This window comes from Xenorhabdus sp. IM139775 (assembly GCF_028598745.1).
GTDB lineage: Bacteria > Pseudomonadota > Gammaproteobacteria > Enterobacterales > Enterobacteriaceae > Xenorhabdus.
On sequence record NZ_JAQRFK010000010.1, the window covers coordinates 1 to 57,671 of the forward strand.

Below are 57,671 nucleotides of genomic sequence, written 5' to 3' on the forward strand. Positions count from 1 at the left end.
AGCTTGAATCTCTATGTTGTGATAAATGACATCATTTAAAAGCTGTTGAAGAGCATGACGCCCTGAGATAGTCACGCCACTTTTTCCTGCATCATCGTAGGTGTGGGTTATCATCATATTATGCTTATCAGCATAGCTTTTGATAAACGTAGCTTGATTGTGCAATGAGTATTGCTGATGTTCAGTAGACATCCTAAGGTATTAGGCTACTTTAATTATTTGATTTTCATTGTTATTTAAACACATTATCTCAACTCTTTACGGTTTCGAAATGTTTTAGATAAAATAGGGTTGATCAAAAAAAATCAATTTCAATGATTTTAATTCAAAAATATGATTCATCCTGTGTTTATTGGTATAATACTTTGTTTTTATAAAATTTATTGGATTGTATGTCTATAAAATCATTAAAAAATAGTTATTTAATCTTATTGCCATTTGTTAATTTAACCTGAGTTTTGTTTAAGCCGCCACTATGTCATCTTCTTCCGAATAGAAAATATCTGTGGACGATTTTTTTCAACTTACCACGTAGCAATCATAAATAATTTCATGGAAATAACTCAACGAGCTGGATTTATGTTGATAAGTAAAGACGCTATGAAGCCTATGTGATGAAAGCATTGGAAGACTATAGATTCAGTGCCTAATCCCAAGCCACGGATGGCGTTAATTTCGTCTGTTTTATAATCAATCAGTGCTGATGTTGGGGCAAATGGCATTAACATCAGGATGGGCTGTATATGGAAAAAGTTGACGATACCCAAAAAGTAACGAAACAGTTTTATAATTCAAAACGTCAATCTACTATAATATTGACTGGCTCTACTGAAGCTCGTTCTGAGGCATTTAGAAAAGCCTTGCTGCATACACAGACTAAATATGCCGATATTATTAAAGCGACGGAAGATAAGTAATGGATATTCAATCTCTTTCAACGGAAAAAGTTATTGATATACAGAAGTCAACTCTCCCCAATAGCGGTAAACCTGATATCAATAAGCTTGAAGGGGCTTTATTTCGTGTCCAGACATTGAAAGATCACGAAGGAAGTGAAGATGTTTTCAAATTTACAGCTATGTATTTGATAGCAATAGCTAAAGCATATACTTTTAATGATGCAAATAAGCAAACGGCTTTTCAGGCAACCGGTATATTCCTGATACTTAATGGCTTTGAACTCAACGCGTCATTTGAGTTAGTGAAACTAACAATATTGGCAACTATCGGAGAAGCTGATGGCGACAACACAGCCTTTGCACTAAAGGTTTTATCTAATTACCGGAATGACTTGTTGGAAGGTACGATCACTAACGATGGTTCATAACCATGAATCACTACTACTTAATATTTATTATGAGAAAAGTAACCTATTCCGAACTCACGATTAAGCGGCTGTGCATCTGTGCAGTCGCGCAACAATTAGATGAGTTCATTGATGAAAGAGAGAAACCTCGCGGTTAGGCGGCATCATATGCAACGCTTAAAGGCAAAACGCAGCAAGTATCATAATGCAGGTGGTCAGCCCAATAAAACATCAATAGGTATATGTTATCGGACACCTTGCTTATGTTCTTGCTGGATGTGCGCGAATCATCGTGATGTGTTTGGTATGAGCATCAAAGAGATTCGAGATAGAGCCAAATATACTGATTAATCCGAATTCTGGATAAGAAATTGACGGGAAGCCTGTTTCAGGAGCAATGTTTTGGTGCACGCCGAAACAGCTCAGGGGAGGAACAGGCCATGAACAACTTAGTTGAAATTTTCTGCGATGTCGATGACTTTTGCCATTTCTTTATTCCTCAATGGACGCAATTTTGTCTCGACAAGGGGTATCGTCTGCACCGCAGACAAGGCCACATGTATCCCAGTGAGATCATGACCATTTTGATCCTCTTTCACATGTCGCATTACCATGATTTTAAAAATTTTTATCTGGAAAATATGTGGAAATATCATCATAACGCGTTTCCCACCTTGCTGAGTTTTATCCGTATCGGCCCTTCCGTTTGGGTTCCATTGTGCAGTTATCTGACTAAATTAAAAAGAAAATCCTCGTATTGATTCCACGTACTTACGAGTGTGTCACAACATCCGTATTCCCCCGTCATAAAGTGTTTGAAGGGATAGCAAAACGAGGGAAAACCAGCATGGGATGATGTGATGGACGCCCCCTTTTTCAATGGAAAATAGTGCCATCTTTTATCCATCTTTTATCCGATGCACTGAATTTCGGGAGAACATCTCATGAATACGATCAAAGTGGTGGGTATTGACCTCGCTAAAAATGTCTTTCAAGTTTGTGTCTGGATGGAAGACGGTTCTGTTGCTTCGAACCGAAAAATTTCACGACAGAAATTTCTTGATACCATACGGGCTTTTCCACCTGAAACCCTCATCGCTATGGAAGCCTATGCCACTTCTCATTATTGGGGACGGACGTTGCAGTCTATGGGCTATCATGTCCGAATTGTTCCCACCCAGCATGTAAAAGCTTTCAGCCATCATCAAAAAAACGATGCCAATGATGCGTTGGCTATCTGTGAAACGGCCTGCCGGCCCGGTCTCCATTTTGTTCCCATCAAAACCGTAGAACAGCAAGATATCAAAGCACTGCGCCGTGCCCGTCAGCTCATGGTGGAACAGCGTACTGCTCTTGCTAATCAAATCAGGGCCTTTCTCGCTGAGCAGGGAATAATTGTGCCTGTGGGAATTCAGAAACTCCAACAGCACCTCCCTGATATTCTGAAAGAAGGTGATAATGCTCCGTCTTGTGTGCTGCGTCGTTTATTGCATACGCTGTGGGAAGATCTGCAGAATTTGAACGTCAGCATTCATGAAATGGATAACGAAATTACGGCACTTTCCCGTCAGCAAGCAGGGTATGGGCACTTGCTGACTATTCCCGGTGTTGGTCCCCTGATTGCGGCGGCTTTCGTGAGTGACGTCAACGCATCCCAATTTACTCATGGCCGGCAGTTATCAGCCTGGTGTGGTTTGGTTCCCCGGCAACACAGTTCGGGCGTGCAAAAACGGGATGATCCTTTAGGCGAGTGGCTAAGAACACGGATTACCCGATGTGGCCCCATGAAAGTCATCGTTGCTTTAGCTAACAAGCTGACCCGAATTATCTGGCGTATTCTGACAGATGAGGTTGATTATGATATGAAAAAAGCTTTTGCTATCCATTAATTGAATTAAGTGAATTGAAACAGACGCTTTAACCGAGTTTGCAAACACGGATGAAAAAACGGCTATCGGCCCTGCAATAACCTGAGTAAAACCTAGTATTACAGCCGTTATTTTGATATGAACGGTAATCTTATTGAACGCAAAGTTCGAGATAAATCAGCAAAATAATTATTCTAATACCGGAAAACATCAGTGAAATAGTCACCTCGTCTAATTACTCGCTGTGTTATTGGCTTTGATGAGGTGACACAATGGGTTAGCCGTCACCATAATCATTCAATAAAACTCCCGACGAAATTCGTCACAACCTTTCTCGTAAGGTCGGAACGCTCAACGTACTGATCTCGTTTTGTTGATCACAAATTCACTCTTACTTCTTTCTTTTCTTCCACATTGTTCTTATCTTATGTTTTGTTTATAGGTTTGTTCAGCGTTCAATGTATAAACAAACAAAATTCAATCTCGCTATAAATAAGAGTTATTTAAATAATATCAAATGGTTATACTTTAATTATGAATATACCTAATATATATCAAGTTAAAAACTTTTTCCTCTCACTACAGGATCACCTCTGCAAGCAACTGGAACAACTTGATGGTCAATCAACCTTCATGGAGGACGCCTGGCAACGAGAAGAAGGTGGCGGCGGGCGCAGCCGTGTGTTGACCGGAGGCAAGGTTTTTGAGCAAGCCGGCGTAAACTTCTCACATATCGCCGGGACTTCAATGCCAGCGTCAGCCACGGCTCATCGTCCAGAATTAGTGGGTCGCAGTTATCAGGCCATGGGGGTTTCTCTGGTCATTCATCCACTGAATCCCTATGTTCCAACCAGCCATGCCAATGTGCGTTTCTTTATTGCTGAAAAAGAGGGCGAGCCTCCTGTCTGGTGGTTTGGCGGGGGTTTTGATCTCACGCCTTATTATGGTTTCGAAGAAGATGCGATTCATTGGCATACTGTTGCCAAAAATTTATGTCAGCCATTTGGTGATGATATTTATCCCAAATATAAAAAATGGTGTGATGATTACTTTTTTATTAAACACCGGAATGAACCGCGCGGTATTGGTGGTTTATTTTATGACGACTTAAATAGCCTTGATTTTGCTACCTGCTTGACTTTTACACAAGCGGTCGGAAATGGATTTTTATCGGCCTATTTACCTATTGTCGAGCGAAGAAAAGATATCGCTTGGGGCGATCGTGAAAGACAGTTCCAATTATATCGCCGAAGCCGCTATGTTGAATTCAATCTTGTTTGGGACAGGGGAACGCTCTTCGGCCTGCAAAGCGGTGGAAGAACTGAATCAATATTAATGTCCATGCCTCCATTGGTACGTTGGGAATATGGCTATTCTCCAGAAGCTGATTCTCCTGAATCCAAATTATATACTTCATTTCTGATAAAAAAAGATTGGGTATGAGCATTCCTTACTCCTCGCACTGCGAGGAGTAAGGAAGTGAACGGCCATTTTTAAATGTTATCTATCATAATACTGATAAAAATATTTATTATTTTTCATTAGCAATACCCTGCCATAAAAAGTCAATACTTACACTAATGACTCGTCTATTAATTACAGCTAGTATTCAATCCGGGCCCAAAAAACGAATACAACATCTAACAACAATACAGGGTATTATTATGAACAATAATCAAACCAACATATACAGCTTAATTCCTCCATTTGTTCTGGAGCATATCTCTGATGATTGTGATACCTACACTAACCAATATGTCTTAAAGACATTAGGTCATGTTTATCAATTGATGAATGCGCCTGCTGAAGAAATGACTTTTCAACAGGAAATAACAACAAAGGAGAATGATAAACTGCATCGCACTATCTATGATGCCAAAAATAAAGATAATTTCCCTGGGGAAGAATTATCTCGCAGTGAAGGTATGCCTGAGAGTTCAGATAGTTCTGTTAATGAGGCTTATGAGTATATTGGTAAGACTCATGAATTCTATAAAAAAGTATTCGGCCGTAATTCCCTTGATAATAAAGGAATAAAATTAGTTGCGACAGTACATTATGGCGAAAATTATCTGAATGCCTTCTGGACCAGAAAACAAATGGTATTTGGTGATGGTGATGGAAAATATTTCAATCGCTTCACCTCTGCCGTTGATATTATCGCTCATGAGTTGACCCATGGTGTTATCGAAAGCGAAGCAGGGCTGGATTATATCTACCAATCTGGTGCACTTAATGAATCCATCTCAGATGTATTTGGCATTATGGTAAAACAGTATGTTAATGACCAAAAAGTCGATGAATCCAATTGGTTATTAGGCCAAGGTTTACTAGGACCAAAATTTAATCCAGAGAATAAACCTGAGATTGCTCTACGTTCCTTTATTAACCCCGGGAAAGCATTTTCCGGAGATAAACAAATCGGTCATATGGATCAATATGAAGATCTTCCCTTCTTCGTTGATAATGGAGGCGTTCATATATACTCAGGTATTCCTAACAGAGCATTTTATTTAGTGGCAATGGCGTTGGGAGGCTATGCCTGGGAAAAAGCCGGAAAAATCTGGTATGAAACATTGCTGGATAAACGTCTGTCTTCAGATGCCGATTTTGAGGATTTCGCCAAACTGACGATTGATAATGCTGAGAAGTTATTCAACAAGCAAACGTCAGACATTGTTAGTCACGGTTGGAAAGACGTTGGTGTTCTACTTCCTGGAAAATAATTGGATTAATATTAATAAAATATCAATTCACATTTGAAGAGTAACATTCAGATAATCCTTAAATAAATAATAATGGGTTAATGATAGCCCTTTATTATATTTATAAGTTAATATATCAGAGTGCAACAAAAACACCTTCCATGAGTAGAAAATACTACTATTTAGACTAATAATTAATTAAGGATCCTAGAAATAAAAATATGCATAGCACTTAAAAAGTGGGGTATTATTATGCAAAACCATAAAGATAAATTAAACAAATCCGGTATTATTCCACCCTCTTTATTAGAATATGTTATTAAAATTTGTGGCCAAACCGATAAAGCTTACATATTAAAAACATTAGATCATGTTTACAATCTAATGAATAGCCCTGCTGAAATGGGGATTTCAATTCATCGGTATCAGCCTGGTTCTGATAATAAATTAAATCGGACGATTTATAATGCTGAATATCATGACCAATATCCAGGAAAAAAATTAATTTTAAGGGAAGGTATCACTGTGATCGATGATATCGCAGCCACTGAAGCCTATAATTATCTTGGTAAGACATATGAATTTTACAAAAATATTTTTGGCCGTCATTCGATTGATAACCAAGGTCTTAAATTAGTTGCTACTGTGCATTATCAAAAAAATTATATGAATGCATTTTGGGATAACAATCAAATGATTTTCGGTGATGGCTATGCCCCTTATTTTAATCGTTTCACATCCTGCATTGATATAACTGCGCATGAACTCACTCATGGAGTGACTGAAAGTGAAGCAAACCTTGATTATGCCTACCAATCAGGGGCATTAAACGAATCTATCTCAGATGTATTCGGCATAATGGTGAAGCAATACGCGAATAACCAAAAGTCCAGCGAATCTGATTGGTTGATAGGCCAAGGGCTATTTGGCCCGGCATTGAATCCAGATAATGTTCCTAATATTGCCTTACGCTCATTCAAAAACCCCGGAACGGCAAACCCAAAAGATAATCAAGTCGGTCATATGGATCAATATCAAGATTTATCCGTCAGAGATGATAACGGCGGTGTCCATACATATTCTGGTATTCCCAATAAAGCATTCTATTTATTGGCAATAGAATTAGGTGGATATTCATGGGATCAAGCCGGAAAAATTTGGTACAACACATTATTGGATAAGCGGTTATCCCATAAAGCCAGTTTTAATGATTTTGCACAACTCACCGTTGACAATGCTAACATATTATTTGGTAAGAAAATTTCAGAAATTGTGACCCATTCATGGAAACAAGTCGGAACTCTGCTTTGACAGCAGTCATAGCTATCTCATCATTAAAGACCAGGGACGGTCTTAATTATTTTTCCCTACCTTCGATTTCATCAAATTAATCATTTTACTCCAGCCTACTTATACTCGACGTATTTCAAGATGAATTTATTATCTCCCCCCCGCCGCTGGGAGATAATAAGCTGCTGTTATCTTACAAGCGGCAACTTCAAGTTTATCGGGTATACCATAAAAAATTTACATTTTTAGTAGTGACTAATAGGGTTAGTTTAGCTACTATTTGCAGTAGACCAAATATACACCAACACGGCAGCAGACAATACAGGGCGTTACCATGAATAACCATAAAGTAAGAAAAAAAAATATCATCCCCCCCTATTTATTGGAGTATATTGCAGAAACCTGTGATGAACATGATAAAGAGTATGTTTTAAACACATTAGATCATGTAAATAAATTAATTAAGCAATCAATCAAAGAAAATTCCTTAAGTTCTGAAGACGACCCTTTATTATATAAAAATAAAAAACTTTCTACGCCGGAAGGTAGCTATCCTTTATCTGGAAAATAATTTTTTTGGAAACTTTCTTTTAAATAAACCCTGTTCTAGGGAAACCTTATTTTAAGTAATCCTTACTTTAGGAAAACCTGTTTTAAGAAAAATGGTTTTAAGAAAGGTGATTTAAAAAAACAATATCAAGAAAACGAAAGGAGTAATCGGTGCTAAAAAACTTAATCAGGCATCACACTACTCGCTGGTTTACCTATTTTTTAATATAATCAACAAGAAAAGCATCTGAATTATAAAATCAAGCATACAATTACGACATTGATAATAAAGTTATTGCTGGGATCAAAAAATTTGCGAAATTATTTCTATTTATTATGGTTCAGGCTGGTTAAATTACTCTGTATAAATAGAAACAACTAAGAAATCACTAAACCATTATTTAAAATAATAAAGGGCTAAAAAGCCCTTTATTTACATCCGCATTCTTTAAAAAAATTAACGCTTTTTCATATGTTCCATTAAACGCTTACGTTTACGGAGCTGAGTGGCGGTTAATGTATTTTTCTTACCTGCATAAGGGTTCGTTCCTTCTTTAAATTGGATGCGGATAGGTGTACCCATCACCTTCAAAGAACGACGGAAATAATTCATCAAATAACGCTTATAGGAATCCGGTAAGTCTGTCACCTGATTACCGTGGATAACTACGATAGGTGGGTTATGGCCACCCGCATGGGCATATTTCATTTTCACCCTGCGACCCCGGATCATCGGTGGCTGATGATCATCTTCTGCCATGTTCATGATACGGGTCAATAAGGAAGTGCTGACGCGACGGGTTGCACTTTCATAGGCTTCCAGAATCGACTCAAATAAATTGCCGACACCACTACCATGTAGCGCAGAAATAAAATGAACACGGGCAAAATCAACAAAACCCAAACGCAGATCAAGCATATCTTTGACGTGATCTTTATCTTCCTGACTCATTCCATCCCATTTATTGACGGCGATAACCAGAGAACGACCACTGTTAAGAATAAAGCCAAGCAGAGAGAGATCTTGATCAGAAATGCCTTCACGGGCATCCACTACCAACAATACAACATTGGCATCTTCAATCGCCTGAAGCGTTTTAATCACGGAGAATTTTTCAACAGTTTCAGTGACTTTACCACGCTTACGAACACCCGCGGTATCAATCAAAATATATTCGCGGCCATCACGCTCCATGGGAATATAGATGCTGTCGCGGGTTGTGCCCGGCATATCATAAACGACAACACGCTCTTCACCCAGAATGCGGTTGGTTAATGTGGACTTACCCACATTAGGGCGGCCAACAATCGCAAGTTTCAGAGGCAAGGTGGTAGGATCAAATGCTTCCTCCTCCTCTTCTTGTTCAGCCGCTTCCAATTCGGCCTGTTCCATTTCTGCCCAATAAGCCGCGTTAGCCTCTTCTTCGGTTAATTCGACTTCTTCCGTTTCTTCTTTATCAGAAAACGGCAACAACACACGTTCAATCAGTTGTGTCACACCACGACCGTGAGAAGCAGCGATGGAATAAATATCCCCCAGGCCCAGTGAATAAAATTCAGCTACCGAAGTATCAATATCAATACCATCGGTTTTATTTGCCACCAAAAAAGTGGCTTTTTCACGGCTACGCAGGTGCTTGGCAATCGCATGGTCAGCAGGCATCAGCCCCGATCTGGCGTCAACCATAAATAGGACAATATCAGCCTCTTCTATGGCCATAAGAGATTGCGTAGCCATATGCGTTTCTACGCCCTCTTCCGTACCATCGATACCTCCCGTATCAATGATGATGAATTCCTGCCCTTCAACCTCTGCCCGTCCATACTTACGATCACGGGTTAAGCCAGGGAAATCCGCTACCAGTGCATCTCTGGTTCGGGTTAATCGGTTAAATAAGGTGGATTTTCCAACATTGGGGCGCCCAACCAGCGCAACGACAGGTATCATTTGTTTGATGCCTCATAACTAAATTTGATACTAAAAAGACGAAACGGCCCCTGTTACTCCAGGAGCCGTATAATTTTGTGTTATGACATGTGTGTGATTACATACAACGTTAAAACACGTTCTGGTATTAGCGAGTATACAGGTAAACGGTCCCGTCTTTCGCTTGTACCATCAATTTATCGCTGGCAACAACCGGACGACTCAGCAGGCCGGAACCATCAACCTTATGCTGTGCCACAAATTTGCCATCAGCCATATTCAACCAATGCAGGTAACCTTCAGCATCACCAACAACCAGATAACCATTATACATTTCCGGGGCGGTCAGGTTACGGTGTGAGAGATTATTTTGCGACCATAATGTCACACCATCACTCTTGCGCAGGGATAAAATATGGTCATCTTGATCAACAATGAAAATATTGCTGTCAGTGACCACCATATCATTCACCGACCCGAGATCACGTTTCCAGATGATCTGGCCTGAACGCATATCCATTGCCACTAAATTACCGTTATAGGCAATAGCGTAAATAACATTGTCAGAAACGACCGGTGTCATATCGATATCATTCAGGCGATCTATTTCGGTAGAACCGGTTACCTGCGAAATACGCTGCTGCCAAATCAGTTGCCCCTGTGACAGCAGAACAGCACTGATTCGACCATTATCACCACCGACAATGGCGGCACCATAGGCCACGGTAGGCGCGGATTCACCACGAACAGATAAAGCCGGTGTATCCATGTTAATCGACCAGGCCACACTACCATCAGTTTCGTTTAATGCCTGCAACATCCCATTGCCCGTGTGGATCAAGACAAGACCATCACTCACTACCGGGCGGGACAATGCTTCGCCAGCAACGGTTGCTTCCCATGCAACTTTACCGTTCGCTGTATCCAGTGCGATAACTTTTGCTTTTTCTGTTCCGACATACAGGCGCTCACCAGATACCGTCAAACCACCAGAAAGCAGTGCTGGCAAGCGGGATGACAGCAAACCGGCTTTTTCTGACAGATCCGTTGACCATACCTCTTTGCCGCTGTCGATATCAAATGCTTTAATCACACCCTGACGGTCAGCAACATAAACTGTTGAACCTTGCCAAGTCGGTGATAAATGGGAGTAATATTGCCCAGTACCATTCCCAACAGATTTATCCCAAACAATATGCGGTTTGAATTGATTTTCAACCTTCGGTAACGGTGACATTGTTACCGTATCCTGTTCACTTGAACAACCCGCCAGCAGAACAGAAGCAACCAGCCCAACCAAGAGTGTTTTTCGCAGTTGCATTATGAAGTTGGCTCCCTTAGTTGGATAAATTATTAAGTTTAATTTTCATGAAATTTTTCATTACCTGCGGGCCATCAAGCCCAAGCCCTGTGGAATAGGCTGCACGTGCACCCGCGATATCCCCTTTTTTAGCCAGAATATCCCCACGGATATCTTCAACCATAACCTGCCATCCTTTTCCTTTGACCAGCGCCAGCGTTTTCAATGCAGCCTCTATTTTATCTTCTGCTAATTGAACGCGAGCCAGACGAAGGTTGGAGAGAGCCTGCATGTTCTCATCTTTGGCTTTACCGGATGCCGCCAGCAAATTTTTCTCTGCCTGAGCCAGATCATTTTGGGCAACCGCCTGCTTTGCCAGTTCCAGATCAGCCATGACGCCGTAGACATTATTCGTTTCATTCGCGAATTTTTCTACCGCAGCAACACCTTCTTTCGACCCCGGCGCCAATGATTTGTTCAACTCTTCAAATGTTGCCGCCGTATCATGTAATTGGTTTGTCTGATGAGTCTGCCAATAACGCCAACCAATCAAAGCACCAATGCCGAGCACTAGACCAACGGCAAGGTATTTCCCGTTGGTAGAGAAAAAACGCTTTATCGCGTCAATTTGTTCGTTTTCAGTGGTATAGACTTGCACTAGAGTCTCTCTCCTTAACCTAACAGTTCGCTCAAACGCGCTGCAACTGTTTGTTGTGGCAATGTTTCTTGTTCACCGTTTCGTAAATCTTTCACTGTAATATTGCCGGCCTGAATTTCATCTTCCCCAAGGATCAAGGCCACCTTGGCACCGTGTTTATCCGCGCGCGTCAACTGTTTCTTAAAGTTACCGCCGCCATGGTTGGTCATCAGACGCAATTCAGGCAGTTGATCACGGATTTTTTCTGCCAATATCAATGCAGCTTGCTGGCTGCCTTCACCAAAGGAAGAGAGATAAACATCAGCAACGGTCAGATCAGCAACAAAATCAGGATTGACTTCCTGCACTAACAGGACCATGCGTTCCATGCCCATCGCAAAACCCACGGCCGGTGTTGCCTTACCGCCCAATTGTTCAACCAAGCCATCATAACGCCCACCGGCACAGATGGTTCCCTGCGCACCCAATGCCGATGTTACCCATTCAAAAACAGTACGGTTGTAGTAATCAAGACCACGAACCAGACGTTGGTTGATGCGGTATTTGATACCCGCGCTATCCAGTATCTGACACAGCCCATCAAAGTGTGCTTTTGATTCAGCATCAAGATAATCAAACAACGCCGGGGCATCATTCAGGAGTTGCTGAATGTCCGGGTTTTTAGAGTCCAATACCCGCAGCGGGTTGGTATACATGCGACGCAGGCAATCCTCGTCCAACTTATCTTGGTGTTGTTCAAGGAACGCCACCAGTGCTTCTCGGTAATTGGCACGGGCTTCTAGTGAACCAATGGAGTTCAATTCAAGTGTTACGTGATCAGCAATGCCGAGTTCACGCCACCAACGTGCTGTCATTAAAATGAGTTCAGCATCAATATCCGGCCCTTGCAGACCAAACACTTCCGCCCCTAACTGATGAAATTGACGGTAGCGGCCTTTTTGTGGGCGCTCATAACGGAACATCGGCCCGATATACCATAAGCGCTGTTCCTGATTGTACAGCAAACCATGCTGAATACCGGCACGGACACATCCCGCGGTATTTTCCGGGCGCAGGGTCAAACTTTCACCATTGCGATCATCAAAGGTATACATCTCTTTTTCGACAACATCAGTGACTTCCCCAATTGCCCGCTTGAATAACGGGGTCTGCTCTACAATCGGCGTCCGAATTTCGCTAAAGCCATAGCCCGACAGCACACGCTTGATCGTAGATTCAACTCGTTGCCAGATGGCGGTTTCAACAGGAAGGCAGTCATTCATGCCACGAATAGCTGGGATATTTTTTGTCACGTTTTATCTCTTATTAATATTTATACAATGCCGTCGATGATAAATCACTCATCAAGCTGATTGATGCTGATTCGGTTATTGGCATCAAGGATAGCTGCCTTCGCCCGAATTTTCGCTTCAAGTTGATCAATCAGGTTGTTATTGTCAAGGCGCTCCCTTTGACGAAGGCCATCTTCGTAAAAGCCGCTTTTTGTTTTCGCCCCCGTTACACCAAGCGTGGAAACTTCAGCTTCTCCTGGGCCATTCACGACGCAGCCAATGATAGAAACATCCATCGGTGTGATTAAGTCTTCAAGACGCTGCTCAAGCGCATTCACTGTACCGATAACGTCAAATTCCTGACGCGAACATGTTGGGCAGGCAATGAAATTAATCCCCCTTGAGCGAATACGCAATGCTTTCAGAATATCAAAACCGACTTTAACTTCTTCTACCGGATCGGCAGCCAATGAGATGCGCAGCGTATCGCCGATGCCTTCTGACAATAAGATGCCAAGACCAATTGAAGATTTCACTGCACCAGCACGGGCTCCGCCGGCTTCAGTAATCCCCAGGTGCAGCGGTTGATCAATTTTTTGCGCCAGTAAACGATATGCCCCCACCGCCAGGAAAACGTCAGATGCCTTGACGCTCACCTTAAATTGGTTAAAGTTCAGGCGGTCAAGAATATCCACATGACGCATCGCCGATTCCACTAACGCTTCTGGTGTGGGTTCGCCATATTTTTCCTGTAGATCTTTTTCCAGCGAACCCCCATTGACCCCAATGCGAATAGGAATGTTATGGTGGCGGGCACAATCCACAACCTGACGGATACGCTCTTCGTTACCAATATTACCGGGATTGATGCGCAGACAGTCAACACCATATTCTGCGACTTTCAATGCAATGCGATAATCGAAATGAATATCGGCAACAAGAGGAACATTGACCTGCTGTTTGATGGATTTGAATGCTTCGGCCGCATCCATTGTTGGAACAGAAACCCGAACGATATCAACCCCTACACGCTCCAGTGCCCGAATTTGATTAACTGTCGCCCCAACATCAGTTGTCCGTGTGTTAGTCATTGATTGCACTGCAATTGGCGCGCCATCCCCGACAGGTACATTACCGACATAAATACGTGTAGATTGACGTCTTTTTATCGGTGATTCATTATGCATTGTTACATTACTCCCCTACATCCCTGTATTTTGTTTATAAAAATTACAACCATGCTGTGGTGAATAATTGCTGTAGTGAATAATTCCGCCAAAACAGTTAACAAGTTTATTTCAGTGTCAGTTTAGCGCTGATGCCTTTCTTCACAAAGAAACTCAGATCCACTGGTTTGCCCTGAAACTGCACCTTAACTTCGGAAGGTGCACCAATATTCACGGAGTAAGGCAAGTTGCCGGCAAGCCTCAGGTTGTCCCCTTTCTTTTTTATGCCACTGAACAATGACTTCCCTTTGGCATCTTTGACTGCCACCCAGCATTCGCCGCTAAAATCCATCACTAATTCATTGTTGCCCGCAGCGCTGACACTGTTTACATCAGTCGATGACGGACTCACAACGGCATTATTCGCCCCTGCGCTGATATTTTCTGTTGTTGCGCTTGTGGCTGATTGACTAACAGACAGAGGTGCGGTTTTAGGCGGTATTGTTTTAGACGGTATTGTTGTAGATGAAGTGACTGTCGAGCGTATGGCAGCAGATGCAGGCACGCTGGAAGAAGATGCCAGCGTATTGCTGTTAACTCCGCTGCCATTCGCGGCTGGTGATGTTTTCTCTAGGGAAGCATCACCTTGAACTGCCGCTACGGATTGATTTCCTTTAAGAGGCGCAGAGACATTATTCCCCCCAGTGCTTGATGCCACAAGGTTATCAGAACCGGTTGCCTGCTCATGCGGGGACGTTGATTGTGCGGCCATTGAAGACAGTTCTGTTTGTTGTACTTTATAGTTCTGCCACCACCACAGGACTGTCATTCCCAATAATATAATGATAACAACCCATGTTATCTTCATTAACCATCCATCACGCTTCTTGCGTTTTTTCCCCGCCGAAAAACTTTGCATAGGAGACGTTTTTATCGCCTTGGAGGGGATCTGTTTATCCAAGGTGCTTAAGATTTCAGATTCAGGCACTTGAACCAATTTTGCATAGGCACGAATATATCCACGCAAAAACGTCGGAGAAATATTTGACGAGATATTATCTTCTTCAATATCACGAACAGTGGACAGTTTAAGACACAAGCGGTCTGCCACAGTTTGCTGAGAAAGCTCATGTTTTTCACGAGCCTGACGCAGAATCTGACCGGTTGTCAGATTGGCTTCTTCTGGATAAATTTCAGTCTTCATTAGCAAGGGACACTGGTACTGTTCTGGGTTAAAGAATTTACGCAAATTAAATGAATAGAAATGTCATTCAATTTGCGTAGCGAAATCACCTAACAACTGCGCCAAGCGCAGAAAATCATCGATCACAGTGATAATGACTTGTATTGCCTTCCTTATTTTCCTTGATCAATTGTTCAGCTTTTTCATACTGCTTTTGTTCACAAAGAAATATAGAGTAGTGGTGTACTACGGTATCACTTCTGACCGCATACTGCATAGCCATTCTATAATGCTGACTGGCGGTTTCTGGCCGACCTGCATATTGTTCATGCAGTGCCATGCCAAGGTGTGCCTCTGGGTGACGAGGCTCCGCCAGCAAGATTTTTTGAAAATGATATTTAGCGGCCGGTAAATTCCGTTCCGCTAAATAAGCCTTCCCTAACTGCAATCGTGTCTCGGTGGCAACAACCTGATGGGTGCGATGCGTTGCCTGCTCTGCACACCCCGTTAACAGGCCAAGACAAACTATAGACCAAATTATTGATTTCCGTATCATACCATTTTCATTTATAAGGATATGTTAAACATCGCCAAATTTTTAGCCATTAATCAAGATTAAACAAAAAATTAGACTGTTTTTACCTGAATAGGTTCACCTGCCAGACGTTTTTTCAATGTCCGTTTTGTTCTATCAATCACTTCACCGGCAAGCTGGCCACATGCAGCATCGATATCATCTCCCCTCGTTTTCCGCACGATGGTGGTAAAACCATGTCCCATCAATACTTTAGAAAAACGATCGATTCGGCTGTTCGAGCTGCGCCCATAAGGTGCCCCCGGGAACGGGTTCCACGGAATCAGGTTGATTTTACTTGGGGTGTCTTTCAGGCATTCGGCCAATTGATGCGCCTGCTCAACGCTGTCATTGACATGATCAAGCATCACATACTCCACTGTGACACGCCCCTGATTCGCGTTGGATTTTGCCAGATAGCGGCGCACGCCTGCCAGAAATTCTTCAATATTGTACTTGCGGTTAATGGGCACAATTTCATCACGAATATCGTCAGTCGGTGCGTGCAAGGAAATTGCCAGTGCGACATCGATCATATCACCCAGTTTATCCAAGGCAGGAACAACACCGGAAGTTGACAAGGTCACACGACGTTTTGACAGGCCAAAGCCGAAGTCATCCATCATAATTTCCATTGCCGGTACGACATGGTTCAAATTGAGCAATGGCTCACCCATTCCCATCATGACCACGTTGGTAATAGGGCGACGGCCGCTGGATTTCAGTGAACCGATAATCTTGGCGGCACGCCAGACCTGACCAATAATTTCCGAGACTCGCAGGTTACGGTTAAAACCCTGTTGAGCCGTAGAACAAAATTTACACTCTAAAGCACATCCCACCTGAGATGAAACACACAGTGTCGCGCGATCATCTTCTGGGATATAAACCGTTTCAACCTGTTGATCACCAACCGTTATCGCCCATTTGATCGTGCCATCAGAAGATCGCTGCTCTTCTGCGACTTCCGGCGCCCTGATTTCAGCAACTTGTTGCAATTTCGCCCTGAGCACTTTGTTGATATCGGTCATCTGCTCAAAATCGTCATAACAATAATGGTAAATCCATTTCATGACCTGATCGGCACGAAACGGTTTTTCTCCCATATCGATAAAGAACTGACGCATTTGTTTACGGTTAAGGTCGAGCAGATTGATTTTACCGTTTTTCTTTTCAGGCGTGACAGATACGGCGGAGGTTGAAGGTGGTACGGTTTCGTTAAGTTGGGACATTGTTACATCGCCTCGTTGTTACACTTTCGGCTCTATGCTGATCTGATGTCAGCACTAAGTTTTCATGCGGTGACTGCCAATTCAATAATCATTCTTTTCAACCAGATCGAATTCAATCCACCGGGCCATCTTAAATGAACATTGAAATAAAATAATAAACGCCCCACTAAATCAAATCAGTGGGGCGCATCATTGTACAAACTTTACTGTTTATATGCTACTGAGTGTTTATTGCTGTTTAAAAATAGATACTGCCAATAACGTTAGAAACGCGGGAAGATTTCTTCGTCACTGAAAAAGTAAGCAATTTCGCGCGTTGCCGATTCAACAGAGTCTGAACCGTGAACCGCATTTTCAGTAAAGCTGTCTGCATAGTCTGCACGCAGAGTGCCGGCCAGCGCATTATCAGGATTAGTGGCTCCCATCAGATCACGGTGGCGTTGAACGGCGTTTTCACCTTCCAGAACTTGAACCATAATTGGGCCAGAAGTCATAAACGCCACCAGACCATCAAAGAAGGGACGGCCTTTGTGTTCAGCATAAAAACCTTCCGCTTGTTCGCGGGTTAAATGCAGCATTTTAGCGGCAATAATTTTAAACCCTGCGCTTTCAAAGCGGGCATAAATAGAACCGATAACATCTTTTTTCACTGCATTGGGTTTAATAATGGAAAAAGTACGTTCAATTGTCATTAAGGTAACCTCTTTGGCGCTGAAACTCTACCCTGCCTCTGACAGGAATAAAAAATAGGCGTTGATTATAGGGGGAGAGTTTCGGCTTGCCTACAAAAAACATAACATTTTATTAAAGCTTTCTTAGCGAAAATTATCATTTTTTAGCATAAATCACATTTTCGCTCCGTTATTATAAAACCTTTTCGGTTACGCACTGAATAAAAGGCTTAACTTCTTCTGCCCTTTCCTGACTGATATCCCGTTTACTTTCATCAGAAACCTGAAATTTCCCTGTGAATTTTTCTTTGGTATCCGGGATTGTTTTATCCGACGTACCAATAATGCTGATAGTATATTTATGCCCAGCCGGCAGTAGATCGGTGCATTCTCTCAATATTCCCTGACGAGAAGTACCTTGTTCTGTGATTTTTCGCTGATCAGTGGCTGATGTATCAGCAAGCGAAACAGGAATATAGAATACGCCCAGCAGCAATGTATATGAAAAAATTTTCATTTTTTTCCTCACTCAATGAAATTTCAAAATTGTCGATCACGTCCTTACTCCGCGTGTAACGGGGAATAAAGACGATTCATCATGCAGAAAACCTATTTAATTACATTGAATTAATCACAAATATAAGTATTTTTTCTAATCGTCTTTGAATTCCAATATATCCCCCGGCTGGCAATCCAAATATTGGCAAATAGCATTCAAGGTAGAAAATCGAATACCTTTAATTTTTCCGGTTTTCAACAGCGAAAGGTTCTGTTCAGTAATACCAATGGCTTGGGCTAAATCTTTAGATTTCACTTTTCGCTTTGCCATAATCACATCCAGATTGATAAGAATTGCCACGGTATTTCCTTCAGGGCGAGAGCGTGAACGTTTTTTGAGCTTGAAATGTATGCTACGCAATCACAATTAGAATAAAGATCACTCAATCTGGTCTTGTTAAAGTATGAATTAGTATTTTATTTGCACGATTCGTTCAAAAATTAGTCTTTCATGCTCTCGCCCTGGTATTTCCTTATACAATACTCTGATTTTCATCGTATATATCACATGCCTGATAAAGAATGCGTGAAATGATAGTCAGGCACACTGAAATAAAAATAGCGACAAAATGACCCGTCGTTAAACTTAATGAGATAAAGCGTTTACCGGCGGGTGCGCCTATTGCTAACCATCCGGTTAATATAGGCTCACAAAGAATGTCCAGGATACTCCATAAAATAATCCCCCAACCTGCATATTCCAAATATTTTACCGTCGGTTTGGAAAAATAATCCCCTTTTCGATAATTGCCAAACAATCGATGAAACGCCCAGAAACTACCAACCAACGATAATAATGGGATCGTCGATATCAATATTCCTCCGGTTAATTTCCATGCAGCCAACGTATCCCGATCAAAGTTGGACACTATTCTCTCAGTCAGAGAAAAACCTAATCCATATCTTCCCAATATTAATTTGGGATCCAGCCAACTAAAAATATTAATCGTCACCATAAGGATGATAATTAACAAAGATAATTTGGACATCATCAAGCTGAGTGTCGTCATGCGGGTCAGTTTTTCAGAGGGCATTATGCTGTTGTCTCATTATTTAACATGATCGAATTATAGATCGAGATTATCGTAAAACAATAATTTTTTAATCTAAAACATGAATAAAAGCCGTGAATCACTTCACCACAAAATTGATTGCGCTGATTTGCCCACTCAAATCCAAGACACTCAGTTGGTATTGACCCGATTGTGATAACGTCTTGTTCCATAATTGGTTGTTTTCTGTCACAGCCACTTGTTCACCATTCAAAAACCACCATTGCTTATCACTGCCTCCTTGTGTTGTGAGCCGCAAATCCAGATTCTTTTTCCCTTGGATACGTTTCAACACGTCTCCTTCCCGAACCCCAATAATCAATAAGGGGGCTTCATCCATTTTCATGGGCGGACATTGTGGATTAATCGGAGGAAGCCGATTTGCCCGACGCTCCTGAGCAGGTAACCACGCTTCCAATGTGATTGGCCACAAACTGATGGTTTCAGCATGGGCGTCAGGGCAATCTGGGGCAACACGCAAGCCATGCTTATCCAACCAAATTCGTTCGTTGATCCCTGAAATACCTTCCTGTTCCACCGCGGACAGGGTCGGCGGGATCGTATTGTCCAAAATCCAGCTCAGACGACGCTGCCGACAATTATTATTGCCTTGGGGCAGGCTGTCCTGAGGCAAAACAGTTCCCCCCGGCCAGCAAATGGTTGCCTGAGTCACACTGGCAGGTCGGGGATCACTAGGAATGCGCATTGAGCTGTAACGCAAGTTTTCCATTAATAATCCGTTGATTTGATTCATGATGGGGATCGCCGTGGCATAGCCAAACTGACCAATAACAGGCGTGCCGTCTGGCCTGCCAACCCAAACACCGATGGTATAGCGTGCATTCAGGCCGATTGCCCAGGCATCTCGATAGCCATAGCTGGTACCTGTTTTCCATGCCAACGGAACACGGCCGGGCAAAACATCATCAGGCTGGGGACGCCCTTCACCCGCCATAATTCTTCTGACAATCCAGGCCGCCCCGGCAGAGAACAGTTGCCGATCCCGTATTTCCTGTTGTGGTGTAAAGCGCAGCGGAGATGCCCTTCCCTGACGGGCAAAGGCACTGTAAGCCGAAACTAATTCATCCATTCGGGCAGCGGTGCCTCCCAAGATAAGGGATAAATTGGGTTCACTCCCCAATGGAAAACGCAGTTTCATCCCCACATTACGTAAATTAGCCGTGAATCGTTTAGAGCCATAGGCTTCAAGAAGCTGCACAGCGGGTAAATTCAGCGACCTGACCAAAGCATCACTCGCGCTCACCGGCCCGTTGAATCCACTGTCAAAATTGCCCGGCCGATAATCATTAAAACGACGGGGAACATCTTGCAATAAAGACTCGGCATGAATTAATCCATCATCCAACGCCATGGCATATAAAAAAGGTTTCAGGGTAGAGCCGGGTGAACGCCATGCACTGACCATATCCACATGCCCAAAACGGCTATCATCCTGAAAATCGGCAGAACCAAGGTAGGCTTTGACCGACATATCGGTATGATCCACCACTAAGACACCGATTGATGTTTTGGCCGCCAGCTGATATTTCCAGTTAAGCACCATCTCTTCTAATTGACGTTGCAGCGCTGTATCAATCGTGGTTCGGATCACTTCCTGCTGATTTTCATTTGCCATTCGCCTTGCCAATAATGGCGCAAGATGAGGTGCCTGACGCGGAGCCAGCCAGATGTTTTCTTCTTTGATGTCGGCTATTTTTTGCTCTGACCAGACATGATATTGCGCCAATCGCTGCAATACCTTGTCACGCGCCGCTTGGGCGCGTTCTGGGTAACGATCAGGCCGTAGCCGGCTGGGAGCTTGTGGCAAAACAGCCAATAATGCCGCTTCCCCGGATGAAAGTTCTGCCGGTGATTTCCCCAAATACGCCCAACTGGCCGCGCCAATCCCCTGTAATGTTCCGCCAAATGGCGCACGATTCAGGTACATTTCCAGAATCTGATCTTTTGAATAGTGCCATTCCAGTTGTAGGGTACGCCAAATTTGTTTGAATTTTCCGGTAACGGTACGTGAATGTGGATCAATCAGCCGGGCAACCTGCATGGAAATCGTGCTGCCCCCTGAGACTATTTTTCCTGCGCGCAGATCTTGCCATGCTGCCCGCAAAAGGGCGATCGGATTGATGCCCGGATGCTGATAAAACCAGCGATCTTCATAAGTCAGTAATGCCTGAAGATATTCGGGCGAAACTTGGTCTAATGTGACCGGATAACGCCAGATCCCCTCACTGTCAGCAAAACGCCATAACGGTGAACCATCCGCGCCTACCACAACCCGTGCCATGTTGACGTTGTGTATTGGCAGCGGCCAGATTTTATCTGCCAGCCACATTGCGGCGGGAAAAATAAATAAAATGGTCAGGATCATCGCCAAAATAAACGGATGATGGCGGAAAAACAATTTTCTCATTAAAACCGTATCCGAAATGAAACAGCCCCTACTTTGCGAAATAGGGGCTGGTGGTGATTAGACTAAGCGTGCTTAACGGACAACTTCCAGTCTTGGTTCGGTTTCCCCCACTGCCCGCCAGTCAGGAACATACATGGATTCAACCTGTGGTGCCGGTATTTGATAAACGCCGGGAGCAACCGCACGAGCCAAATACAGTAATGTTACTGGTTGATAAGACGACACAGCAACAGCAGCAACAAAACGATCATCGCGGTATTCGATATGACGGATATCCGCATTCTGCATGTCTTCAATAAGATCTTTCAACCCCGTCGCACTTTCATTCAAGCTGGCACTGCTGGCAGCCAGATTTTGGTTCTCTATCTCCAATCCGGCTGGCAGTAAATCAACGACCAACGCATCTGGCACTGATTGCGTGGCTCTGATCTCCAGTTTCACGACAACCATTTCGCCGCTTCTCATACGCTCGATGGAGGCTGGATGACCGGCTAAATCAAGGTAAGTTCGCTTAATTTTCAGTATATTGGAGTAAGTGGCCGGCGTGTTCAGCGGATACCCGACGATATTCAGGCGCGAATACAGTGTGCTGTCGCCTCGGTTGCTGATCTCCACGCCTTTTACAATCTGACTGGCCGTTAATACTTCGCTCAAGGCACTGTCACGGTTAATTGGCGGCATCTGCTGATTAATGGCCGCTTTCCATGGTTGTTCAGTCACACCGATAAAGTAACGCCCGGCCAAATACAACGCATTGCTTTCCTGGGTTGAGAAATAACGACGACTTGATAACTCATTGGACAGACTCAGCAGCTTTTCGTCACGCTCTTTTTGCAACATATGTTGTTCAGTCAACAAGGCAACAATCAGTGCGTTATCACGGATAGTACTGCCATAATCACCCAACCCATAACCCGGTTGGCGAGATTTATTAACGCCCAAATGAACAGCTTCATTGCCACGGGTATTATCCCCCATCATTTTCAGTGCGATCCCCAGTTGCACCAAAGACAAGCCATTTCCCGCCTGTGCCCGACGTTCATAGAGCTGCCTTAATCCACTCAGCGGTGCTTTTTGCTGACTCGCTAACACCAAGCCGGCATAAGCCTGCACAGAAAATTGTGTCGCCAAACGTAAACCATTGTAGCGATCGCTGATAATGGTTCTGTCCTGTAGGTAACGCAGCAAGCGGTTATTAGCGGCTTTCAGCGCATCGACGGGAACACTGTACCCCTGCTGACTGGCACGGAATAGAAAATCCGTCGCATAAGCGGTCAGCCAAAACTCTTCATCGCCATTACGATTCCACAACGAAAAGCTGCCATCATAACGCTGCATGTTGAGCAGATGCGTAATTCCCGCCTCAATGGCCTGCCGGCGTTTTTCATCACTTTGGGTATGAATACCCAATTTTTTCAATTCAGCTTCATTGGAATAGAGTGACGGATAAAGCCCACTCACCGTTTGCTCCAGACAGCCGTAAGGATAAGCATACAATTCACGAATATAACGCGCGATCTGCAATGGTGGCCTGCTGGTCAACAATAATTGCCCTTCAAGCGTGTCTGGTGCCAGACCTGAAATGGCGGTCGCCGGTAATTGCCAATGTTGCCCTTGATGGATCACGTCAGCAAATTGAATGGTTTTGGCCGGATGTGCGGGACGAACCCCTATTTTCCAACTATTTTTATACTGGCTCAGCTTTTCTCCGGGCAGATTCAAGCCATTAATGGTCAGGAAGAGTTCACCTTGCCCAAATCCATGACTGGCTTTGACCGGAATTTGAATCGTTGTCCGTTTTCCTTTTTCCAATACCAGTTTTTCGCTTGTCGCACCCTGTAATTTAATCAATCCTTCCGCAGTCAAATGCAAGGTCAGGGCTTGAGGTTGCTCCGTTGCATTGGTGAGATCCAACGACAGTTGAGACTGATCGCCACCCGCCATAAAACGAGGTAATGACATTTGCGTAATAACCGGTGCTGCGACAATGATTTTACGTTCGCCGTGACCGAATTCATCATGACTCCATGCCTGTGCCATCAATCGGAGTTCCCCGTTGAAATCCGGAACAGGCAAAATAATTTCACCTTCACCATTGGCATTCAAAGTCACGGGTTTCGCTTGCTCTGCGATAATGTTGACTTCCGTCAGTGGTTTTTTACCGCCTCGCTCTAACGCACCATCATTGCCATCCCCCCCGAAGCGCAGATTTGCCTGGCGCCCTTCGGCTTCAATCAGATGTCCATAGACATCATATTGATCAACGCTATAACGTTTACGGCCAAAGAAAGCCTCATAGGGATCAGGCGTTTTAAAGTCAGTTATGCTTAACACGCCGGTATCCACCGCTGAAAGCAGAACATTAACGTGTTTTGGCAGTGGCTGCCCTTGTTGGGGGGTGACTTTGATTTTAACGGTGAGATCCTGATTGGGACGCATTTTATCAGGCGCATTTAAGGTTAAATTCAGCTTACGTTCTTCATCCATCAGCGGCAGGTGCAATACCCCGATTGCCCGTTTAGGTGTTGCCTGACGGGATTTGTCACCGGGACGCACAACAACGGCGGTGAGATACAAATCATGACGAGCCCATGCCTGATTAATGGGTACGTCAACATCCAAACCTTTTTCCGGGATGTTTATTTCTTGCCACCACAATGGGCCATCACTCGATTCCATCAGTAAATAACCCCGGCCAGCTTGGGGTGCCGCCAAATGTACCTGCACTTTTTCGCCGGGCCGATAGGCGGGTTTATCCAGCGACAATTTAACCTGATCAGGACGTACTGCCCCTGTGCCGCCGGTATTATCCTGCCATGAATACCCCGCCCAGAAATTCACGCTAGTCACGAGCTGATTTTGCGGGTTGACAACTTCAATACGGTAAGCCCCCCAGTCCACAGGGAAACTGATTTTAGCGGTACCATTTTCTGCAATCTGAACAGGTTCATCGGCCATGACCAAATCTTTCTGGTTATAATCCGAATCCCAACCGTTACTGTCTGACCAACGCCAATAATAATCGCGCCGTTCATATATCAGACGTGCCCTTAACTCTGGTGCCGCATACTTTTTACCACTGGCATCGGCATAAGCTATTTCAAATTCGGCCAGTGAGTTTTCATCCACGTTATAGCGATTTTCATCGCGATCGGTACGAAAATCATAAATGGGCTTTTTATCAAAAAGCGGGCGTATCCCTACCAGTTTCTCTGTCGGCCAGACAGCCTGTTCAGCCCGGCGTGTCACTGGGCGCCCACCAGATTCCAGCAAACTGGCCTGGACAATAACGGTGACCGGAGAGGTAATGGATTTCCAGTTATCCCTGCTGACAGAAAGCTTCGTTTTCCCTTCACGGTTTAAGGTCAGATCAAACTCATCCAATGTCTGTTGCAAATCGCCCTCTTTTACCGAGCCAAATTCATATCCGGGTAATTTCGCCACGGCATTGCGGGCAGGGCGCAGGAACAATTGCCCTTGCAAACGATTATCAGCAGCAGGCGCGCCATACAAGTAACGACCCGTCACGGAGAATTCAACATTTTCATTGGTTAATACGGGCTGATTATTCGCGTTTCCTTTGATCTCCAACGCCATTCGTTCAGGCATGAAATCTTCAACATTAAATTTGTAATATCGTGGTGCGTTATCACCTAAATCAAATCGCAGTGACCACATGCCTGTTTCAGCGTCGCGAGGAATGGGGTAACGATATTGGTATAATCCGTTTTCCGCTTGCCAAACAAAACGATGGACAACCTGATTATCTGCTTTTAATACATCCACTTTGACGGGTTGTGCTTTTAACGGGTGACCATCAGCATCACGCAGTAAGCCATTGACGATCAATGTTTCTCCTGGCCGATAAAGATCCCTGGGGCCAAAAACAAAAAACTGTTTGCTATATCCTTGTGGCCCACCAATATCAAATTCAGAGAGATCTAATGCCGGTGAAGTCAAATCAATCATGCTGGTATGCCCATCCAGAGTAGCCAGCAATAATTTAGCCTTGTTACTTTTTTCCAGGGAAGCATGCCCTTCGCTGTCGGTCGTCGCTTTTGCCACAAGTTGTCCTTTCGCGTCCAACATGCGGATCTCAACGCCTTTCAGACTTGCGCCTTGCTGCAAAGATTGGGTAAAGACATCGACCCTGTTCAGATAACTGTGCATAGAAACACCAATATCGCTCAAGGTGAACAGGGTAACCGGAGTGTTGTAGGCGTATTTTCCTGCCTGCTGCATGGCAGCCAGATAAACGCCATTTTTTTGCAGTTCTTTGATATTACTTAAGGGCAGGAGGATTTTTTCACGGGTATTCGCGGCAGGGTTGAGGTCAAAACGCCCGGTATAGATTAACTCTGCATCTTGCAGTAACCCTTGGGAATCCCAGTTATCCATGTTACTGCTGTATTGCCAATTAGCGATAAAGTCAGGTAATGCTTCATCTTTAATGCGGAAAAAGTTGACATCGACATGGTTAACATTGAGCGCCAGAACAGGTAATCCTTCTGCTGCTTTATTGGGTAATAATACCCCCTTGCTGGCAAAACCCACGGTAGGCGTAATCGCCGCGGTCTTCACTTTTTTCTCAAAAGCTTTCGCCAATCGACGCCCATTGATGCCTTCAATGCCTTCGTCAACCGTCAGCTGTAATTCCCGTGAAGGAGGCAAATGGCGTAACCTGAGTTCCATCTGATTATTGGAAAGCTCCCAAGCGCCATCCAGTTTCCCCGACTTCACATCAACAAGGTGCATCTTCTGCGAAAAATCTTGGTTAGGTGCCAGAGGAACAGAAAACGTCACGACCATGGCACTGGCACCATCCAATTGCAGCTCAGAAGCATCTAAGATAGTGACATCTTTACCTGCATAGCGCTTACCTGAATCGTTTTGTGCCGATTGTGTAACTCCCGCTTGATTAACCTCAGATCCTTTATTGGGATCTGCCGTTTGGGAGCCAACATCTTTATTTGTTGATGTTGCTGATTTGGCTTTTTCACCCTGCACGTTGCCAGGCTGAGTTAATGAAGAATGTGGCTTGTCTTTCTCCGGGCTTTCAGACTGATCGCATCCAGAGAGTGCAAAGAGCGAAAGTAATATGGCGAACACCACGACCAGATATTGCTTTCTCTGTGCCACCCATTGCCACAACTGTTGTTGATACATAACCATAACCCTCATAAATTTACCGGATACACCCAATAATATTTTTTGGGATGTTTATTATGGTACTTCCTATTTCGCATCACCAAAGCGCAGAAAAAATAACTAAATTCCCGACAAAAGAGAAATAGCGCTTATCTTTATACGCTATGTTTTTGCCGATTTTCGACGCTCATCGCAATATCCGTTTAGTCAATGTCATCAAATTACATTCGTCAACCAACCCGTTACTGATTCACAACAGGAATGGTATCACGCAACCAACTGCCTAATTTACGCTGATAAAAAGGCTGGGTATGCTGAATCAGGTAATGACTCATCCCCCCTTCATTCTCATCAAGCAGGCAAAAATCGACAGATTCCTCTTCATCAAGATATTCGCAAGCCAGTTCACCGGCTTCTTGAATCAAGGCATCAATGTCACTGTCTGTCAGTGTCACACTAAATTCCAATCCAATGAGAAAATTCGGTTTTTCATCCACATTTTTGTCATGGATCATCACTAAAAAAGCGCGCCGGACAGGTTTATGCTGTTTGAAAAAATTAATCAGGGATTCAATGAGTTGAATCGGTGGTTCCTCCGGCTGGCTCAGCGTAATACGGCTTCCACTCGGAACCTCGATTTCAGTAGCAATAGACCTATTTGATAAACTCATGAAAATCTCCGAACAATACTGTTAATAAATACGATTTAAATGAATGCTGCTTTGAATTGAAGGTAAAATCAGTGAAAAATTGAACAAGCGTTTTTTATAACATTTCTTATAACAATAGCTCCCTATAATAAGGGGAGCTATATAAGAAAGGAGTTTTAATTTATTTCGCCGGTTATTTTGCTCTTGTCAGCAATAAATTGGCAATCGTGCGGACACCATATCCCGTTGCTCCCGCAGCCCATTGTTCAACCGAGGATTTGCGGTAAGTTGCTGAACAATCGATATGTACCCAGCCTTTTTTGTAATTTTTGACAAAGTGAGACAAGAAAGCGGCGGCGGTACTTGCTCCTGCCGAATGTGCCGGTGATGCAATGTTGTTCAGATCAGCAAAATTGGATGGCAGTTGACTACGGTGGAATTCAGCCAGCGGTAAGCGCCAGAACAATTCATTTTCATGTTCGCCCGCCGCCAGTAAGTCAGATACCAGTTGATCATCAAAGCCTAATACTGAGTGGTAATCATTGCCGACGGCTGTTTTCGCTGCTCCCGTCAATGTGGCAGCATCAATAATAAATTGTGCTTTTTCCGCACTGGCATCGATCAAACCATCAGCCAGAACCAGACGCCCTTCTGCATCGGTGTTCATCACTTCAACGGTTTTGCCGTTACGATAGCGAATGATATCGCCCAATTTGAAAGCATGACCACTCACCATATTATCTGCAATGCTCAAAAACAGTTTTACACGCTGTTTTAAACCCCGGCTGATTGCCAGTGCCAGTGCGCCGGTCAAGGTCGCCGAACCGCCCATATCTGATTTCATGGAGTCCATGAAATTAGACGGTTTGAGGCTGTATCCACCGGAATCGAAGGTAATGCCTTTACCCACCAGACAGGCAAAAACCGGCGCTTTTGCCTCTTTTGTTGGATTGTAATCTAATGCCAGGAACACGGGATCACGGGAAGAGCCGCGGCCAACGGTATATACCCCGGCATATCCCTGTTCATGCAACTCACTCCCTTTGATAATGCGATAACTCACGGCATCACCCGCGACATCACTTAGTAAATCAATCACTCTCTGGGCAAGCTGTTCCGGCCCCAAATCCTCTGCCGGCAGGTTGATGGTATCACGCACCCAATCAATAAATTTGATCCTTCTTTCCAGTTCTTGCTTTTCCGTCGCAGGGAGCTGTGGCCATTCAATGGTGCGCAATCCCTTGGGTGAGCGGAAGCCCAACCAAAATGACCAACTTTTTTCCAGATCCCAACCCTCACCCACTAAGGCAATATTACGGATCCCTTGTCCTTCAATTTTGCGTCCGGCGCGTTGAATGGCACCCAGTTTCCCACTGTTTTCCAGATGAATGGTGAGCCCTTGTTCACTTGAACTGATTAGTGCTTTTTCACCCCAGCAAGCGTTAGCTGGCTCATAAGACAGTGTTATGGGCATGATTTGTTTTGTCATTTTTTCTCACTTCTTATCTATTCACTGTGTCACATTGCCGACTGCTTCACAGTAAGGGTTTATAAAAAAAACTGGCGATTGCCAGTTTTCCACTAAATACAGACTATGCCAAGTTCTTGAGCAAGAATCGGTGAGTTTGCGCGATTTTTGGGCTCAGGCAAACTTCACACTATTCATACTATTCATTCATACTCATCCAACCATACCAACAAGATAGCTTCTAAGATTTTTTCGTTGGATTTCTGTGGATCATCATCAAAACCATCCAGCTCACAAATCCACTCATGCAGGTCGGTGAAACGCACTGTTTTTGGGTCTACATCAGGAAATTTATCATACAGTGCTTCGCCAATATCACGACTGTCAGACCATTTCATTTTTCATGCTCCTGTCAGTGTTCACGCGCATGGTTAATCGTGTATTTAGGAATTTCAACGACTAAATCCTCATCGGTGACTTTGGCCTGACAGCTCAAGCGGCTTTCAGGCTCCAGCCCCCATGCTTTATCCAGCATGTCATCTTCCAGTTCACTGCTTTCTTCCAGTGAGTCAAAGCCCTCTCTGACGATGCAGTGACAGGTGGTACACGCACAGGATTTCTCACAAGCATGTTCAATTTCAATGCCGTTACGTAATGCAACATCCAAAATGGATTCGCCTTCCTTCGCGTCCAAGACGGCACCTTCAGGGCAAAGTTCGTTATGAGGTAAAAATACAATTTTTGGCATAATTAAATTTCATCCACAGAATGACCCGCCAAAGCCCGGCGGATTGATGTGTCCATACGGCGTGCTGCAAATTCCTGCGTTTGTTTGTCCAATTGCTTGATTGCACTTTCAATCGCATCAGGGGAGGTTCCCTGCGCACTTTCAATTAATACTTGTGCGGCAGCATCAATCGCCGCCTGCTCTTCTTGACTCAGTAAATCGGCATCTTGTTCCAATGCACTGGTTAAACTTTCCAGCACTCTGGCCGCCTCGACTTTCTGTTCAGCCAATTTTCGGGCCTGGATGTCTTCCTGTGCATTGGTCATGGAGTCTTTGAGCATGTGGGCAATTTCTTGATCCGACAAACCATAGGAAGGTTTCACCTGAATAGAGGCTTCAACCCCCGTGGATTTTTCCAGTGCACTGACGCTCAGCAGGCCATCCGCATCGACCTGAAAGGTCACGCGAATGTGGGCGCCCCCCGCCGGTAACGGTGGAATACCGCGCAGGGTGAAACGTGCCAGTGAACGGCAATCATTGACCAATTCCCGCTCACCTTGCACCACATGAATGCTCATCGCACTTTGACCATCTTTGAATGTGGTGAATTCTTGCGCTTTCGCAACCGGAATGGTGGTATTGCGTGGAATGACTTTTTCAACCAGCCCGCCCATTGTCTCCAAACCCAGTGACAGTGGGATCACATCCAGTAACAGCATTTCGCTGTCGGGTTTGTTGCCCACCAGAATATCCGCCTGAATCGCCGCGCCAACAGCAACGACTTTATCGGGATCGATAGACGTTAATGGTTCACGGTCAAAGAATTCGCCCACCATGCTGCGCACCAACGGCACTCGCGTTGAACCGCCAACCATGACGACCTGCAAAACCTCATCAGCCGTGACTCCCGCATCTTTCAGCGCCCGGCGGCAGGAGAGTAATGTACGTTTGACCAAAGGGGTAATCAATTCGTTAAGGTCGGTGCGGGTAATACTGCCCTGCCAGCCGGCAATATTGATGTCTGCCTTTTCAGCTTCACTCAAGGTAATTTTGGCTTGAGCCGCAACATCCAGCAATTGACGCTGCAATCCGTGGCCGTTGTCGCTGATCCCAGCCTGCTCACGTATCCAGTTTGCCAGCAGCAAATCAAAGTCATCGCCACCAAGGGCGGTATCGCCGCCCGTTGCCAGCACTTCAAACACTCCCCGGCTAAGGCGGAGAATGGAAACATCGAATGTGCCACCACCCAGATCATAAACGGCGATCACACCTTCCTGACCGGAATCGAGGCCATAGGCAATGGCGGCCGCAGTGGGTTCATTCAGCAGGCGAAGTACATGCAGACCCACTAACCGGGCAGCATCTTTGGTTCCCTGACGTTGAGCATCATCGAAATAAGCAGGAACGGTGATCACCACACCATCAAGTTTACCATCCAAGGTTTCTTCTGCCCGTTGCGCCAACGATTTCAATATTTCAGAAGAAACCTGAATAGGATCGACCAGCCCGGCCACGGTATTGATCAATGGCAAACCATTTTCACTGGCCTGAAGCTGGTATGGCAGCTTGGGATAACGCTGTTGAATGTCAGCCAGAGAGCGTCCCATCATTCGCTTGACGGAACTGATCGTATTGACGGGATCAGCCGCCGCTTGCTCGCGCGCCTGCCAACCGACTTGAATGCCCTCTTTGCGATACTGTACAACCGAAGGAAGCAAATGACGGTTATCGCTGCCTGCTAATGTTTCCGCCTGACCGCTACGGACGGTCGCAACCAGAGAGTGAGTTGTACCAAGATCAATCCCCGCAGCCAGCCGACGTTGATGTGGCGCGGCAGATAAACCCGGTTCGCTGATCTGTAATAAAGCCATGTGTGCCCCTATAAATCGGTATCAGCCGAAATTTATTCAACTGAAAGTCATTCCGCTAAAAGTCAGTGAAAAGCCTGCTAAAAATCATCCAACAACCGTTCTTCCAGTTGTTCAACCTGCTGTTGCAATTTATCCAGAAAGCGTAATTTACGGACGGTATCGGCTGCCACTGACCACTCGGCAGCATTGAGTTGTTGTTCCATCTGTTCACTGCGCGTTTTAATCATTTTAGTTAAGCGAGATGAAAAACCGTTCAACGCTGTTTCTGGATCGACGCGATGTTCAATCGCATCAAGCTCTTCGCGCAATTCTAGCTGCTGCATCAGGAAAGCCGTATCCTGCATCGTGTGCTGTTCGCTGGACAGATCGAACCCGTGCTGGGACAGCATATATTCTGCGCGTTTCAAGGGATGTTTTAGCGTCTGATAACCATCATTAATGGTCGTGGCTTGTTGGAGTGCCAGCGTTTTTTCACGTTCCGGCTGGTTGGCAAAACGATCAGGATGAAACTGGCGTTGCAATTCCTGATAACGGGTCACCAACTGTTCGCGATCAATCGCATAACGTGCAGGCAGCCCAAATAAAGTAAAATAGTCCATAAGTTACTCGTAGTTTCGCAAAGTGCGGGGTCAAAAAATGGGGTTAAACGTGGAAACTTTCCCCACAACCGCATTCGCTGGAAACATTGGGGTTGTTGAATTTAAAACCTTCATTCAGACCTTCTTTCACAAAATCCAACTCAGTACCATCAAGGTAAAGGATACTTTTACCGTCAACGATAACTTTCACGCCCTTATCTTCAAAAACCTGATCTTCTTCATCTATTGCATCAGCAAATTCAAGTATATATGCCATACCAGAGCAGCCGGATGTTTTCACCCCCAAGCGCAACCCGACACCTTTTCCTCGATTGGCAAGAAAGGCAGAAATACGTTGGGCTGCACTTTCTGTCACGGAAATTGACATACAACACCTCACTGTTAAAACTAGTAAAGGTGGATATTGCAGCAATATCCACCAGAATGATTTTCTTTTTGCGAAAATGCCTTGCGAAAATGCCTTGCAAAAATACCTTGCAAAAATAGTTATTTGGCTTGGCGTTTGTTCTTGTAATCCGCAATAGCCGCTTTGATAGCATCTTCGGCCAAAATAGAACAGTGGATTTTCACTGGCGGCAGTTCTAGCTCTTCAGCAATCTGAGTGTTTTTAATCTCCTCAGCCTGTTCCAACGATTTACCTTTCATCCATTCTGTGACCAAAGAACTGGATGCAATTGCCGAACCGCAACCATAGGTTTTGAAACGTGCGTCTTCAATGATGCCTGCATCGTTGACTTTGATTTGCAGCCGCATGACGTCACCGCACGCGGGTGCCCCTACCATGCCACTTCCCACGGAAGGATCTTCGCTGTCGAATGAACCAACATTACGTGGGTTTTCATAGTGATCAATTACTTTGTCGCTGTAAGCCATATTGTTACTCCTGAAACCGTCTGATTAATGATGAGACCATTCGATGGCGCTAATATCCACCCCCTGCTTGAACATTTCCCATAATGGAGAAAGATCGCGCAGGTGACCGATCGCGTTGTGAATCAACGTGATTGTATAGTCTATTTCTTCTTCTGTGGTAAAACGCCCCAAAGAGAAACGAATAGAACTGTGTGCCAGTTCATCATTCATGCCCAATGCACGCAGGACATAAGAAGGCTCCAGACTCGCGGAAGTACATGCTGAGCCAGAAGATACCGCCAAATCTTTCAATGACATCATTAATGATTCACCTTCAACATAGTTGAAGCTGACATTCAAAATGTGTGGCGTACCCAGTTCCAAATCACCATTCAGGTAAACTTCTTCAATATCTTTGATACCGTTCCACAAACGCAGGCGCAAACCACGCAGGCGCTCTGCCTCTGATTCCAGCTCTTCTTTTGCGATACGGTATGCTTCGCCCATGCCAACAATCTGGTGCACAGGCAATGTACCGGAACGCATGCCGCGCTCATGGCCGCCACCATGCTGTTGTGCTTCAATACGCACACGGGGCTTGCGGCGAACATACAGCGCGCCAATTCCCATCGGGCCATAAAGTTTATGTGCAGAAAAGGACATCAGATCCACTTTGAGCTGACTCAGATCGATCGGCAATTTACCCACACTTTGGGTAGCATCCACATGGAAAATAATGCCACGGCTACGGCATAATTCACCAATGGTCATGATGTCTTGGACAATCCCGATTTCATTGTTGACGTGCATGATGGAAACCAGAATGGTGTCTTCACGCATAGCCGCTTCCAGCTCTTTCAGATCAAGCATGCCGTTGCTCATTGGCGCCAGATAAGTGATCTCAAAACCTTCTCGCTCCAACTGGCGGCAAGTATCTAAAACCGCTTTGTGTTCAGTTTTGCTGGTGATAATGTGCTTGCCTTTCTTCTGATAAAATTTTGCAGCACCTTTAATTGCCAGATTATCTGACTCTGTCGCACCTGAAGTGAACACGATTTCACGCGGGTCCGCACCGATTAAATCAGCAATTTGATTACGCGCGATATCAACCGCCTCTTCCGCCTGCCAACCAAAACGGTGCGAACGGGAAGCCGGGTTACCGAAGATCCCGTCAATAGTCAAATAATTCATCATCTTTTCAGCAACACGTGGATCGACCGGTGTTGTTGCTGAATAGTCCAAATAAATGGGTAATTTCATTGCTCACATGCTCCGTAAGACACTTTTAATACTTTTATTTTTACAACAAGTATTTACCGCAAGGTTACGCACGCAGGTTAACGTTAATCGTCCCTTGGGGTCTGCCATTAGGGGTACGACGCTTATCGCCGTCTTGACGATCCGCGACGTCCAATACTTCTTGGTTATTCACTAATTCTTCTAAACTGATGCTACTCAGGAAGCTGGTGATGCGATCACTGAGGTCACGCCACAAGGCATGAGTCAAACACCGATCGCCGCCTTGACAGCCTTCCCTGCCTTGGCAACGAGTGGCATCAACGGATTCATCAACAGCAGAAATCACTTCGGCAACGAAAATGTTACTGGCTCCCCTGCCCAATAAATAACCGCCACCTGGACCACGGACGCTAGAAACCAGACCATTTTTACGCAGGCGGGAAAACAACTGCTCAAGATAGGAAAGGGAGATACCCTGACGTTCAGAAATGTCGGCTAATGGAACCGGCCCTTCTTGTGAGTGCAACGCCACATCTAACATGGCTGTTACCGCATAACGTCCTTTTGATGTCAGTCTCATAACAAAAACTCCGTGGTGAAATATGGGTGAAATTGTGGCATTCCTGACTGTTTTAGTCAACTATTTAACCGAGTAATTTACTCAACTATTATTTGTGGCTGCCTTTCACTTTTTCACTTGCTTATTCCCCGGCTTTCCAACGAATTCCCGCTATTGTCCGGCTAGATTTTATTTTCTAACGACGTCTTCCTGCTGCATTTTTTTAACCGCGATAGTTTATTTTTTATCCCATCGCTCCATGGAAGTCAGTATACCACGCAGGATATTCAGCTCTTGGGTTTCCGGCCGCGCACGGGTATAAAGACGCCTTAATTTATTCATGATCTGCCCCGGATGCGCTTTGCGAATGAAACCTGATTCGTTCAATACCTGTTCAAGGTGCTGATAAAAACGCTCCATGTCTTCGGCTGGTGGATACACTGTTTCGTGCTCCGGAGAGATTGCTGCTGATGGCTCTTGAGCCGCAAGGTGGGCCATGCGAATTTCATAGCTGACCAACTGAACCGCCATCGCCAGATTCAACGAACCATATTCCGGATTGGTCGGAATATAAAGGTGATAATGACACTTCTGCAACTCTTCGTTAGTCAAGCCGACACGTTCACGGCCAAAGACAATGGCTACCGGAGAGTGACTGGCCGCCCTGACGCAACGTTCACCACATTCACGCGGTTCTACCATTGGCCAGGAGAGGGTTCGGGAACGGGCGCTGGTTCCAATGATCAACTCACATCCGGCCAATGCTTCATCCAACGAATTCACCATCGTTGCATTGCCGATAACATCACTGGCACCGGCAGAAAGTGCGATAGCGTGAGAATCAGGCTGAACGAGGGGACTTACCAGATACAGATTGGTTAAGCCCATTGTTTTCATGGCCCTAGCGGTTGATCCCATGTTACCTGTGTGGGAGGTTTCTACCAGAATAATACGGATATTCTCTAACATGACGGCTTTTAAGTTCAGGATAAGAGCCGAATATCTTAACACAGCATTAGTCATTTTGACGAACTACTGCTATACTGCGCGCCGATTTGTTTCCGTTCTTTAAAATCCTGGTGGAAGATACCCCATGCATCCGATGCTAAACATTGCTATACGCGCTGCGCGTAAAGCCGGCAACTACATTGCCAAAAGCTATGAAACTCCTGATGCTGTTGAAGCAAGCCAAAAAGGCAATAACGATTTCGTTACCAATGTTGATCGTGAAGCCGAAACGCTGATCATTGACATCATCCGTAAGTCCTATCCCAAGCATACTATTATTACCGAAGAAAGCGGTGAACTCTTAGGAGAAGAATACGATTTCCAATGGGTTATCGATCCACTGGATGGCACCACCAACTTTATTAAACGTCTTCCCCATTTCTCTGTTTCCATTGCCGTGCGTATTAAAGGCCGCACTGAAGCGTCCGTGGTTTACGATCCAATGCGCAATGAGCTGTTCACCGCAACCCGTGGTCAAGGCGCGCAATTGAATGGCTATCGCCTGCGTGGGACGAATGCCCGTGATCTGGATGGAACGATCCTGGCGACCGGTTTCCCGTTCAAAGCCAAGCAGCACGCTACCCCTTACATTAATGTACTGGGTAAGTTATTTGAGCGCTGTGCAGATTTCCGCCGCACGGGTTCAGCGGCACTGGATATGGCTTATGTGGCTGCCGGACGTGTCGATGGTTTCTTCGAAATTGGCCTGAAACCGTGGGATTTCATGGGCGGCGAATTGCTGGTACGTGAATCAGGTTGTATTGTCACCGATTTCGTTGGTGGCCATAACTATATCAGCTCCGGCAATATCGTTGCGGGCGGCCCACGTATTGTTAAAGACATCCTGTCTGAAATGCGTGAAGAATTGACTGAAGCATTGAAACGTTAATTCTTTGATTATTAATAAATATTATCTGAGCAATGTTATTTTCAGGGCACCCATTGGGTGCCCTTTTTTCTTATTCCTTTTTTCTTATTACCTTGGTTTTTCTTGCCTTAGATTTTTAGTCTGGCGCATGGGCCTCAACTTTTGGCCGCAGGAACAGAGCCGGCAACACAATCAACGCCATCACCCAAAATATGCCACTGCCGATATGCTCATACATGAAACCCGCAATTATGCTCATGACGGCAATACCGCCCCCCATTGCCAAGGCAGAATACGTGGCCTGCAAGCGGATGATTTCGTTTTCTTTTCTGGCGCCGATAAAACGCATCGCTGCCAGATGACAAACCGTAAAAGTGCCGCAATGCAGGATTTGGATAATAATTAACACCAGTAATTCGGTCGATGTTCCCATCAATCCCCAACGAACCACACCACAAATCCCTGACAACAACAGCAAATTACGTGCACTCCAACGGCGGAACAGTTGCTTACTGAAAGTAAAGATCACAACTTCAGCCACCACGCCCAACGACCAGAGATAACCAATGGTTGATGAGGAATAACCCGCTTGTTCCCAATAAATGGAACCAAAACTGTAGTACCCGGCATGAGCGGCCTGTAACAAAGTCACACAGATTAAAAACTGCCACACGGATTTTTCAGATAAGAGTGTTTTAAAAGAAACCGCGTGTGTATTTGCGGCCTTCACTTTACCGACTGGCATGATGGCAGGTTTCAACAACATACCCAACAGCATGGCTGCAATACTGAAAATCAAAAAAGCCAGAATGATCTGGTGCGTGCCAAATAAGTGGTGACCTATCCACGCATTTAAACGGTCAAATGAGATATCCCAGCCAACGTTCAGACTACTGAGTGAGAAATTGATGCCATTGGCCGACATTAATATGCCTGTCAACGAAGAACTGATGATAAACGCAATCGATCCCCAGACCCTGACCTTGCCATAATCAAAGGTAAATTGTTTTTGCCATGTGCCTGCCAACGCATCTGATAAAGGGACTAAAGGGGAGAAGAATAGGTTGAAGCCAACCATGACAAAGAAAAGCCATGCCCAATGGCTGCCGAAGACAAAGCAAACGGCGAAAAGCAATGCCAACAATGAGAGAAGACGCAACGCCCTGATTAAATTAGCCGGATCTTTGATGGTCGGCGAGATAACCAAGCTGCCGATAAAGCGGGCGATCATGCCAACGCCTAACAATATTCCTATCATTGAGGCTTCAATGCCTTCCCCTTTTAACCAGACAGACCAAAAGGGCAAGAATATGCCATAAGAGAAAAAATAGGTGAAATAGCCCAACCCTAGCCAAAATGTTGATGGAACGACCATCCAAATGCTCCTATTTTCTGAATGCAAAAAAACCCGCTCAAAACTGACGTTATGAGTCGGGCTTATGACTAAACTACATTATTGATTTTAAATTACGCGTAAACCGGATATTTTGCGCAGATATTCAATACTTTTTGCTTAACACTTTCAATGGTCGCTTCATCATTGATGTTATCCAGCACGTCACACATCCAGCCAGCCAGTTCACGGGTTTCTGCTTCCTTGAAGCCGCGACGGGTAATGGCAGGCGTTCCGATACGGATACCCGACGTGACGAATGGGCTGCGCGGATCGTTCGGTACGCTGTTTTTGTTAACCGTGATATTGGCACGCCCCAATGCCGCATCAGCCTCTTTACCGGTGATGTTTTTATCCACCAGATCCAGCAAGAATAAATGGTTTTCAGTTTCGCCGGAGACGACTTTGTAACCCCGTTGCAGGAAGACGTCGACCATCTCTTTCGCGTTCTTGGCAACCTGATGTTGGTAGGCTTTGAACTCAGGCTCCATCGCTTCTTTCAATGCAACGGCCTTACCGGCAATAACGTGCATCAATGGGCCGCCCTGGGAACCGGGGAAAACAGAGGAGTTCAGTTTCTTATAAAATTCCTCATCGCCACCTTTCGCCAGAATCAAGCCGCCACGAGGACCTGCCAGTGTTTTATGCGTGGTTGTTGTCACCACATGTGCATGGGGAACCGGGTTTGGATAAACACCGGCGGCAATCAGACCCGCGACGTGAGCCATGTCAACGAACAGATAAGCGCCGATTTCATCAGCAATTTCACGCATCTTCGCCCAATCAACAATACCGGAATAAGCAGAGAAACCACCGATGATCATTTTAGGCTGGTGTTTTTGCGCTTGGGCACGAATATCGGCGTAATCAATTTTACCCGACTCATCAATACCATAAGGGACGATGTTATAAAGTTTACCGGAGAAGTTAACGGGAGAACCGTGAGTCAGGTGGCCGCCGTGCGCCAGATTCATCCCTAAAACCGTATCGCCGGGTTTCAGCAGTGTCATGTACACCGCCGCATTTGCCTGAGAACCAGAATGTGGCTGGACGTTAGCATAGTCGGCACCAAACAGGGCTTTTGCACGGTCAATCGCAAGTTGTTCAACGATATCGACATACTCACAGCCACCGTAGTAACGTTTACCCGGATAACCTTCCGCGTACTTGTTAGTGAGCTGAGAGCCTTGAGCCTGCATCACTCTTGGGCTGGTGTAGTTTTCAGAAGCAATCAGTTCAATGTGTTCTTCTTGACGACAAACTTCCTGTTCCATCGCTTGCCACAGTTCGGGATCGTAATTCGCAATATTCATTTCACGCTTTAACATTTGGTTCTCCTGACTCAGCTACATCTCGAAAAAAATACCCCTGAGGGCCAGAATGCCACACAGTGTAAACTCTTTTTATCAAATGAGATAGTCTTGACAAAACAAATTACGCAAACGTTTGCATTATGCGTTAACCGCCATCAGAAGCCCAATAATCTGTTATTGTGCCAATAATTACCGTTTTATTACTGGTATTTGTGATCCTGCCCAAGGTTTACGCTGCTTTAAATTCTATATTTTTGATTTAAATCGAGATAATCCTCTTTTCTCAAATTAGCATATTCCCAAACCCTATAAGTTGCATATAAAATACAACTTATAGATTTCAGCATCACATGAGAAAAATTCAGGAGCTCCCCATGCTAGACAGTCAGGTTATCGCAACCATCAAATCGACCATTCCACTCATTGTTTCTACCGGCCCCAAGCTAACGGCGCATTTTTACGAGCGTATGTTCAAGCATCATCCTGAATTAAAAGATATCTTTAATATGAGTCACCAAATCAATGGTGATCAGCGTGAAGCGCTTTTCAATGCCCTTTGCGCTTATGCCGCCAATATCGATAACCTGTCAGCGCTATTGCCTGCCGTAGAAAAAATTGCCCATAAACATGCCAGCCTCAACATTCAACCTGAACATTATCAGATTGTCGGTAAGCACCTGCTGGCAACCCTTGATGAACTGTTTCATCCCGGTGACGAAGTGCTCAGTGCTTGGGGAGAAGCCTATAACCTGTTGGCGAATGTCTTTATCCATCGGGAAGAGGAAATTTATCAAAACGGTGAGTCCCTCGAGGGCGGTTGGCGTGATCTGCGGCCGTTCCGTGTCAGCCGGAAACAGCCACAAAGTGATGTCATTACCAGCTTTGAGTTTGTACCGGTTGATGGTGATAAGGTCATGGATTACAAACCGGGGCAATATTTGGCGATCTATATTGAAGATCCCAGCTTTGAAAACCGTGAAATTCGCCAATATTCGCTGACTGCCGCACCCAATGGCACCAGTTATCAAATTGCCATTAAACGTGAACCGCAGGGCAAGGTGTCAAATCACATGCACGACAAGGTACAAGCAGGGGATACTGTGATGCTGGCCGCGCCACGCGGTGATTTTTTCCTTGATGTGCAATCTGGTACGCCGGTGACGCTGATTTCGGCGGGCGTGGGCCTGACGCCCATGATGAGTATGTTGCAATACCTGCATAACCAACATCATGCCGGAGCGGTAAACTGGTTCCACGCCGCAGAACATGGGGGTTATCATGCTTTCGCCAATCAAGTGAATGAAATGTCCCAATCCATGCCTAATCTGCATTCACAAGTTTGGTATCGCGAACCCAGAGATAGCGATCAGAAAGGCATCCACTACCAACACACCGGACTGATGGATCTCTCTTTCGTGAAAGACGCCATAACCGCAGAAGGGATGCAATTCTATTTCTGCGGACCTGTGGCTTTTATGCAGCATATCGCCAGACAGTTGCTGGCAATGGGCATTGATGAACAGCATATCCATTATGAGTGTTTTGGCCCGCATAAGGTCATGTAATACGGCTGAGTGCGGGTTCTAACGCCCCCCAAAAAGTGACGATACTGCCTATGGTGTAGACCCACTTTTGTTAACCAATTCAGTATGCTCCATTCTCTAAAGCATGTTCAGAAACATAGCTGGGATGATATTTCCCAGCTTCCAGCATTATTCCTCACTTATTCAGCGCATGATAAATTTTTAATGAATTCAGCATGGTTTAACCACTCCTGCTCAACTAAAAACTCAAGCTCCTTTCAACATATCAAACACCACTCGCGCAAACCCTTTTGCCAGCTCAGGGTTAGACAGGTACTGCATCATCATATCTTGCTGAGCGTCGTTGCTGTCCATAACCGCATCATCAATGGCTTTAGGAAAATCACCTAACATGGCTTGCTCACGTGTGTTATTAGCAATCTGCGTCATCACCGCTTGGTTTTCCGACAGCTTATCACGCACGGTAAAAGCATAATTGATCATGTCTTTGTCAGTGAGATTGTCAGTAATAAACAGGTCGTTTAAACGTGCCAGAATATTCGACAGAAACTCTTCTTTCTTATCCTTTGGCTTCGCTGTACCAATATCATTGCCTGATTTGATCTTGTATTCTTCAGCATCTTCCTGAAGTTTGAGATGTTGTTCGTGGAGTTTTGACAAACGGTAATGGCTCATCTCCACATTACTTAAATCAATCTCATCTTCTTCAATACGCTGCTCATGGAGCAACGGGCGAAGGTGACGAGCAAACAGGCTCAGCCTCTCTAAATCCTTGTCATCGTAGTCAACGATCTGCGATATAAATTCGTAGAAACGGACAAAGCTGCCGAGATCTTTTTTGAAGATATCCAGTTTGTCTTTTTCCTGTTTGCTCGCTTTAAAGTTGTTTTCCGCGTTAGTGATTAGCACCACATCACCGGTCTTCTTAGTACGTTCAAACATCTCCTTTGCCAGCACATAGGCATCAATCGCGGAGATATAGCGTTGTTTCCAGCGCTCAACAGCAGGCTTACAAATATTGCTAATCGCTGCGTTAGATTTGTTTTTGGTGAAGAACGCCTCACAGAATTGCTCAACTTCTCTCCACAGGAAAATGCCGCTGGTGCGAAGTTTCTCGAACAACTCGAACACTAACTGTGGATCGCTGACGTCGGTTAGCTCCGCTGTTTGATAGTAAGGCTGGAAAGCGCCCAGAATGTCGTCCGGTTCATTAAAGAAATCGAGCACAAATGTTCCCGATTCTGCTTTACCCGGATAGGTACGATTTAGCCGTGAAAGTGTCTGCACACACTCCACCCCGCCCAAAGCTTTGTCGACATACATGGCGCACAGCTTAGGTTGGTCAAAACCGGTCTGGAATTTATTCGCTACCAGCATCACCTGATAGTCATCACTATCAAAAGCTTTACGCATATCCCGGCCTTTCAGCCCAAGGTTCATACTAATTTCAGTAAACTTCTGGTTCAGCAGTGCGAGGCTATTGTGGTCGCTTTCAACGAATTCGACTTCGCCTGAAAACGCCACCATCGCATTGATCTTCTGGTAACTGTTCTCAGCAATGTATTTATCAAACGCCAGTTTATAACGTACGGCTGCTTTACGTGAGCTGGTAACAACCATCGCTTTAGCCTGCCCACCCAGCAAATGCATCACATGCTTACGATAGTGCTCAACAATGACTTTTACTTTCTGCGAAACGTTATATTCGTGCAACGCTACCCACTGATTCAGTTTGACCTTCGCTTTTTTGCTGTCGACTTCCCGGTCTGGATCGTCCAGCTTCTGCAAGAGCTTATAGGCCACCTTGTAGTTAGTGTAGTTCTTCAGGACATCAAGGATAAAGCCTTCTTCAATAGCCTGACGCATGGAATAGACATGGAACGCTTCGGGCTTATTGGTTTTTGACGCAGGTTCAAGCGGATTGGGGAGACGGCCAAACAATTCCAGCGTTTTGGCCTTCGGCGTCGCGGTAAACGCATAGTAGTTAAGATTATGACTACCTTTACGTGCGGCAACGGTGGCATCCAGAATATCTTCCGAAAACAGCACTACATCGTCATCCGCCTCCTCGGTCATCAGCACTTCTTTCAGCTTGCGTGCCGTTGAGCCGCTTTGTGAAGAGTGGGCTTCGTCGGCAATCACCGCATATTTACGCTGTTTAAGGCTGATGCTGTTTTCAATTGCCTTCAGCACAAACGGGAAGGTCTGAATAGTGACGATAATAATCGGCTGCGAGTTTTCCAGCGCGCTGGCGAGCTTTTCAGACTTCGAACCATCGCCTTCTTTATTGTTGATGCGTCCGACCACACCATCCTGATGCTCAAACTGGTAAATGGTGTCCTGAAGCTGATCGTCCAGCACGGTACGATCGGTTACCACAATCACCGAATGGAACTGCTTCTCGCCTTTCTCATCGTACAGGCGGGAAAGCTGATGGGCGGTCCAGGCAATCGAGTTGGATTTACCGGAACCCGCGCTGTGCTGAATCAGATACTTATTACCGGTGCCTTCCATCGTAGCAGCAGTAATCAGCTTGTTCACCACGTCCCACTGGTGATAGCGCGGGAAAATCAGGCTTTCTTTCTTGCCTTTCAGGCCGTTCCACTCTTCTTTTTCTTCGATTTGCAGATGCACAAAGCTGGCGAGAATTTTCAGCAGATTGTCCGGCAGCAATACCTCATTCCACAGGTAGCTGGTGGCATATTGGTTTGCATCTTCCGGGATATCATTCCCCGCACCGCCCTCTTTTGTGCCTTTGTTGAAGGGCAGGAAGAAAGTTTTATCGCCGTCGAGTTTGGTTGCCATAAACACTTCATACTGACTGACGGCAAAGTGCACCAAAGCGCCACGTTTGAAGGTGAGCAGCGGTTCCGGTTTATTGGTGCCAGGGTCTTTGGGCAGACGCGTTTTCTTATACTGATTGATGGCGTTTTGCACTGCTTGCTTAAACTCTGACTTAAGCTCCAGCGTGGCAATTGGCAAGCCATTCACAAACAGCACCAGATCAATGCGCCACTTTTTCGCTTTTACGCCAGATTCTTCAAATGCCGCTTTTGAGGCATGAGGGCTATAAACCAGCTCCGGTACAATGCGGCAGATATTTTGCTTATAGCGCGCCAGCGTTTCCGGGTTGAGGTTATGTTCCGGCTTAAACTGACACAGGGAAAAGCGTGCGCTATGGCTTTTTATTCCGTGACGCAATACGCCGAGCGTGCCGTAAGTGCGTGAGAGCATATCGGTGGCATTGATATCCGCTTTTTTCAACTGAGCCACCAGCGCATCGAGGAAATGGCGCTCGGTATCGGTGGGATAAATCTTTGAAAACTTATCCCACTCCTGCGGCTGCGTGGTCTGCACGAAGGTCAGCGCATCCTGCGAATACAAAGCACGTTCGCGATCATAGCCATTAGATTTACCACGAATCCAACCTTTTTCGACCATCTGCGCGATCATGTCATCCTGAAAAATCAGTTCCTTGGTGGTGTCCATACTCATGCGGCGGCCTCCTGTGACTCCTCAACATCCTGCGTGTTCAGTGCAACCCAGTTGCGAACGTCGATTTTTCCGGTGACGGCAGCGGAGATTAGGGCGGTGCGGCGTTCTTGGAGTAGAATAACTTGTTCATTAGCTGCACAAATCAGATGATCGTATTTTTTTCTTTGAGTAATAATATATTCTTCAATATCACTACGTTCATTGATTTGGTAAGAGTACGCAATTTTTAAATTATTCAATGCTTCTGCTGTAAGTTTCGGCTGCGCAGAACCACTTACTATAGGACTGATATCAATGTGTTCAATTGCTTCAGACCAGAAGTCAACTAACTCATCTTCTGACTTTAATATATGGGCGTGGTTATTCACCCAATACTTTCCTTTAGCGGAGAATGCCAATGGCGTATTTCTTGTAACTAAATTAGCACCATCCTCGCCCACTAAAATGGTAGGTTCATCAAAAATATAATCATCTACATAATCGATTACGCCGGAGGCACCATAGTAACGATAATCACCACCACGCTTACCTCTTTCCTCACTACTTAATGGAATTCTTCTCGAATCCTGATTCCTTAATATATATTTTATTGCACTGACAACCCAATGTTCCGGCACTTCGCCCAACCACTCAACACCAGAATCTTTCATCGGCACATCAGGATTTAGCCCTTTGGTTACGGCATGGCTAATCACTGCCTGACGTTTTTCTTTCAGCAGTTCAATAAGTTGCTTTTGCTTGTCAATTAAGTTATCAATTTTTGCGGTTTCGTGATCGAGAAATGCTGCTATTTGAGTTTGTTCCTCAAATGAAGGGCAAGGGTATTGAATTTCATTGAAAGCTTCAGTAGGTAAACGCCACCTTCCCAAATGAGCACTTCCTTGTCCAAGATGGAAAAAACGACGTTGTTTGTAGCCATCTTGCAATAAGTAAAGATAATAACGACTATAAAAACTATGTTTATCTCGTACAGAAAACACTCGATAGTCTGGGCTGGTTACACCATTATACGCAGAAATATCAACATACCCTGTTAATAAATCCATATGATTCATTGCAAACTCACCTGTATATACTCTTTGATATTTTGAATAATCCATTGATAGCTGACCTTCACCGCTATCTATATCTTTTATCTTGATCCCTTTTTGGGTTACAGATAAAACATCATAACCAATTTTACCTGCAATTCTTTTCTTGATCTCAAAGATGTATTTAAGTTTGAGCACAGACCACTGTTGAGGAATAACGCCAACAGACTCAACCCCAGAATCCTTATATTCCGGATACGCCTTATATTTCGCCATCAGGAGTGCACCTCTTGCAGCAGCTTCATAATCTCAGCGCTTACCGCATCCAGATCGGTATCAATCTCTTCCAGCGGACGCGGCGGCTGATAAACGTAGAAATGGCGGTTAAACGGAATTTCATAACCGACAACACCCACTTCCCCGTCTTTGGCATCGCGCTTATCGGCATTAATCCAGGCATCGGCCACATGCGGCAGCACTTCCGCTTTGAAGTAATTCTCAATCAGGGCGCTGGTAGATACAGCCGGATTCAGCGGAACGTTTTCGTTATCACGCAGGTCACCGTCCTGCTCAAACTCCACCACTTTGCCTTTGTACTCAAACGCACCGTACAGTGGCTGGGCAGCTTCTTTCAGCACCTTTTTCACAACCGGCTCGGCGTCAGGATTTTTGGTGGTGATAGCACCGATAAACTGTTTGTTCTCTTTGGTATCCAGCTTAACACCTGCGGTTTTCAGTGCGCCTTTCAAAGTGAGCTGGAACTGGTTGAAGTCATTGCTGACTAACGTTTTACTACCTGCCTGTGCACCCAATGCCGTCTGAATCTGCTGCGCTTTATCCATTAATGTGCGCTGCGCCAGCCAAAGTTTACTGTCCAGCAGGTCTTTAATTTGCTTCTCTTTCAGCTCAGCAAATTCCTTTTTGATGATGCCACGGGCTTCCGCTTCAATCTCTGAGAAATCACCATAGTTATCATCCTGCCACTTTGCAGCGAACTCGTCATGCAGACGTTCCATTGGCGCGTGAAACGGCTTCGGTGCAAAGCGCAGAGAGGCGATGACCTCATCGGTCACTTGGGCAGACAAACGCAGCGGGCGTTCAATCGTCAGGCGGCGATAGCCAAAGTCAGTGCTGTTAAAGATTTTGCTGGCGAAGGTTTTCGGCGCTTCGGTTTTAACAGTGGCAGACTGACGACCACGGTTGGATTTTTGCCCTGCGGTTTTTTCCAGCCCCAAATCACCCAACGGCGTGGTATCCACTACCTCAAAATCACCAAAGGTACGGGTGATGAGTTTAATATCATCTTCACCCATCAAATTACGTTTAGAACCCAGCGACTTACGCATTTTGCCGCATAGGTGAGTACCATCAATCAACTGTACTTTGCCTTTGCGCTCTGACGCTTTCTTATTCGACAGGATCCAGACGTAGGTCGCAATACCCGTGTTGTAGAACATATCGGTCGGCAGCGCGACAATGCCTTCCAGTAAGTCGGCTTCCAGAATATAGCGACGGATTTCACTCTCACCGCTGCCTGCCCCGCCGGTAAACAGCGGCGAACCGTTGAGGATAATTCCGATACGCCCACCATGAGTCACGGTGCCATCGACATTGTGGCTGTCGCGCATTTTGCTGATAAGGTGCAGCAGGAACAGCAGCGAACCATCAGACACACGCGGCAAACCAGGGCCAAAACGTCCGTTAAAGCCTTTCATCTGGTGCTCGTCGTTGATCTCACCTTCAATCTTTTTCCAGTCCACGCCAAACGGTGGGTTAGACAGCATGTAGTCAAACTGGTCCTGCGGTAGCTGGTCGTTAGAAAGGGTATTGCCCAGTTTGATGCGGCTGACGTCCTGACCTTTGATCAGCATGTCGGCTTTACAGATAGCGTAAGATTCCGGGTTCAGCTCCTGACCAAATGCACGCATCACCGCGTTAGGGTTCAGTTCATGGACGTATTCCATGCCGGAAGAAAGGAATCCGCCGGTCCCGGCTGTTGGGTCGTAAATGGTACGGATAATGCCGTCTTTCGATAACGCTTCATCATCCTCCATAAATACCAGCGAGGTAGTTAAACGTACGATATCGCGCGGGGTAAAGTGCTCCCCCGCCGTCTCGTTTGAGCTTTCCGCAAAGCGGCGGATTAATTCTTCAAACACTAACCCCATATCATGGTTAGATATTTTTTGCGGGCTGAGATCGGTGGTAGCGAATTTTTTCACCACTTTGAACAACAGATTGGCATCCTGCAAGAGGCTGACAAAGTCACTGAAATTAAAGTGTTCGAAGATTTCACGCGCATCTTTTGAGAAAGATTGGATGTAATTCTCCAGGTTGACCGCGATATCATTTTGCCCCATCTTTCCGAGATCCATCGGAGAGGAGTTGAAGAATGTCAGGCCACTGGCACGGAGCAGAAATTTCTCTTTTGCTTCTTTTGGCAGCGAACTGGTTTTCAGTTTTTCAGCCTCGGCTACCACGGCAGCTTTAGTGGCGGCTAACACGCACTCAAGACGACGCAGCAGTGTAAAAGGCAGGATCACACGCCCGTACTGAGATTGTTTAAAATCACCGCGAAGCAAGTCAGCAACCGACCAGATAAAAGCCGCCGTTTGAGAAAAGTTAGTGTCAGACATGATTGATACCCAGAAAATGACATAAAAAAGTAACTTGATTATACCTCACTAGACATACCATGCTTTAACTTATAGCGCATTCAGTCCAACTTAAGTAGGTTGACATCAATTACTGTACCAAAGGATTGAAGTAATTTCTGGTGGATGTTATTGGGTGATCTACTTGGATGGTAATACGCAACAAAATTGTTATTTACAAAATGTTAGCTTATTACACGCAAAGAATATAAGTGATAACGGCTAAAAATCAGCCATCCCCATACTCATCTCCCATTCGGGTGTGGGCTGACTGACGAGTTGCCGTTATCACTTTTTTTCAGGCGGTTGCAGTGGCTTGATTAAATCGCTTCTTCATCCTGTTCACCCGTGCGGATACGCACAACACGGGCAACATCGAAAACAAAAATTTTGCCATCGCCAATCTTGCCGGTTTGGGCAACCTGCATGATGGTTTCGACGCAGGTATCAACAATATCATCCGGTACGACAATTTCTATTTTGACCTTGGGCAGAAAATCCACCATATATTCTGCACCACGATACAGCTCGGTATGCCCTTTTTGACGACCAAACCCTTTTACTTCTGTCACGGTCATACCGGTGATACCCACTTCAGCCAGCGCTTCACGCACATCATCCAGCTTGAAAGGTTTGATAATTGCATCAATCTTTTTCATGAAGTTTTCCTGTTATTACCAGTTTTTACGCCCGAAACCAGACGTAATCGGGTAGCGTCTGTCTTTGCCAAAATCACGCTGCGTAATGCGGGGACCAATCGGTGCCTGACGACGTTTATATTCATTGATATCAACCAGCCGGATCACCTTGCGCACAGTGGCTTCATCAAAACCTTCCGCAACCAGATCAGCCACGGATTTATCTTTTTCAACATATCCTTCGAGAATAGCATCCAGCATGTCATACGGAGGCAGGCTGTCCTGATCCAGTTGATCAGGTGCTAACTCCGCTGAGGGTGGGCGATCAATCACACGCTGGGGGATCGCCGGCGAGAGGGTATTACGATAGTTAGCTAAGGCAAATACCATCGTTTTAGGGACATCTTTCAACGCATTAAAGCCCCCCGCCATATCACCATACAGGGTTGAATAGCCGACGGCGGATTCACTTTTGTTGCTGGTCGTCAATACCAAGCGACGACGCTTGTTAGACATGGCCATCAGAATAACCGCGCGGCAACGTGCCTGTAAGTTCTCTTCCGTTGTGTCTTTTTCGGTTCCCGCGAACATCGGCTCAAGCTGGGCCATAAACGCATCAAACATCGGCTCAATGGAAACGACATCAAATTCAACCCCCAGCAATTCGGCTTGTTCCCGGGCATCATGGATACTCATTTCTGAGGTATAACGGAATGGCATCATGACCGCCTGCACATGATCTTTCCCCAACGCATCCACGGCTATCGCCAAGGTTAACCCTGAGTCAATACCGCCAGATAACCCTAGCAAGGCACCGTTAAAGCCATTTTTCTGCACATAATCACGTACAGAAAGCACCAAGGCTTTGTAGATTTGCGCCAGCGGTGGCAATTGAGGGATCGGATCAGCCATTAACTCAATATTCATCTCATTGAAACGGCACTGCTCAACCTGCTCATCAAACGCTGCCATGCGATGCGTAATGTCACCATTGGCATCAAAGACCTTAGAACAACCATCAAAGATGAGCTGATCCTGCCCGCCGACCTGATTAAGATAGATAATTGGCAGGTGGGTACGCTGACAATGAGACTTAATTAATGTGCTGCGAATATTGGGTTTTTCACGGTTATACGGAGAAGCGTTAATCGACAAGATGATTTCTGCTCCGGCCTGTTTCAGGGCGTCAACCGGGGCGTCAAACCACAAGTCTTCACAAATCAATAACCCCAGTTGATAGCCTTTGAAAGGTATCACACAGCGTTGATCACCTGCTTTAAAATAACGCTCTTCATCAAAGACACCATAATTTGGCAGTAGCTGCTTGAAATAACGTGCCACTATTTCCCCTTGCCAAAACAGGGAAAGCGCGTTGTAGAGTTTGCCATCCTGTTGCCACGGATGCCCGACTAAAATACCCACCTGAGAACTTGCTGCTTGCAAACGAATCAATTGTTCACGACAACGCTGATGCAAATCAGGACGGAACAACAAATCTTCAGGAAAATAGCCAGACAGCGCCAGCTCAGAAAACATAACCAGATCAGCACCTTTTGCTTGCTGTTCCTTGACTGTCTGCAACATGCGTTCGCTGTTGCCTTCAATGTCTCCCACCAGCCAATTTAACTGGGCAAGAGCGATATTAAGAGTACGGCTCATAAAATGCGGCTCTCCTAGGCCATAAATCATCGACCTGCCTTACTGACGTTTGGCAGTAAAGCGATTCATCGCTATACCCTGTATTTTTCATCTTGAATACGACGGGTATATCATTTCTATTTGATGTCAGTATGTTAATGTCAGTATTCAGTGTAAGAATATCTGGAGTAGCAGAAAAGTTATTCCTTGAAATCATTGGCATCCAATTCGTGGCGTGCCAACAACTTATAAAATTCTGTCCGGTTACGCCCTGCCATGCGGGCAGCATGGGTCACATTCCCTTTGGTGATTTGCAACAATTTACGCAGGTAATTCAGCTCAAACTGCCCACGGGCTTCCACAAATGTCGGCAAAGCCGTATTTTCGCCTTCCAGTGCCTGAGTCACCAACGCATCACTAATGACCGGTGCCATTGTCAGAGCCACACACTGTTCGATCACATTGACCAACTGACGCACATTGCCCGGCCAACTTGCTGCCATCAGGCATTTCATGGCTGTGGTAGAAAAACTGCGCACAAAAGGTTTATGACGCTTGGCCGATTCACGTAACAGGTGATTAGCCAACAGGGGAATATCTTCGGCGCGTTCGTTCAAGGCAGGAATTTTCAGGTTAACAACGTTCAGCCGATAGTAGAGATCTTCCCGAAACTCATTACGCTGCATGGCCTTGGGTAGGTCGCGGTGAGTGGCAGAAATGATCCTGACATCAATATCGATATCCCGGTTACTCCCCAACGGGCGGATCTTGCGTTCCTGCAACACTCTCAATAGCTTAACCTGCAACGCCATCGGCATATCACCGATCTCATCAAGGAACAGGGTTCCTCCCTGCGCGGCTAAAAATAGCCCTTCCCGGCTGCTGACGGCACCCGTAAATGCGCCTTTGGCATGACCAAATAATTCAGATTCAAGCAATTGTTCCGGTAAGGCGCCACAGTTAATGGCAATAAAAGACTTTTTCGCCCGGGGGCTTGCCCGATGGATAGCCTGAGCCAGCACCTCTTTACCGGTGCCACTTTGCCCATTAATCAGGACACTCACATCGGATTGCGCCATCATCTTTGCCTGTTCCAACAGACGCAACATCAGGGGACTTCGAGTGACGATCTTCTCGCTCCATTGCCCATCCATGGCCGGCGTTGACAGTTCCAACGCATCATCAATGGCTTTATACAGTGCGTCACGATCAACGGGTTTGGTCAGGAAGCTAAACACACCTTGCTGTGTGGCTGCCACCGCATCAGGAATCGATCCATGCGCGGTCAGAATGATGACAGGCATGCCGGGATACTGTTTCTGAATCTCCGCAAACAGTGCCATACCATCCATTTCATCCATGCGTAAGTCACTGATCACCAAATCGACTTTCTCTCTTGCCAGTAGACGTAATGCTTCATGACCACTCCCTGCGGTCGTCACGCGAAACCCTTCACTGGTCAACCGCATTCCCAATAGTTTCAGCAAGCCGGGATCATCATCAACTAAAAGGAGATGGGCAGAATTACGCGCTGTCATTATTATTCGGCTCCTTTTTCTTCTGAGGCATGGGCTTCTGTTTGAGTATCCGCATTGGCTGCGGGGGTGTTTTTCGACTCTGCTGTATTATTCGATAACGTATTATTCGATAACGCATTATCTGATGAAGTGTCGGTATTGGATGGCGTCACAGCACTACTTTGCTCTTGTTTACGGGAGGAAAGTTGGCGTTCAATATCGGTCAGGTTTTCGAGTTTGCGGGACATTGAGCGAAGTTCATATTCCAGACGTGCCCGTATCTCTTTCAAGCTATCAATTTTGTTATCACTATCAGACTGAAGACGCTGGAATTTAACGCTTTCTTCGACGAGATTAATTTTCAGATATTGCTGTTCTCGCCACAGCTGGAGTAATGGCCGCAAAGTGACCGGAAACTGTGCACTATGGCGATTAAAGTTTTCCACAATATTGATGCGTTCAACCAGTACAGACGTTGCCCTGCCAAGCAAAATGCTCTGTTTAAGCACTTGATGCCAGTCAGTCGGTGCCTCTGGGATAAACCGTTTTGCCATTTCACGCGCTTTTGCCGACGTCAATCGATCCGTGCAATCGATGAACCTCAACCAATATAGCCCGTTTTCCATCGCCGCGGGTTTCGCGATGTCCCAGATTAAATCACAATCCCTGACACGATAATCCGTGACACTCTGTTCTGGCAGAATAGACTGCGCAAGGGTTGTCAAGTTCTCTGATCCGCCAGTTTTAGCGCACCCTGCCAGCAAATAGGGAACAAACAGTAGCAACATGGCACGGAAACACAGCGCCGGGGCACTAGCCCGGATAGACTGCATAACAGCCGTTTTTCTCGTTGGCTTAGTCACAATATTTTGCTGTTCCGTCCCCGTCATAAAGCGGTAAGTAAACCTGATATACATGTTATTTAGTCATTCTCTGCGGTTAATGGCAGTTCAATTCGAAAACATACGTCAGCAAATTCGGATTCTATCAGGCAAAGCTCTCCCTGCATCTGTTTAATGCAGTCTTGCGCAATGCTCAAGCCAAGGCCACTTCCTTTAACGGCGCCTTTTCGTTGAAGTTTTCCTTGGTAAAATGGCTCGAAAATCATGCTCTTTTCTAACTCAGGGATAGGTGTGCCTGTATTGGCAATGTCAATCTGGAGATTTTTCCCCACTTGCCGACTAGAAATCCAAATGTTACCGGATTCAGCGCCATAGTGCACTGCATTGGAGTAGAGATTATCAATCACCCGCGTCAATAAGCCCGGTTCCGCCCAACAATAATCCATATCCAGTTGAATTTTTGTATAAATATTTTTTATCCGCGCCGGCAATTGATGTGATAATACGACACCATCCACCACCTCTTTCAAAGAGACAATCTGATGTTCGGCAGGGCCATCCGCTAATTTGCGGTTATATTCAAGCAATTGTTCAATAAGTTGCTGTAAATGCTTACTACTACTGTCCAAAATACTGACAACTTCTTTTTGATCGGCCGTCAAAGGCCCCGCCACTTCGTCAGCTAACAACTCCGTCCCTTCACGCATACTGGCCAAAGGGGTTTTCAGTTCATGGGAGATATGGCGTAAAAACTCATGACGCTGAGACTCAAGCCAGGATAAACGCTCACTCAGCCAGATAATGCGTTGGGCCAGTGATCGCAATTCCCGCGGCCCCTTAAAGGTGTCAATCTGATTTTCCAATGATTGCCCTTCCCCGAGCCGATTGATCATCCGCTCAATGCCTTTTACCGGCCCAATGATCATACGTGTAAACAACGCTATCAAAAAGGCACTTAACAAGAATAAAATAAGGCTTTGCCAACCGAAAAATTGTCCTTTATCCGCGATATCCTTTTGCAGTTGCTCACCACGACTGAAAATAATATTACGGGTTTCCTGTACCAAAAGATTATTCGCTCTGGAGAATTCTTCAAGTAATTTAGATGAGGCGGGTTCGGGTATGCCATTACTACAAGAAATGTTGGCCAGACCTGACAATAATTCGTTAAATTTCTTGGTATATTCCGCATTAGCCAACATCGCCATCTGATTACCGAGCATATTCAGGTATTGCCGATATTGACGTTGATACAGTTTTTCTAGCCGGGCATCCCCTAAGACACAGTATTGACGGTAACTCCGTTCCATCTCAAGGGCGACACCAATCATCGCTTCGCTACGGCGGGCATCCGCCAGCGTTGAACGATTAATTTCAGCAGCTTGGGTACTGAGCTGATCAAGGCTTTGATAAGCCTGATAAGCCAACACTAACAATGGCAATAACACTAACCAGAAAGCCATGACCACTAACTGGCGCAATGAGCGCGGGAATAAACGCCATTTTTTCAAAGAAATCATCTTATAACCCGTAATGACATTGATGCTACTCGCCACAAGGCAGAGGATCATGGAGAGCAATGGGTAAGTGAAAGCGATGCGGGTGCGTACATAAACACGATGGACAGGAGTAACCTGTAATAATGACGGCGGGATAGTCATTTTTTTACTATCCCGCCAGTGAGGACCCTGCATACCATTCAGCATGTAGGCGGTGCCTCACTCCACGTGTCGCCCTGTGTTTGATAAGGCCCGAAAGCGAGTATCATTAAGTTGGACGGTAGGCACCTTACTTCGGCGTCATTCTGGGCTTATGTGGCATGTTTCCACCTAATTGCGGGCCGACATAACAAGTTGAATGAGCAACTGCCTTATATTAAGCATATTACATGCCAACTTTGAAAATTATTTTTAACACATTGATTTTATTACAAATAAATAAAAATATCTATTTATTACCTTTTTTTATCGCTATTTATTCATGTTTGATACGCATGAGTGTCGCCTATTTATGACACCTTACCATCAAAAAATATTTCACGAATAATATCAATGAATTAAATGTCTCTTTTTTGCGACACTGTAAAGCCCCATTGTCGCGATATGGAGACACTGCCAGAGAAAATGATCAATCAAAGTAAACTGGCGTCAAATAAAAAGGCCCTGATAAATTTTCAGGGCCTTTGTCAGGCAGAATATATAACCGCGAGGGGAATTAACCTAACTGTTTACGCGCATTACGGAAAATACGCATCCACGGGCTATCTTCTCCCCACTCTTTAGGATGCCAAGAGTGACTGACGGTACGGAATACCCTTTCAGGATGGGGCATCATTACCGTGACTCTTCCATCAAGGCTGGTCACCGAAGTAATTCCGTTCACGGAACCATTTGGGTTTGCCGGATAGTTTTCGGTCACTGACCCGTTATTATCCACAAAACGCAATGCGACTTGCTGATGCTTTTCAAGCTCCGCCAGACTCAGGGTGTTCCTGAACTCCACCTGCCCTTCCCCATGAGCCACGGCTATCGGCAAGCGAGATCCCGCCATATCTTTCAGGAACAGTGAAGGGCTGTTTGCCACTTCCACTAAGCTAAAGCGGGCTTCATAGCGTTCTGAACGGTTACGGACAAAACGCGGCCAGTGTTCTGTACCCGGGATCAACTCATGCAGGTTAGACATCATCTGACAACCGTTACACACACCCAGTGCCAACGTATCCGGCCTTGCGAAGAAACTGGCAAAATCATCACGTACCCGCGCATTGAACAGAATGGATTTCGCCCAGCCTTCACCCGCACCCAGCACATCCCCATAAGAGAAGCCACCACAAGCCACCAAGGTCTGGAATTGATCTAATGAGATCCGCCCTGCCAATAAGTCACTCATATGCACATCCACGGCCTCAAAGCCTGCCCGGTGGAATGCCGCCGCCATCTCGACATGAGAGTTAACGCCCTGTTCACGCAGTACAGCAACGCGCGGACGCACTTGTTTTGAAATGTGTTTTGAAATATAGCCAGCAGCAATATCTTCGGCGGGGTCGAAAGATAGTTTCACATTCAAGCCGGGATCATTCACATCCTGTTTTGCCTGATGTTCTTGATCTGCGCACGCTGGGTTATCGCGCAGACGCTGCATCTGCCATGTGGTTTCTGCCCACCATAAGCGCAATGTACTGCGATTCTGGCGATACACGTCCATATTGCCGCTGGAAATCACGAAATCATCGCCTGTCCGGGCTTTCCCCAGATAATGTACACATTCACTCAAGCCATAATCGGCCAACAGGTTTTCAACTGGCTCCCGGTCAGTCTCACGGATTTGAATGACTGCGCCCAATTCTTCATTAAATAACGCGGCCAGGATATCTTCATCAAAGGCACTGATATCGGCATGCAGTCCGCAATGACCCGCAAAAGCCATTTCAGCCAGTGTCACCAGCAACCCACCATCCGAACGGTCATGGTAAGCCAGCAATTTTTGTTCTGAAATCAAATGCTGAATGGCATTAAAGAAACCCGCCAATTGTTCGGCACTGCGGACATCGGCGGTTTTATCCCCCAGTTGACGATAAACTTGGGCCAATGCCGTGCCACCCAGCGCATTCTGCCCTCTTCCCAGATCGATCAGCAGCAGCGCATTGTCCTCTTCCGTCGATAATTCGGGTGTCACGGTACAACGCACATCTTCTACCCGCGCAAACGCACTGATCACCAATGAAAGGGGAGACGTCATTTCACGAACTTCCCCCTCTTGGTGCCAGCGTGTTTTCATTGACATCGAATCCTTGCCGACCGGAATGGTCAATCCCAATGCCGGGCACAACTCCTCACCCACGGCCTTGACCGCGGCATACAGACCCGCATCTTCACCCGCATGGCCGGATGCTGACATCCAGTTAGCCGATAATTTCACGCGTTTCAGATCCTGTACATAAGCGGAAGCGATATTGGTCAGCGCTTCGCCCACCGCCATACGGGCTGATGCCGCAAAATCCAACAGGGCAACCGGAGTGCGCTCGCCGATTGACATGGCTTCACCGTAATAGCTGTCCAGGCTGGCGGTCGTCACCGCACAATCGGCGACCGGAATTTGCCAAGGGCCGACCATTTGATCACGGGCAACCATGCCGGTGATGGAACGATCGCCAATCGTAATCAGGAAGGTTTTTTCCGCGACGGCAGGCAAATGCAAGACACGTTTGACCGCTTCCGCCAGATCGATGCCCTTGCGATCTAAATGTTGCCCCTTCGCTTGCAAAGTTTGAACATTTTTCAGCATCTTTGGCGTCTTGCCGAGCAAGACATCCAGCGGCATATCGATCGGCTGGTTATCAAAATGGCTGTCATTCAGCAGCAAGTGCCGTTCTTGTGTGGCTTCCCCAATTACCGCATAAGGGGCGCGTTCACGGCGGCACATGGCTTCAAACAGCGCCAACTGTTCTGGTGCGACAGCCAACACATAACGTTCTTGGGATTCATTGCACCATAGCTGCAATGGGCTCATTCCGGGTTCATCGTTGAGAATATTGCGTAACTCAAAGCGCCCGCCCCGACCGCCATCACTGACGAGTTCAGGCATGGCATTTGATAAGCCGCCCGCCCCGACGTCATGGATAAATAAGATGGGATTGTTATCGCCCAATTGCCAGCAACTATCGATAACTTCCTGACAGCGGCGCTCCATCTCCGCATTGTCACGCTGCACAGAGGCAAAATCCAAGTCCGCATCAGACTGGCCCGATGTCATCGAAGAGGCGGCACCGCCCCCTAAACCGATATTCATGCTTGGCCCGCCCAACACAATTAATTTTGCGCCGACCGGTATCTCCCCTTTCTGCACATGATCTTCACGGATATTCCCGATCCCGCCTGCC

The 57,671-nt window shown here is 45.6% G+C and carries 46 protein-coding genes and 1 pseudogene (1 of these 47 running past the window's edge); 10 read left to right on the plus strand and 37 right to left on the minus strand.

Annotation, left to right across the window (positions count from 1 at the left end; genetic code table 11):
• Window positions 1–192, minus strand: a 192-nt coding sequence (locus PSI17_RS03590) for a recombinase family protein (protein WP_273550652.1), incomplete at its 3' end; no start/stop codon positions are given.
• Window positions 193–743: 551 nt separating this feature from the next.
• On the opposite strand from PSI17_RS03590, the gene PSI17_RS03595 reads away from it, so the two are divergent.
• From PSI17_RS03595 to PSI17_RS03630, 8 genes and pseudogenes are all read left to right on the plus strand, one after another.
• Entirely contained in the window at window positions 744–917 is a 174-nt protein-coding gene (locus tag PSI17_RS03595; protein ID WP_273550653.1) for a hypothetical protein, read from the plus strand.
• Window positions 917–1,327, plus strand: a complete 411-nt coding sequence (locus PSI17_RS03600) for a type II toxin-antitoxin system death-on-curing family toxin (RefSeq protein WP_273550654.1) — start codon at window positions 917–919, stop codon at window positions 1,325–1,327. Before PSI17_RS03595 ends, PSI17_RS03600 begins: the two co-directional genes overlap by 1 nt.
• Window positions 1,328–1,746: 419 nt before the next feature.
• Window positions 1,747–2,159: pseudogene (locus PSI17_RS03605) on the plus strand (transposase); the annotation flags it as partial.
• Window positions 2,160–2,250: 91 nt separating this feature from the next.
• A complete protein-coding gene (locus PSI17_RS03610) occupies window positions 2,251–3,195 on the plus strand; it encodes an IS110 family transposase (RefSeq protein WP_273550655.1) in 945 nt (314 codons plus the stop codon).
• A 513-nt stretch (window positions 3,196–3,708) separates the two neighbouring features.
• Window positions 3,709–4,617, plus strand: coding sequence for an oxygen-dependent coproporphyrinogen oxidase (hemF, locus tag PSI17_RS03615; protein WP_273550656.1), 909 nt, complete (start codon window positions 3,709–3,711; stop codon window positions 4,615–4,617).
• A 221-nt stretch (window positions 4,618–4,838) separates the two neighbouring features.
• Complete coding sequence (locus PSI17_RS03620; RefSeq protein ID WP_273550657.1) at window positions 4,839–5,900, plus strand: M4 family metallopeptidase; 1,062 nt, start codon at window positions 4,839–4,841, stop codon at window positions 5,898–5,900.
• 231 nt (window positions 5,901–6,131) lie between these two features.
• Window positions 6,132–7,190: a M4 family metallopeptidase gene (locus PSI17_RS03625; protein ID WP_273550658.1), complete on the plus strand. Its 1,059-nt coding sequence runs from the start codon at window positions 6,132–6,134 to the stop codon at window positions 7,188–7,190.
• Window positions 7,191–7,503: 313 nt separating this feature from the next.
• Window positions 7,504–7,740, plus strand: coding sequence for a protealysin propeptide domain-containing protein (locus PSI17_RS03630; RefSeq protein ID WP_273550659.1), 237 nt, complete (start codon window positions 7,504–7,506; stop codon window positions 7,738–7,740).
• A gap of 435 nt (window positions 7,741–8,175) precedes the next feature.
• Here the strand turns inward: PSI17_RS03630 and der are convergent, their stop codons facing one another.
• From der to trmJ, 25 genes are all read right to left on the minus strand, one after another.
• Window positions 8,176–9,666 carry a ribosome biogenesis GTPase Der gene (gene der, locus PSI17_RS03635; protein ID WP_273550660.1) on the minus strand — a complete coding sequence of 497 codons (1,491 nt, stop codon included), beginning with the start codon at window positions 9,664–9,666 and terminating at the stop codon, window positions 8,176–8,178.
• A 127-nt stretch (window positions 9,667–9,793) separates the two neighbouring features.
• Window positions 9,794–10,966, minus strand: a complete 1,173-nt coding sequence (gene bamB, locus PSI17_RS03640) for an outer membrane protein assembly factor BamB (RefSeq protein ID WP_273550661.1) — start codon at window positions 10,964–10,966, stop codon at window positions 9,794–9,796.
• A gap of 16 nt (window positions 10,967–10,982) precedes the next feature.
• Window positions 10,983–11,603, minus strand: a complete 621-nt coding sequence (locus PSI17_RS03645) for a YfgM family protein (protein ID WP_273550662.1) — start codon at window positions 11,601–11,603, stop codon at window positions 10,983–10,985.
• 14 nt (window positions 11,604–11,617) lie between these two features.
• Window positions 11,618–12,895, minus strand: coding sequence for a histidine--tRNA ligase (hisS, locus tag PSI17_RS03650; RefSeq protein ID WP_273550663.1), 1,278 nt, complete (start codon window positions 12,893–12,895; stop codon window positions 11,618–11,620).
• 44 nt (window positions 12,896–12,939) lie between these two features.
• A complete protein-coding gene (gene ispG / locus PSI17_RS03655) occupies window positions 12,940–14,061 on the minus strand; it encodes a flavodoxin-dependent (E)-4-hydroxy-3-methylbut-2-enyl-diphosphate synthase (RefSeq protein WP_273550664.1) in 1,122 nt (373 codons plus the stop codon).
• A gap of 106 nt (window positions 14,062–14,167) precedes the next feature.
• Window positions 14,168–15,244 (minus strand): cytoskeleton protein RodZ, encoded by a 1,077-nt coding sequence (gene rodZ, locus PSI17_RS03660; RefSeq protein WP_273550665.1) that lies wholly within the window; start codon window positions 15,242–15,244, stop codon window positions 14,168–14,170.
• A gap of 115 nt (window positions 15,245–15,359) precedes the next feature.
• On the minus strand, window positions 15,360–15,779 hold the full coding sequence (locus PSI17_RS03665; protein ID WP_273550666.1) for a fimbrial assembly protein: 420 nt from the start codon (window positions 15,777–15,779) through the stop codon (window positions 15,360–15,362).
• Window positions 15,780–15,850: 71 nt separating this feature from the next.
• Window positions 15,851–17,029, minus strand: coding sequence for a bifunctional tRNA (adenosine(37)-C2)-methyltransferase TrmG/ribosomal RNA large subunit methyltransferase RlmN (locus PSI17_RS03670; protein ID WP_273550667.1), 1,179 nt, complete (start codon window positions 17,027–17,029; stop codon window positions 15,851–15,853).
• Window positions 17,030–17,292: 263 nt separating this feature from the next.
• The gene (ndk, locus tag PSI17_RS03675) at window positions 17,293–17,721 is read right to left on the minus strand and encodes a nucleoside-diphosphate kinase (protein WP_273550668.1); all 429 of its coding nucleotides are present in this window, start codon (window positions 17,719–17,721) and stop codon (window positions 17,293–17,295) included.
• Between the two features lie 172 nt (window positions 17,722–17,893).
• Complete coding sequence (locus tag PSI17_RS03680; RefSeq protein ID WP_273550669.1) at window positions 17,894–18,217, minus strand: hypothetical protein; 324 nt, start codon at window positions 18,215–18,217, stop codon at window positions 17,894–17,896.
• A 135-nt stretch (window positions 18,218–18,352) separates the two neighbouring features.
• Window positions 18,353–18,559 carry a helix-turn-helix domain-containing protein gene (locus tag PSI17_RS03685; protein WP_273550670.1) on the minus strand — a complete coding sequence of 69 codons (207 nt, stop codon included), beginning with the start codon at window positions 18,557–18,559 and terminating at the stop codon, window positions 18,353–18,355.
• A gap of 172 nt (window positions 18,560–18,731) precedes the next feature.
• Window positions 18,732–19,292 carry a DUF2975 domain-containing protein gene (locus PSI17_RS03690; protein WP_273550671.1) on the minus strand — a complete coding sequence of 187 codons (561 nt, stop codon included), beginning with the start codon at window positions 19,290–19,292 and terminating at the stop codon, window positions 18,732–18,734.
• 97 nt (window positions 19,293–19,389) lie between these two features.
• Window positions 19,390–21,738 carry a peptidoglycan glycosyltransferase PbpC gene (pbpC, locus tag PSI17_RS03695; protein WP_273550672.1) on the minus strand — a complete coding sequence of 783 codons (2,349 nt, stop codon included), beginning with the start codon at window positions 21,736–21,738 and terminating at the stop codon, window positions 19,390–19,392.
• A gap of 72 nt (window positions 21,739–21,810) precedes the next feature.
• A complete protein-coding gene (locus PSI17_RS03700) occupies window positions 21,811–26,904 on the minus strand; it encodes an alpha-2-macroglobulin family protein (protein ID WP_273550673.1) in 5,094 nt (1,697 codons plus the stop codon).
• Between the two features lie 224 nt (window positions 26,905–27,128).
• Window positions 27,129–27,557 carry an enhanced serine sensitivity protein SseB C-terminal domain-containing protein gene (locus PSI17_RS03705; RefSeq protein WP_273550674.1) on the minus strand — a complete coding sequence of 143 codons (429 nt, stop codon included), beginning with the start codon at window positions 27,555–27,557 and terminating at the stop codon, window positions 27,129–27,131.
• 172 nt (window positions 27,558–27,729) lie between these two features.
• Complete coding sequence (pepB, locus tag PSI17_RS03710) at window positions 27,730–29,025, minus strand: aminopeptidase PepB (protein WP_273550675.1); 1,296 nt, start codon at window positions 29,023–29,025, stop codon at window positions 27,730–27,732.
• A gap of 182 nt (window positions 29,026–29,207) precedes the next feature.
• Window positions 29,208–29,402, minus strand: coding sequence for a Fe-S cluster assembly protein IscX (gene iscX / locus PSI17_RS03715; RefSeq protein ID WP_273550676.1), 195 nt, complete (start codon window positions 29,400–29,402; stop codon window positions 29,208–29,210).
• Between the two features lie 14 nt (window positions 29,403–29,416).
• Window positions 29,417–29,752 carry an ISC system 2Fe-2S type ferredoxin gene (gene fdx / locus PSI17_RS03720; protein ID WP_273550677.1) on the minus strand — a complete coding sequence of 112 codons (336 nt, stop codon included), beginning with the start codon at window positions 29,750–29,752 and terminating at the stop codon, window positions 29,417–29,419.
• A gap of 2 nt (window positions 29,753–29,754) precedes the next feature.
• Entirely contained in the window at window positions 29,755–31,602 is a 1,848-nt protein-coding gene (gene hscA / locus PSI17_RS03725) for a Fe-S protein assembly chaperone HscA (protein WP_273550678.1), read from the minus strand.
• A 77-nt stretch (window positions 31,603–31,679) separates the two neighbouring features.
• Window positions 31,680–32,201, minus strand: coding sequence for a co-chaperone HscB (gene hscB / locus PSI17_RS03730; protein WP_273550679.1), 522 nt, complete (start codon window positions 32,199–32,201; stop codon window positions 31,680–31,682).
• Between the two features lie 43 nt (window positions 32,202–32,244).
• Entirely contained in the window at window positions 32,245–32,568 is a 324-nt protein-coding gene (gene iscA / locus PSI17_RS03735) for an iron-sulfur cluster assembly protein IscA (RefSeq protein ID WP_273550680.1), read from the minus strand.
• Window positions 32,569–32,687: 119 nt separating this feature from the next.
• Entirely contained in the window at window positions 32,688–33,074 is a 387-nt protein-coding gene (iscU, locus tag PSI17_RS03740; RefSeq protein WP_273550681.1) for a Fe-S cluster assembly scaffold IscU, read from the minus strand.
• Between the two features lie 24 nt (window positions 33,075–33,098).
• Window positions 33,099–34,313, minus strand: coding sequence for an IscS subfamily cysteine desulfurase (locus PSI17_RS03745; protein ID WP_273550682.1), 1,215 nt, complete (start codon window positions 34,311–34,313; stop codon window positions 33,099–33,101).
• A 64-nt stretch (window positions 34,314–34,377) separates the two neighbouring features.
• On the minus strand, window positions 34,378–34,872 hold the full coding sequence (gene iscR, locus PSI17_RS03750) for a Fe-S cluster assembly transcriptional regulator IscR (RefSeq protein ID WP_273550683.1): 495 nt from the start codon (window positions 34,870–34,872) through the stop codon (window positions 34,378–34,380).
• Window positions 34,873–35,088: 216 nt separating this feature from the next.
• Window positions 35,089–35,820 (minus strand): tRNA (cytosine(32)/uridine(32)-2'-O)-methyltransferase TrmJ, encoded by a 732-nt coding sequence (gene trmJ, locus PSI17_RS03755; protein WP_273550717.1) that lies wholly within the window; start codon window positions 35,818–35,820, stop codon window positions 35,089–35,091.
• Window positions 35,821–35,944: 124 nt separating this feature from the next.
• Between trmJ and suhB the strand changes: the two genes are divergently transcribed.
• Window positions 35,945–36,748, plus strand: a complete 804-nt coding sequence (suhB, locus tag PSI17_RS03760) for an inositol-1-monophosphatase (RefSeq protein ID WP_273550684.1) — start codon at window positions 35,945–35,947, stop codon at window positions 36,746–36,748.
• Between the two features lie 115 nt (window positions 36,749–36,863).
• Here the strand turns inward: suhB and PSI17_RS03765 are convergent, their stop codons facing one another.
• The gene (locus tag PSI17_RS03765) at window positions 36,864–38,102 is read right to left on the minus strand and encodes a 3-phenylpropionate MFS transporter (protein ID WP_273550685.1); all 1,239 of its coding nucleotides are present in this window, start codon (window positions 38,100–38,102) and stop codon (window positions 36,864–36,866) included.
• Window positions 38,103–38,194: 92 nt separating this feature from the next.
• A complete protein-coding gene (gene glyA / locus PSI17_RS03770; RefSeq protein WP_273550686.1) occupies window positions 38,195–39,448 on the minus strand; it encodes a serine hydroxymethyltransferase in 1,254 nt (417 codons plus the stop codon).
• Between the two features lie 335 nt (window positions 39,449–39,783).
• On the opposite strand from glyA, the gene hmpA reads away from it, so the two are divergent.
• Complete coding sequence (gene hmpA / locus PSI17_RS03775; RefSeq protein ID WP_273550687.1) at window positions 39,784–40,998, plus strand: NO-inducible flavohemoprotein; 1,215 nt, start codon at window positions 39,784–39,786, stop codon at window positions 40,996–40,998.
• A 225-nt stretch (window positions 40,999–41,223) separates the two neighbouring features.
• On the opposite strand, the gene PSI17_RS03780 is transcribed toward hmpA, so the two are convergent.
• The 9 genes from PSI17_RS03780 to purL all read right to left on the minus strand — a co-directional run.
• Window positions 41,224–44,472, minus strand: a complete 3,249-nt coding sequence (locus PSI17_RS03780; protein WP_273550688.1) for a type I restriction endonuclease subunit R — start codon at window positions 44,470–44,472, stop codon at window positions 41,224–41,226.
• Window positions 44,469–45,779, minus strand: coding sequence for a restriction endonuclease subunit S (locus tag PSI17_RS03785; protein ID WP_273550689.1), 1,311 nt, complete (start codon window positions 45,777–45,779; stop codon window positions 44,469–44,471). The genes PSI17_RS03780 and PSI17_RS03785 overlap by 4 nt, the downstream gene beginning before the upstream one ends.
• On the minus strand, window positions 45,779–48,139 hold the full coding sequence (locus PSI17_RS03790; RefSeq protein ID WP_273550690.1) for a type I restriction-modification system subunit M: 2,361 nt from the start codon (window positions 48,137–48,139) through the stop codon (window positions 45,779–45,781). Before PSI17_RS03790 ends, PSI17_RS03785 begins: the two co-directional genes overlap by 1 nt.
• Before the next feature lie 338 nt (window positions 48,140–48,477).
• On the minus strand, window positions 48,478–48,816 hold the full coding sequence (glnB, locus tag PSI17_RS03795; protein WP_045971762.1) for a nitrogen regulatory protein P-II: 339 nt from the start codon (window positions 48,814–48,816) through the stop codon (window positions 48,478–48,480).
• A gap of 15 nt (window positions 48,817–48,831) precedes the next feature.
• Entirely contained in the window at window positions 48,832–50,454 is a 1,623-nt protein-coding gene (locus PSI17_RS03800; RefSeq protein ID WP_273550691.1) for an NAD+ synthase, read from the minus strand.
• A gap of 179 nt (window positions 50,455–50,633) precedes the next feature.
• A complete protein-coding gene (glrR, locus tag PSI17_RS03805) occupies window positions 50,634–51,971 on the minus strand; it encodes a two-component system response regulator GlrR (RefSeq protein WP_273550692.1) in 1,338 nt (445 codons plus the stop codon).
• A gap of 2 nt (window positions 51,972–51,973) precedes the next feature.
• A complete protein-coding gene (gene qseG, locus PSI17_RS03810; RefSeq protein ID WP_273550693.1) occupies window positions 51,974–52,867 on the minus strand; it encodes a two-component system QseEF-associated lipoprotein QseG in 894 nt (297 codons plus the stop codon).
• Between the two features lie 5 nt (window positions 52,868–52,872).
• On the minus strand, window positions 52,873–54,312 hold the full coding sequence (locus PSI17_RS03815) for a sensor histidine kinase (protein ID WP_273550718.1): 1,440 nt from the start codon (window positions 54,310–54,312) through the stop codon (window positions 52,873–52,875).
• A 694-nt stretch (window positions 54,313–55,006) separates the two neighbouring features.
• Window positions 55,007–57,671: the 3' portion of a phosphoribosylformylglycinamidine synthase gene (purL, locus tag PSI17_RS03820; RefSeq protein WP_273550694.1), read on the minus strand. The gene runs 1,235 nt beyond the window's last position; only the last 2,665 of its 3,900 coding nucleotides appear in the window; the start codon falls outside the window, past its right edge; it ends in the stop codon at window positions 55,007–55,009.

Excerpts from the sequence above, each read along its gene's own strand:
- suhB (WP_273550684.1), top strand. The coding sequence starts at position 35,945 with ATGCATCCGATGCTAAACATTGCTATACGCGCTGCGCGTAAAGCCGGC.
- iscR (WP_273550683.1), bottom strand. The coding sequence starts at position 34,872 with ATGAGACTGACATCAAAAGGACGTTATGCGGTAACAGCCATGTTAGAT.
- PSI17_RS03790 (WP_273550690.1), bottom strand. The coding sequence starts at position 48,139 with ATGTCTGACACTAACTTTTCTCAAACGGCGGCTTTTATCTGGTCGGTT.
- PSI17_RS03610 (WP_273550655.1), top strand. The coding sequence starts at position 2,251 with ATGAATACGATCAAAGTGGTGGGTATTGACCTCGCTAAAAATGTCTTT.
- qseG (WP_273550693.1), bottom strand. The coding sequence starts at position 52,867 with ATGTATATCAGGTTTACTTACCGCTTTATGACGGGGACGGAACAGCAA.
- PSI17_RS03800 (WP_273550691.1), bottom strand. The coding sequence starts at position 50,454 with ATGAGCCGTACTCTTAATATCGCTCTTGCCCAGTTAAATTGGCTGGTG.
- PSI17_RS03665 (WP_273550666.1), bottom strand. The coding sequence starts at position 15,779 with ATGATACGGAAATCAATAATTTGGTCTATAGTTTGTCTTGGCCTGTTA.
- PSI17_RS03700 (WP_273550673.1), bottom strand. The coding sequence starts at position 26,904 with ATGTATCAACAACAGTTGTGGCAATGGGTGGCACAGAGAAAGCAATAT.
- der (WP_273550660.1), bottom strand. The coding sequence starts at position 9,666 with ATGATACCTGTCGTTGCGCTGGTTGGGCGCCCCAATGTTGGAAAATCC.
- PSI17_RS03815 (WP_273550718.1), bottom strand. The coding sequence starts at position 54,312 with ATGATTTCTTTGAAAAAATGGCGTTTATTCCCGCGCTCATTGCGCCAG.
- iscA (WP_273550680.1), bottom strand. The coding sequence starts at position 32,568 with ATGTCAATTTCCGTGACAGAAAGTGCAGCCCAACGTATTTCTGCCTTT.
- PSI17_RS03670 (WP_273550667.1), bottom strand. The coding sequence starts at position 17,029 with ATGTCCCAACTTAACGAAACCGTACCACCTTCAACCTCCGCCGTATCT.
- hmpA (WP_273550687.1), top strand. The coding sequence starts at position 39,784 with ATGAGAAAAATTCAGGAGCTCCCCATGCTAGACAGTCAGGTTATCGCA.
- iscX (WP_273550676.1), bottom strand. The coding sequence starts at position 29,402 with ATGAAATGGTCTGACAGTCGTGATATTGGCGAAGCACTGTATGATAAA.
- pbpC (WP_273550672.1), bottom strand. The coding sequence starts at position 21,738 with ATGAGAAAATTGTTTTTCCGCCATCATCCGTTTATTTTGGCGATGATC.
- bamB (WP_273550661.1), bottom strand. The coding sequence starts at position 10,966 with ATGCAACTGCGAAAAACACTCTTGGTTGGGCTGGTTGCTTCTGTTCTG.
- glrR (WP_273550692.1), bottom strand. The coding sequence starts at position 51,971 with ATGACAGCGCGTAATTCTGCCCATCTCCTTTTAGTTGATGATGATCCC.
- PSI17_RS03765 (WP_273550685.1), bottom strand. The coding sequence starts at position 38,102 with ATGGTCGTTCCATCAACATTTTGGCTAGGGTTGGGCTATTTCACCTAT.
- PSI17_RS03690 (WP_273550671.1), bottom strand. The coding sequence starts at position 19,292 with ATGCCCTCTGAAAAACTGACCCGCATGACGACACTCAGCTTGATGATG.
- PSI17_RS03620 (WP_273550657.1), top strand. The coding sequence starts at position 4,839 with ATGAACAATAATCAAACCAACATATACAGCTTAATTCCTCCATTTGTT.
- PSI17_RS03600 (WP_273550654.1), top strand. The coding sequence starts at position 917 with ATGGATATTCAATCTCTTTCAACGGAAAAAGTTATTGATATACAGAAG.
- PSI17_RS03705 (WP_273550674.1), bottom strand. The coding sequence starts at position 27,557 with ATGAGTTTATCAAATAGGTCTATTGCTACTGAAATCGAGGTTCCGAGT.
- PSI17_RS03595 (WP_273550653.1), top strand. The coding sequence starts at position 744 with ATGGAAAAAGTTGACGATACCCAAAAAGTAACGAAACAGTTTTATAAT.
- pepB (WP_273550675.1), bottom strand. The coding sequence starts at position 29,025 with ATGACAAAACAAATCATGCCCATAACACTGTCTTATGAGCCAGCTAAC.
- glyA (WP_273550686.1), bottom strand. The coding sequence starts at position 39,448 with ATGTTAAAGCGTGAAATGAATATTGCGAATTACGATCCCGAACTGTGG.
- ndk (WP_273550668.1), bottom strand. The coding sequence starts at position 17,721 with ATGACAATTGAACGTACTTTTTCCATTATTAAACCCAATGCAGTGAAA.
- PSI17_RS03625 (WP_273550658.1), top strand. The coding sequence starts at position 6,132 with ATGCAAAACCATAAAGATAAATTAAACAAATCCGGTATTATTCCACCC.
- PSI17_RS03630 (WP_273550659.1), top strand. The coding sequence starts at position 7,504 with ATGAATAACCATAAAGTAAGAAAAAAAAATATCATCCCCCCCTATTTA.
- hscB (WP_273550679.1), bottom strand. The coding sequence starts at position 32,201 with ATGGACTATTTTACTTTATTTGGGCTGCCTGCACGTTATGCGATTGAT.
- glnB (WP_045971762.1), bottom strand. The coding sequence starts at position 48,816 with ATGAAAAAGATTGATGCAATTATCAAACCTTTCAAGCTGGATGATGTG.
- trmJ (WP_273550717.1), bottom strand. The coding sequence starts at position 35,820 with ATGTTAGAGAATATCCGTATTATTCTGGTAGAAACCTCCCACACAGGT.
- hemF (WP_273550656.1), top strand. The coding sequence starts at position 3,709 with ATGAATATACCTAATATATATCAAGTTAAAAACTTTTTCCTCTCACTA.
- rodZ (WP_273550665.1), bottom strand. The coding sequence starts at position 15,244 with ATGAAGACTGAAATTTATCCAGAAGAAGCCAATCTGACAACCGGTCAG.
- PSI17_RS03680 (WP_273550669.1), bottom strand. The coding sequence starts at position 18,217 with ATGAAAATTTTTTCATATACATTGCTGCTGGGCGTATTCTATATTCCT.
- PSI17_RS03785 (WP_273550689.1), bottom strand. The coding sequence starts at position 45,779 with ATGGCGAAATATAAGGCGTATCCGGAATATAAGGATTCTGGGGTTGAG.
- hscA (WP_273550678.1), bottom strand. The coding sequence starts at position 31,602 with ATGGCTTTATTACAGATCAGCGAACCGGGTTTATCTGCCGCGCCACAT.
- fdx (WP_273550677.1), bottom strand. The coding sequence starts at position 29,752 with ATGCCAAAAATTGTATTTTTACCTCATAACGAACTTTGCCCTGAAGGT.
- ispG (WP_273550664.1), bottom strand. The coding sequence starts at position 14,061 with ATGCATAATGAATCACCGATAAAAAGACGTCAATCTACACGTATTTAT.
- PSI17_RS03745 (WP_273550682.1), bottom strand. The coding sequence starts at position 34,313 with ATGAAATTACCCATTTATTTGGACTATTCAGCAACAACACCGGTCGAT.
- PSI17_RS03780 (WP_273550688.1), bottom strand. The coding sequence starts at position 44,472 with ATGAGTATGGACACCACCAAGGAACTGATTTTTCAGGATGACATGATC.
- iscU (WP_273550681.1), bottom strand. The coding sequence starts at position 33,074 with ATGGCTTACAGCGACAAAGTAATTGATCACTATGAAAACCCACGTAAT.